General features: G+C 32.9%; 37 protein-coding genes and 8 pseudogenes. 13 read left to right on the top strand and 32 right to left on the bottom strand.

Annotated elements, in window-relative coordinates:
• Positions 1 to 618: 618 nt before the first annotated feature.
• The 3 genes from RBB48_RS27570 (at position 619) to RBB48_RS27560 (ending at position 2,959) form a co-directional block, all read left to right on the top strand.
• Positions 619 to 1,734 carry a response regulator aspartate phosphatase gene (locus RBB48_RS27570; RefSeq protein WP_306008441.1) on the top strand — a complete coding sequence of 372 codons (1,116 nt, stop codon included), beginning with the start codon at positions 619 to 621 and terminating at the stop codon, positions 1,732 to 1,734.
• Positions 1,734 to 1,895 (top strand): hypothetical protein, encoded by a 162-nt coding sequence (locus tag RBB48_RS27565; protein ID WP_088065107.1) that lies wholly within the window; start codon positions 1,734 to 1,736, stop codon positions 1,893 to 1,895. Before RBB48_RS27570 ends, RBB48_RS27565 begins: the two co-directional genes overlap by 1 nt.
• 689 nt (positions 1,896 to 2,584) lie before the next feature.
• A complete protein-coding gene (locus RBB48_RS27560; protein WP_306008440.1) occupies positions 2,585 to 2,959 on the top strand; it encodes a hypothetical protein in 375 nt (124 codons plus the stop codon).
• Between the two features lie 485 nt (positions 2,960 to 3,444).
• On the opposite strand, the gene RBB48_RS27555 is transcribed toward RBB48_RS27560, so the two are convergent.
• The 5 genes from RBB48_RS27555 to RBB48_RS27535 all read right to left on the bottom strand — a co-directional run bounded on the left by RBB48_RS27555 (position 3,445) and on the right by RBB48_RS27535 (position 10,699).
• Entirely contained in the window at positions 3,445 to 3,780 is a 336-nt protein-coding gene (locus RBB48_RS27555; protein WP_098961632.1) for a hypothetical protein, read from the bottom strand.
• 1,565 nt (positions 3,781 to 5,345) lie between these two features.
• Positions 5,346 to 5,894, bottom strand: coding sequence for a fascin domain-containing protein (locus RBB48_RS27550; protein ID WP_306008439.1), 549 nt, complete (start codon positions 5,892 to 5,894; stop codon positions 5,346 to 5,348).
• Positions 5,895 to 6,149: 255 nt separating this feature from the next.
• Positions 6,150 to 8,357, bottom strand: a complete 2,208-nt coding sequence (locus RBB48_RS27545) for a M60 family metallopeptidase (RefSeq protein WP_306008438.1) — start codon at positions 8,355 to 8,357, stop codon at positions 6,150 to 6,152.
• A gap of 559 nt (positions 8,358 to 8,916) precedes the next feature.
• Positions 8,917 to 10,185: a glycoside hydrolase family 5 protein gene (locus tag RBB48_RS27540; protein ID WP_306008445.1), complete on the bottom strand. Its 1,269-nt coding sequence runs from the start codon at positions 10,183 to 10,185 to the stop codon at positions 8,917 to 8,919.
• Positions 10,186 to 10,471: 286 nt separating this feature from the next.
• Positions 10,472 to 10,699, bottom strand: coding sequence for a hypothetical protein (locus RBB48_RS27535; protein ID WP_087985478.1), 228 nt, complete (start codon positions 10,697 to 10,699; stop codon positions 10,472 to 10,474).
• Positions 10,700 to 11,041: 342 nt separating this feature from the next.
• Here RBB48_RS27535 and RBB48_RS27530 point away from each other — a divergent pair, with 342 nt between their 5' ends.
• Genes RBB48_RS27530 through RBB48_RS27520 form a run of 3 tightly spaced genes read left to right on the top strand, consistent with a single transcriptional unit; the run spans position 11,042 to position 13,068 of the window.
• Positions 11,042 to 12,307, top strand: a complete 1,266-nt coding sequence (locus RBB48_RS27530; RefSeq protein ID WP_306008437.1) for a Y-family DNA polymerase — start codon at positions 11,042 to 11,044, stop codon at positions 12,305 to 12,307.
• Positions 12,304 to 12,645, top strand: coding sequence for a YolD-like family protein (locus RBB48_RS27525; RefSeq protein WP_306008436.1), 342 nt, complete (start codon positions 12,304 to 12,306; stop codon positions 12,643 to 12,645). The genes RBB48_RS27530 and RBB48_RS27525 overlap by 4 nt, the downstream gene beginning before the upstream one ends.
• A gap of 48 nt (positions 12,646 to 12,693) precedes the next feature.
• The gene (locus RBB48_RS27520) at positions 12,694 to 13,068 is read left to right on the top strand and encodes a hypothetical protein (RefSeq protein WP_048562742.1); all 375 of its coding nucleotides are present in this window, start codon (positions 12,694 to 12,696) and stop codon (positions 13,066 to 13,068) included.
• Between the two features lie 35 nt (positions 13,069 to 13,103).
• Here RBB48_RS27520 and RBB48_RS27515 read toward each other — a convergent pair.
• The 5 genes and pseudogenes from RBB48_RS27515 to RBB48_RS27495 all read right to left on the bottom strand — a co-directional run.
• Positions 13,104 to 13,311, bottom strand: a pseudogene (locus tag RBB48_RS27515) (D-alanyl-D-alanine carboxypeptidase family protein); the annotation flags it as partial.
• A gap of 99 nt (positions 13,312 to 13,410) precedes the next feature.
• A complete protein-coding gene (locus RBB48_RS27510; RefSeq protein WP_306008435.1) occupies positions 13,411 to 14,655 on the bottom strand; it encodes a serine hydroxymethyltransferase in 1,245 nt (414 codons plus the stop codon).
• A 15-nt stretch (positions 14,656 to 14,670) separates the two neighbouring features.
• On the bottom strand, positions 14,671 to 15,486 hold the full coding sequence (gene pdxK, locus RBB48_RS27505; RefSeq protein ID WP_306008434.1) for a pyridoxine/pyridoxal/pyridoxamine kinase: 816 nt from the start codon (positions 15,484 to 15,486) through the stop codon (positions 14,671 to 14,673).
• A gap of 57 nt (positions 15,487 to 15,543) precedes the next feature.
• Positions 15,544 to 16,704 carry an aminotransferase class I/II-fold pyridoxal phosphate-dependent enzyme gene (locus tag RBB48_RS27500; RefSeq protein ID WP_306008433.1) on the bottom strand — a complete coding sequence of 387 codons (1,161 nt, stop codon included), beginning with the start codon at positions 16,702 to 16,704 and terminating at the stop codon, positions 15,544 to 15,546.
• A 149-nt stretch (positions 16,705 to 16,853) separates the two neighbouring features.
• Entirely contained in the window at positions 16,854 to 17,579 is a 726-nt protein-coding gene (locus RBB48_RS27495; RefSeq protein ID WP_306008432.1) for a type 1 glutamine amidotransferase, read from the bottom strand.
• Positions 17,580 to 17,996: 417 nt separating this feature from the next.
• On the opposite strand from RBB48_RS27495, the gene RBB48_RS27490 reads away from it, so the two are divergent.
• Complete coding sequence (locus RBB48_RS27490; RefSeq protein WP_306008431.1) at positions 17,997 to 18,893, top strand: LysR family transcriptional regulator; 897 nt, start codon at positions 17,997 to 17,999, stop codon at positions 18,891 to 18,893.
• 384 nt (positions 18,894 to 19,277) lie between these two features.
• Here the strand turns inward: RBB48_RS27490 and RBB48_RS27485 are convergent.
• The 6 genes and pseudogenes from RBB48_RS27485 to RBB48_RS27460 all read right to left on the bottom strand — a co-directional run bounded on the left by RBB48_RS27485 (position 19,278) and on the right by RBB48_RS27460 (position 24,612).
• Positions 19,278 to 20,490: pseudogene (locus tag RBB48_RS27485) on the bottom strand (cysteine desulfurase).
• 2 nt (positions 20,491 to 20,492) lie between these two features.
• Positions 20,493 to 21,800: a glutamate-1-semialdehyde 2,1-aminomutase gene (hemL, locus tag RBB48_RS27480; RefSeq protein WP_306008430.1), complete on the bottom strand. Its 1,308-nt coding sequence runs from the start codon at positions 21,798 to 21,800 to the stop codon at positions 20,493 to 20,495.
• Positions 21,801 to 22,203: 403 nt separating this feature from the next.
• The gene (locus tag RBB48_RS27475; protein ID WP_306008444.1) at positions 22,204 to 22,287 is read right to left on the bottom strand and encodes a hypothetical protein; all 84 of its coding nucleotides are present in this window, start codon (positions 22,285 to 22,287) and stop codon (positions 22,204 to 22,206) included.
• Between the two features lie 224 nt (positions 22,288 to 22,511).
• The gene (locus RBB48_RS27470; RefSeq protein ID WP_306008443.1) at positions 22,512 to 23,087 is read right to left on the bottom strand and encodes a replication-relaxation family protein; all 576 of its coding nucleotides are present in this window, start codon (positions 23,085 to 23,087) and stop codon (positions 22,512 to 22,514) included.
• Positions 23,088 to 23,109: 22 nt separating this feature from the next.
• Complete coding sequence (locus tag RBB48_RS27465) at positions 23,110 to 24,276, bottom strand: FtsK/SpoIIIE domain-containing protein (RefSeq protein WP_306008429.1); 1,167 nt, start codon at positions 24,274 to 24,276, stop codon at positions 23,110 to 23,112.
• A gap of 15 nt (positions 24,277 to 24,291) precedes the next feature.
• Positions 24,292 to 24,612 (bottom strand): hypothetical protein, encoded by a 321-nt coding sequence (locus RBB48_RS27460; RefSeq protein WP_306008428.1) that lies wholly within the window; start codon positions 24,610 to 24,612, stop codon positions 24,292 to 24,294.
• A 293-nt stretch (positions 24,613 to 24,905) separates the two neighbouring features.
• Between RBB48_RS27460 and RBB48_RS27455 the strand changes: the two genes are divergently transcribed.
• The gene (locus RBB48_RS27455) at positions 24,906 to 25,127 is read left to right on the top strand and encodes a helix-turn-helix transcriptional regulator (RefSeq protein WP_016090024.1); all 222 of its coding nucleotides are present in this window, start codon (positions 24,906 to 24,908) and stop codon (positions 25,125 to 25,127) included.
• Between the two features lie 219 nt (positions 25,128 to 25,346).
• On the opposite strand, the gene RBB48_RS27450 is transcribed toward RBB48_RS27455, so the two are convergent.
• A complete protein-coding gene (locus tag RBB48_RS27450) occupies positions 25,347 to 27,329 on the bottom strand; it encodes a methyl-accepting chemotaxis protein (RefSeq protein ID WP_141542853.1) in 1,983 nt (660 codons plus the stop codon).
• Between the two features lie 665 nt (positions 27,330 to 27,994).
• Complete coding sequence (locus RBB48_RS27445) at positions 27,995 to 28,156, bottom strand: hypothetical protein (protein WP_306008446.1); 162 nt, start codon at positions 28,154 to 28,156, stop codon at positions 27,995 to 27,997.
• Between the two features lie 62 nt (positions 28,157 to 28,218).
• Here RBB48_RS27445 and RBB48_RS27440 point away from each other — a divergent pair.
• Positions 28,219 to 28,534, top strand: a pseudogene (locus tag RBB48_RS27440) (IS4 family transposase); the annotation flags it as partial.
• Positions 28,535 to 28,765: 231 nt separating this feature from the next.
• Here RBB48_RS27440 and RBB48_RS27435 read toward each other — a convergent pair.
• From RBB48_RS27435 to RBB48_RS27425, 3 genes and pseudogenes are all read right to left on the bottom strand, one after another.
• On the bottom strand, positions 28,766 to 29,272 hold the full coding sequence (locus tag RBB48_RS27435) for a GNAT family N-acetyltransferase (protein WP_306008427.1): 507 nt from the start codon (positions 29,270 to 29,272) through the stop codon (positions 28,766 to 28,768).
• A gap of 251 nt (positions 29,273 to 29,523) precedes the next feature.
• Positions 29,524 to 29,793 (bottom strand): annotated as a pseudogene (locus RBB48_RS27430) (ABC transporter ATP-binding protein); the annotation flags it as partial.
• 48 nt (positions 29,794 to 29,841) lie between these two features.
• Positions 29,842 to 29,959 (bottom strand): annotated as a pseudogene (locus RBB48_RS27425) (transposase); the annotation flags it as partial.
• Positions 29,960 to 30,165: 206 nt separating this feature from the next.
• Between RBB48_RS27425 and RBB48_RS27420 the strand changes: the two are divergent.
• The 3 genes from RBB48_RS27420 to hfq all read left to right on the top strand — a co-directional run bounded on the left by RBB48_RS27420 (position 30,166) and on the right by hfq (position 31,918).
• Positions 30,166 to 31,239 (top strand): Rap family tetratricopeptide repeat protein, encoded by a 1,074-nt coding sequence (locus RBB48_RS27420; protein ID WP_306008426.1) that lies wholly within the window; start codon positions 30,166 to 30,168, stop codon positions 31,237 to 31,239.
• Positions 31,236 to 31,394, top strand: coding sequence for a hypothetical protein (locus tag RBB48_RS27415; protein WP_173602309.1), 159 nt, complete (start codon positions 31,236 to 31,238; stop codon positions 31,392 to 31,394). The genes RBB48_RS27420 and RBB48_RS27415 overlap by 4 nt, the downstream gene beginning before the upstream one ends.
• A 338-nt stretch (positions 31,395 to 31,732) precedes the next feature.
• Entirely contained in the window at positions 31,733 to 31,918 is a 186-nt protein-coding gene (hfq, locus tag RBB48_RS27410) for an RNA chaperone Hfq (protein ID WP_064474019.1), read from the top strand.
• Positions 31,919 to 32,184: 266 nt separating this feature from the next.
• Here hfq and RBB48_RS27405 read toward each other — a convergent pair whose 3' ends face one another.
• From RBB48_RS27405 to RBB48_RS27385, 5 genes and pseudogenes are all read right to left on the bottom strand, one after another.
• Entirely contained in the window at positions 32,185 to 32,478 is a 294-nt protein-coding gene (locus RBB48_RS27405; protein WP_306008425.1) for an ArsR/SmtB family transcription factor, read from the bottom strand.
• A gap of 73 nt (positions 32,479 to 32,551) precedes the next feature.
• On the bottom strand, positions 32,552 to 32,989 hold the full coding sequence (locus tag RBB48_RS27400) for a disulfide bond formation protein B (protein WP_306008424.1): 438 nt from the start codon (positions 32,987 to 32,989) through the stop codon (positions 32,552 to 32,554).
• Positions 32,990 to 33,033: 44 nt separating this feature from the next.
• A pseudogene (locus tag RBB48_RS27395) lies at positions 33,034 to 33,321 on the bottom strand (hypothetical protein).
• Positions 33,322 to 33,397: 76 nt separating this feature from the next.
• A complete protein-coding gene (locus tag RBB48_RS27390) occupies positions 33,398 to 33,598 on the bottom strand; it encodes a hypothetical protein (protein WP_016090011.1) in 201 nt (66 codons plus the stop codon).
• A gap of 51 nt (positions 33,599 to 33,649) precedes the next feature.
• Positions 33,650 to 34,115 (bottom strand): annotated as a pseudogene (locus RBB48_RS27385) (thermonuclease family protein).
• A 611-nt stretch (positions 34,116 to 34,726) separates the two neighbouring features.
• Between RBB48_RS27385 and RBB48_RS27380 the strand changes: the two are divergent.
• A complete protein-coding gene (locus RBB48_RS27380) occupies positions 34,727 to 34,885 on the top strand; it encodes a hypothetical protein (RefSeq protein WP_306008423.1) in 159 nt (52 codons plus the stop codon).
• A gap of 148 nt (positions 34,886 to 35,033) precedes the next feature.
• Here the strand turns inward: RBB48_RS27380 and RBB48_RS27375 are convergent, their stop codons facing one another.
• The 6 genes and pseudogenes from RBB48_RS27375 to RBB48_RS27350 all read right to left on the bottom strand — a co-directional run bounded on the left by RBB48_RS27375 (position 35,034) and on the right by RBB48_RS27350 (position 43,504).
• A complete protein-coding gene (locus RBB48_RS27375) occupies positions 35,034 to 35,774 on the bottom strand; it encodes an epoxyqueuosine reductase QueH (RefSeq protein WP_371878398.1) in 741 nt (246 codons plus the stop codon).
• A 308-nt stretch (positions 35,775 to 36,082) separates the two neighbouring features.
• Positions 36,083 to 36,721: a nuclease-related domain-containing protein gene (locus tag RBB48_RS27370; RefSeq protein ID WP_306008422.1), complete on the bottom strand. Its 639-nt coding sequence runs from the start codon at positions 36,719 to 36,721 to the stop codon at positions 36,083 to 36,085.
• Positions 36,722 to 36,737: 16 nt separating this feature from the next.
• Positions 36,738 to 37,121: pseudogene (locus RBB48_RS27365) on the bottom strand (hypothetical protein).
• A 305-nt stretch (positions 37,122 to 37,426) separates the two neighbouring features.
• Entirely contained in the window at positions 37,427 to 40,156 is a 2,730-nt protein-coding gene (locus RBB48_RS27360; protein WP_306008421.1) for a sensor domain-containing protein, read from the bottom strand.
• A gap of 308 nt (positions 40,157 to 40,464) precedes the next feature.
• Positions 40,465 to 41,697, bottom strand: a complete 1,233-nt coding sequence (locus RBB48_RS27355; RefSeq protein WP_306008420.1) for an N-acetylmuramoyl-L-alanine amidase — start codon at positions 41,695 to 41,697, stop codon at positions 40,465 to 40,467.
• A gap of 904 nt (positions 41,698 to 42,601) precedes the next feature.
• Positions 42,602 to 43,504, bottom strand: coding sequence for a hypothetical protein (locus RBB48_RS27350; protein WP_306008419.1), 903 nt, complete (start codon positions 43,502 to 43,504; stop codon positions 42,602 to 42,604).
• Between the last annotated feature and the right edge of the window lie 918 nt (positions 43,505 to 44,422).

Raw genomic sequence — 44,422 nt, 5'->3', positions numbered from 1 at the left:
AAGGCTTCTAACCGCAAGGACTGCGGGGTTAGCCTAATCAATTAGAGTTCGATAGAACTCTTTACTTAGGAATCCCCCACTTCTAAACGAAGTGAAAGTGGGGGTAGTTCAATCTACAGACAAATAACTTTTAGAATCATCTTTTTAGAACGTTTAAAGGAAATTTTCCCTTTTATGCGCCTTTTCCACTACCTTTCTTTAATTTGTCTTAATCACAGCGAGAACAAATCCTTAAAATAGTACATCTTCAGCATAAATTCACATAATTTTCAAACACAAAAATTCTAAATGCTAAAACTCGTTATATAATGAAAGCAAGCCATAAGTAAGATAGTTTCCCTGTTACGAGTAATGAGATAGTCTGTTTCACATTTTTACATTATCTAAAAAAACTTGTAGGAATTCCTACAAGTTTTTTCTTTCTTTATTCTCTTCTTATTTACATACGCAAAGTTTATACATTTGTGTTAAATTCTAAGTACATTCGACATAAATTGATTGTTTTTTATGAATTTTATTGAAAAACATTGTAAAATACCTCCATTTTTTCTTTTATTTTGCTATGATAGTTACAATTATATAGGATTAAGATATTTCTATAGGATGGGGGAGTATATAGTGAGTGTTTCAGTAAAGGGAAATGAGCAATTAACCTCTCTATTGAACGACTGGTATCGATCTATGCTATCTCAACAAGTGATAAAAGCTACTAATCTAAAAAAGAAAATTGATGAAAAAATTAATAAGTTAAGCATTGAGCCAAATCAAGAACGTCAGGATCAAAATTTGTTGCTTTATTACTCACTACTTGAATTTCGTTACACGGTCTTAACAGATAGCCTCGGTATTCAACAAAATAGTTTTGATGCTATTAGTGATTATGATATGCCTACAGACCATTTTCTACGCTTCTATTATCACTTTTTTAAATCCATTCATTCCACTTTTATATCAAGTTTTACTGAGGCAGAGGAACATTATAAACTGGCAGAAAAGATATTAGTAAACATTCCAGATGAAATTGAACACGCTGAATTCTACTATAGAATTGCTACTTTTTATCACCATACCTATAACATGCTCGCTTCTATCGAATACGCAAATAAATCAAGGGCAATCTTTTCGAAGTATGAAGGTTATGAAGTAAAAACAGCCTTTTGTAATAGTTTGCTAGGTGGTTGCTGTATCTATTTAAAGCAGTACGAACAAGCAGAAGAATATCTACATTGTGCAATTGAATTACTACAGAATAATAAGGAAGAAGATTCCTTGTTATACGTAAAAAGTACTATGGGGTGGCTGTATTCTGATCAAAGTATGTCTACGTTAGCTATTCGTCATCTTTCAGAAGTAACAGAAAAAATCCCTACACACTTCAAGGCTATCTTCCTACAAGCTAAGGAACATTATAAATTAGGAGAACAATCAGCATCTAGCAAACTCATTGATAAGGGATTACAGATTTGCAGAGGAATTCATAACGAAGAATACACACACCACTTCTCTATTTTAAAAAGATTAAATGAAAATATTCCACTGGAAGAATTAGAAAAAATCATTCAAGAAGGAATCTTATACTTTGAGGAAGAAGAATTATGGGAATATGTTGTCGAATACGCCGAATTATTTGCCACAAAATGTAGACAATTAGAGAACCACCAAAAGGTAAGTGACTATTTCCATATTTGTTACCAAGCAAGACGAAAATCAATCGAAAAAGGAGTGTTGAAATAATGAAAAAAATCAGCCTATTATTATCGGGTATTGCTTTTATTGGGGTTCTAACGGTGGGAATTTCTCAATTTTCTAAAGCGGATCAGTTTGCTACTCATGGACATTACCCCGCTCCCACATATAGTGTTGGCGATCATGGTGGTGCACCACAACAAACTTAATGTAAGTGTATGTAAAGCCCCTCCATTCGGAGGGGCTTTACATATCAAAATTTATCTCTCACGTATCACCCTGTACAAGCTTAAGGAAGGCGAATCTTTTAGGAAAATCTGTTAAATAATAATGGAAACACTCTAGCTATTATAACTACCGACTCTACATATGCAATATTACATGTGAATAGCCTTAAATATTTTGTTATACTATTCATGTGGATTTTTCATCCAAAAATCCTTTTAAACGCATATTTATGTATATGCCACCCTAATTGATGAAAGTGAGAAGAATGTTTATCATTTTTCTCACTTTTTTATATTTAAATCTTAATAATTCACACATGTGAATAATACTATAAAAATAAACTTAAAAAGAGAATCTAACTTCCAAATTTAATCTTTGGAATCATTTATTTTCTAAAAAAATTCCCACATCTTTATCAACTCATTTTAGAATATTTAAACAATAATTTTATATACATTACTTGCATAAATTATTCATTTTCTTTTATATAAGACCTACTTTTTTACTTCTGATAAATTATTAAACATTGGATTATTATACACAATCCCCAAAAAGATGAGGTATTTTGTAGAATTTTGTCTATCAATATGTATGTACACCCTTTTGTAGTGGATATAGACTGTGAGGTGTAAGGAGATACCTTACAAAATAATGAAAAGGAGATTGTAAAATGAGTAGATTAACAAAATTCTCAAAGTTAGCATTTGCAACATTAATTGTGGGAAGTGGTTTAAGCGTCTTTGTGTCGTCACACAGTGTACAGGCTGACACCTTAGAACATAATTACCAAGACACTGTAAGATTCATACCACCTTCTAGTGCTAGTCAAACATTGGAACAAAAAAACACTATTGTTCCAGAATCAAAAGTTATTAAAAACCATTATGTAAAGTACTCTAAAGCACATTTCCAAACTAAAGAAAGTATACCAAAAGAGATTTATTATTCTTCAGAAGGCTTTAAGGGCTATATACAAGCAAGTACCGTTTGGGATATTGGAGATCATTTCGCAACACTATATTCCGGAACCGTTATTCGATGTTAGACTTTTAATCCCTTCTCTCCCAATGCTTATAATAATCAATAGCTCACTGCCAATACTGTAATATCTATTGTTCAAAAAATAAACCACAAAATCTTTCGATTTCATGGTTTATCAAATATAAAGATAATGCTAAACGAATACTCTAACATTACCTTCCCCAAAGTTAATTATAGAGTATCTCCCCAAAAAAGACACTCTTGTAGTGTCTTTTTTATAATATTTTAGTTTACTCTCATCTTACTTTTGTTAAACTCGGATATGTAATAATGCATATTATTTTGATTACATATTATGATATACTCTCATTGTGAGCTGATACATAATTTCTTTAGATTGGAAAACTAAAACCTCATTTACCCAATTTTGGGGCGCCTTATGGCGTCTTTTTTTATGTTCTTGAAGTAAAAAACAGGATCGTAATATCATTGGTCAAAAAAATTGTATACTTTAATAAGAATTACGCCTACTAATCCTTATTTTTGCGGCTAATTATTTGTTTCAACATAATAATTTTCCATCTCGTATATGCAATAGATAATGATAGCTAAACTCCAACTGACACCATAGTAATCATGTGTGTAGAAGTCATAACCTGCCTTAATACCTTTTTCTATTACAACCAACGTAAATCCTAATGCCATCCATTTGTTAATTTTCATTTTAATAAACGTTTTAGCTATACGTATTAAAAATAAAATATTTATAAGGCAGTTTATCATTAGCTCATACTTTTGAATGTATAATGGTATTATACAAGCAGTGATATTAGTCGCAATACCAAAGGCAACCACGGCTCCCAAAATCCTGTCCGAAATTCCCATTCCTGATTCAGTCCCTTCTCTAATAACATTACATTCTTTTCCTTAATTCGTTCCTACACCCTATTCAAGGTATGCTGTATTATCCTTGCCTGATGAATATCTATTTATCTTTTCATATAGAGCAAACAAAATTTCTACTCATAATTTTTCCTTTATTAGGCATACTAGGTTTAAGCCGTTTGAACTAGCGGCTTCACTCTTCTGGTAATGGGGTAGCAATATATAGTAATTGACTAACTCATTCAGTCCATTGGCACTGGCAGACGACAAAATTGTTGTCTGCCATTTTCATGTATACTTTTTCTAATTTCATTCCAAATCATATGTTTACCGTACTTATTTTGAAAAGAATGAAATTTAATTTTTAAATAAGTAAAAAAGATACGGCTCAGTCCACTTTTGGTATAGGACTTTTTCTTTTTACATATACTATTTTTGAGCCTTTTTACCAATACGTGTTCTATCGGTGTCTTGAATTCCTCCTAAAAGGGGCGGCAGATACGACTGCATGCCCTTTTTATTTATACTGCTTTTCTATACCAATAAATAAATAAATCGAAAACTAAAAATGCAATATTACATATTCTTTTCAGTCCATATTATGTTAAAATTTCTTAAGTTGTTTATTTCATAGTCGAATTATGATTTCGTATCTAATTCAGCAATATGTAAGCTGTATACCAAAAGAAAAGACACCCGAAAGGTGTCTTTTCTACTTTTAATTTAAAAACATTTTTCTTTTTCAGGAAGATCCAATTACCTCAATAACCTAAACCCCTTATTTAAAGAAAGTTTGATCACGATGCTCCAAAGTTTTCATCTATATCAACAGGTAAACAGTTCACTTCCAAACCATATCTCCACCAATATAATTTCTTAAAGATTTTCTGTCTTGTTCTTAATTTTGTCAAAATCCTCATATAGCTACACAAAATATATATGCTATTATGTTTTTAAGAAACTATGCGTTCCCTTAACCCTGTATCCGACCCTGTATTTTTTTACAGGGTCTTTGTTTATTTTATTTACTTTCATTAGCTTATAAGAGTTAATACACACCCCATTTCAATTAAAATCGTTTAAATGTTAGTTAGAATTTGAAATGATAAATCTATTAGCTTTTTTGACAATTATAATCTAATACTAGATTTCTAAATGTATACTACACTAAACATCAGTTAACACTATAAACATAGTGTTAACTATATTAATTGAATATTAGTAATAGTAAGTTTAAATATTATCAATTTACTATATCTTACATTTATGTAAAAATAGATGTATGTTAAGCTTTTTCAAAATCTTTCCCCTAATAAAGATTTGAAGTAGCATTTCATGATTCTCCTTACTGTTAATATGCCTTGAAAAAGAACCCAATAGGGTTCTTTTTCTTCTCATTATATCCTCCGTAATTACTTATTTAACATACAAAAAGGACTGACAATTACTTGCAGTCAGTCCTTTTTACACCTTAATATACACTTGTATTAAGTACTTAACTCTTTATTTAGCATGCATATGAACTAAACCAGTCATTATTATTTATATATAAAACAATTCAAAATTTAGAAATACACAATAACAAATCTTTCCCAACTTCCAGCTACATAACTATTAGCAGTTAATTTTCTACCACTATTTGCTGATATAAATCTACCATTACTTAACGCTTGTAATACATATATCCTATTGTCTCCACCATTATATAAAATAAATTTTTCCCATGCCCCAATTGATGTACGATCTGCTACTACTCTACCATTTGGCTCAAACGAAACGTACTTGCCATTACTTTTCGCTTTTAAAGCATACGTATATAATTCTCCAGTCGGAATTAATTCGAATTTCTCCCATTCATTAACTGCATTACGATTTGCTACTACATTGCCCGATGGCTCAGCAGAAACATATTGTAAATTTGCAGCTTGTATAGCAACAGTCCAGCTTCCATTAAATAGATTCACACCTTTTAGTGAACTTGCATTTGATTGGTTGGCTGCCAATGCATCATTCGATGGGGTTATCATCATTATCATTAGAACCATTGGTAACACCATTAGAACTAACTTTTTAAAGATATTATTACCATTTGCATGAGCTATGAACCACTTCATTCTCATTCCTCCCTTATTATATAGCACTCATATACATCATACCAAATATGTAAAATATTGTAATACAATAGAGTCTTTATCAACAAATACCTTATTATTCTGTTTCTTTTTTCTCAAATCTATAGCACCTAAACATCACTCAGTCCTCAAACATATTTTTAAAATTAATTTCACTTTATATTAAATAAATGCCAAATAGTCGTTCTTAATGAACGACTATTAAGCATCAAACTAAAAATTTGAATGTTTTTCATGTTAATCTATTTTGTTTAATCCCGTTGAAGTAACTTGATAGATTCTTTTTTTGCCTATATATTCTTGTTTATTATTCTCAAGGTTAGTAAGTTTAGCCCGTGTCTTTTCATTTACTGCTTCCCCTTCTATATGGGTAAACTCGATATAATCTCCCACTTTGACCGGCACAGTTTGGCTTTCAGCAGTTTGCTGTCTATTTCCCACTATTTCCTTATTGTACACAACACTACCGGATGAATTCTGTACTTTGATACTCGCATACGTATTATTAAAATAAGAATGTGGTACGCCTGCTTCTAAATTCACCTGCATTTTCTCTGTTACCCTATTATAATTTACTTTTGCAATTTCTCTATCACTATATCCTTTTAAAGACCAACTAAATTGATTTCCATCTAAAACCGTTGTTTCTGGCATTTTTTCTACTTTCTTCAGACCTTCTTTTGTAACTTCGTACATTGCTTTTTTTCCAAAGCTTTCTTGTTTACTATTATCTACATTTGTTAAAGTAGCTCTATGCACACCTTCTTGATGTGTTAACTCAATATAATCTCCTACTTTAACTGGAACTTTTTGCGATTCAGCATTTTGTTGTTTATTTCCATAAATGTTTTTATTGTATACTACTTTGCCTGATGCATTTTGTACTTTAATACTCGCATATGTTTCATTAAAATAATGATGCGGTATTCCTGCTTTTAAGTCCACTTGCATTTCTTCTGCTGACTTACTGAAATTGATTTTAGCAAACTCGAAATCACTAATCCCTTTCATTGACCATGCAAACTGGCTTCCTTCTAAAATATTATTTGTATTAGGGACATCTGGTTTAATCGGATTAGAATCCGTCCCCTTCCAAATCTCTGCTGTTAAAATCGGATATCCTAATGCAGCCACTTTTTGAATGGTATCATTATTTGGACGTAATCCCCACTTCTCAAAGAAAGGCATCAAATTTTGTTTGGCTACTTTTGATGCTGAGATCATAAATAATTGTTTTTTATTTTCATCAGTTTGTGGAAGTTCATTAGAAGGCATATCTCTATACAATTGATGCAATTTAGGATAGAAGTCTTCTCCATATGCTAACTGTAGTTGCCAGAGCATAACAAGCTTAACAAAAACATCACTAACTTCGTCATAATTTTTATTAGGTTGTTCTAAGTATTGAAATGCCTTAGTATAAGCGCCCTCTTGTTGCAATCTAAAAGGTTGATTAGATGTAAATGCTTTTTCTACAGAAAGGCTGTAAATATTATTTTGTACTTCTGTCATATTATAAAATTTCCATGGTGATTGCTGTCTCAAATGCCCTGCCTCATGCCAAGGACCCCAACCATCTTTTATAAATTTATTAATATCTAACACGTATTGAATTGCATCTCCTACATATGCAGTTCGATAAGAAGTCGCATACATATAATAATCTGGTGAATGATTTTCTTCTACGTAATGAATATAATGCTTGTCTGCTTGTTCTTCGGATAATCCAGCTACTTTGTCTTGAATTCGGGTAGCTTCATCCATCTTTTTTAAGAGTTGTACAGGATCTGTATTAGAACCTAGCAAATATTTCTTAACACGTGCAGGGCTGGCCGTAATTAATACACGTTCTCCTTTTAGCTCCACTGCATGTGCATTTGGGTATTGGTTCAGCATGTCTATTAAATCTTGTTTTGTATGCTTGCCTAGTTCAAAGAGAGGAGTAGTCGTTCCACCAGTTGTGACTGTTGTTCGAATGGTACCACCTTGTTGTTTATTGTAAAAATAAATCATTCCTCCATTTGGAGATTGGATTGTGTTTATACCTGGTTTTAATGTAAATGATTTTATTTTAGAATCTTCTCTCCAAGAAGCATCATACGAATACGTTCCAATGTATGCTTGAATATTTTGATTTCCTTCTACATTAATCGTTATTTGTTCATTTGGCTTTGCATATAAACCAGTCGGTTCATATGGACTAAATGCCATACTTTTTCTTTCCTGTTGTTTCAGTACCTCTACATCCCCTTTTCCTGTGACTGTATATGTCCTGTTTTCTGATTTAACTGAATTTTCCTCTTGAAGTGATGTCGATATTTTATTTTGCTGCTGCGTTTCCTCTGCAATGATATCTGTTGTAGAAATCATTCCAGTTGCAAGCATAGTTACTGTGGCGGTGGCTGCAAGTATTTTTCTAGTTTTATGTTTTGAATTATTCCCCATATTATCTCCCTCATTTTTCCTTAATGCACTTAAGGATTTTTGTTTTTTTATGTTTTTACACCCCAAGCTATTCATGCTATCTATGTTGTATCTTTTAATCTATTTTTTCTCATAATAATCTCCTTTTCTTTATTTATCATTGTATACAAATACTATTTGATTACACATTAAATAACAACTTTACGATAAACTCATCAATAACAAACTATTATGTTTTGATTCAACACCCTTAACTTCCATCTAATTGTATAAATGTATTCATTTGGCGAAATAAGTAAATAAATTTCAACATTTAAAGCTTATAATCTAGCGAAAAATTCATAAAAGTTTTTTAACTTCAAAGGTTTAAATAATTGCAACCACATTTATTTAAACTTCCTCAACTTTTTTCTAAGCTATTCTCTAAGAATCTTATTATTTATTGTAAATAAACCAGGTTGCTACTCTATATGTAAAAGAAAGGCGGAATCTTTAATATGACTCCGCCTTTTTGATATAAAAGCATCTAATCTATTTGAATTAGATGCTTACATTTAGTTCTTAAACCAAGCATTCTAAACTACTTATGCCCCTGTAAATCTTTTTTTATTACATCCCATAGTGGATTATCTTGACGTATCGGCTTACCCTCTTCGTCCCATTTTATTTTTCCTGTTCCCAATTCATAATTCATTCCCGTCCATGTGTCTTCACGGAATGCATAGAATGATTTATGCCAACCTTTTTGGTTGAAGATAGAAATAAGATCTTGCATGTATTGGGTAGCTCCTGGAACGGTACGGTTAATTCCAAACTCCTCTGCAATAATTCGATTAGATGGTACATGATTTTTCTTAGACCATTGTTGAATCGGTTTTAAAAATTTCTCTAACCCCTGTTTATTCCACATTACAGGTTTCTCTAAATCCCCTACTTTTACTAATCCAGGATATTGATATTCCTTGTTTTGTTTTTCACCTTGACTCGTTAATTCATATGGTTCATACATATGAAATGCGTAAAGTGTTTTTTTATCCTCTACTGGTTTTAAATATTTAAAGGCCCATGGAGTAGCATATAAACCTGAATCTAATATAACCGGTGTTTCTTGATCCACTTCTCGAATGGAATTGATCACCTTTTCATAAAATCTGTTTAAATCTGCTGTCGTTCCTTTTACTTTTGCATACCATTTCTCGTAATCTTCCGTCCAAAAATCATTATATCTATTATTTTTGGCTGTTTCTGGATGCGGTTCATTTATAATATTATAACCGACCACTGCAGGGTGATCTTTTAGCTCCAAAGCAAGGTCTTTCCAAAATTGACTTGCTTGTTCTTGATATTTCTCGTCTTCCCATATTCTGTCGTCATTCTTGTTATTATTAAATTGGCGCCACCGATCACCGGGCAATGATAACATTGTAAGAACAACTTTCATTCCCTGCGATTGTGCGGCATCTAAATCCGCTTTTAATTTTTCTAAATCCTCCTTTACTAATCCCTGATAGTTATCTGCATTACCTATCAGAAAATCCTTTCCAGAGGTATCTGGTTTATCATCAAATAAATAATCTTTATCTTTTGCCCATTTATCAGGTGCTAAACGAACATATTCAATATTAGCTTCTTTTGCACTTTTATAGTTCTCAGGTAATGACGTACTATTCATGAAATTAGTACCCTTTCTTTTTGAATCCCAAAAACTAATTTTTGAATCGCTCTTGTAATAGGTATCAGCTCTTACATTCATTTCCTGTACTCCAAAATTCATCATGCCTAACAACGCAACAATTGGTAAAATTTTTTTCACAACTTTTCCTTCTTTCTCTTTATCTTTTACACACATAACATACCTTTGTTTTGTTACAGGAATATGGCAATTTTCCAAAAATACCTTTTATGTTTATAAAAAAGACAGAGATAATAGGAAGTTGCTTCATTTTCTAAAAAACAAAAAAGGAATCCTTTACGGATTCCTTTTTGACTTGCACTCTTTTTCAAATAGTGCATTTTTGCACCTACTTTTAGTATACCTTACAATTCTTATAATATAAATAAGATTAAATGATTTTTCTATATTTTCAAAAAAACATCATACTCTCTTATAAATTTACAGATAAAATAGCGTATTATTAAAACTCATCTCTTGAACATTCCTTTAGTTGTTCCATAGCAATCTTTCGCGCATGCTCCTCACTATCTATCAAAGTCAATCCTTGTGATATATAACTCCAAAATTCATATCCACAATCCTCCATCCATCTATAAGCTTCTGTCGTATATAGCCCATCTTTTCTCCTAATGATTTGAACCTTATAGTTTTTACTTGGAGAAAAAAACTCTTGTATAACCTGCTCCATTTATGAAACATCCTCCTTAAATCTATTATTTGAAATTATATTTTCACATAATCTCGTAATAGAAACCTCTTTTTACGATAAATTACTATCACTTTTTGAAAGGATAATATACCTTACATCCTCCCATCATTTTCTTCCTGTACTAACCAATATAAATGATACAGCTTATATCCTAGAAATTTCAATAACATTTGGCCGTTACTTCTCTCTGTCGTTCTACTTATTTCTACTACATATAATTAAATATTTTTTCAAAAACCACTTCATAAAAGAACGTAAGTTCGTGTATAATAAGAACAAGAATAAGAACAAACGTTCTCGTTATTATTAGGAGGAGTTATAGTGTATGACTATTCAATTTTACCGAATAGAATCATTTTATGTGTCGATCTTCGCAGCTTTTATGCTTCTGTTAGTTGCATCAAAATGGGATTAGACCCACTTCAAACAAAACTAGCTGTAGTCGGTGATGTGAATCGAAATGGCTCCATTGTTTTAGCCGCAACTCCACCTTTAAAAGCAATGGGTGTAAAAAAGATGGCAAGGCTATACGAGATTCCTCGCCAAAAAGACATCCTTATTGTGAATCCAATTATGGGAACTTATATTAAATGCTCTAATTACATAACGAAGTTAGCCCTACAATATGTTCCTATTGAAGACTTTCATCAATACAGCATCGATGAATTTTTTATGGATATTACCGAGAGCATCCATCTATTTGCCCGAAATCCAATTGAATTTGCATTACAGTTTAAACGTGAAATATATGAACATACACGAATTGAATGCACAATCGGGATCGCTCCTAACCTATTGATGAGTAAGGTGGCCTTAGATATTGAAGCAAAGAAAAAGAAAGACGGAATCGCTTATTGGAAATACGAAGATGTGCCTACAAAATTATGGATCATACGGCCACTTAGTAAGTTTTGGGGGATTTCGTATAAAACCGAAACAAAATTAAATCAAAAAGGGATACATTCAATTGGAGATTTAGCTAATTATCCTCTTAAATATTTAAAACAAAGCTTCGGCGTGATTGGCGAAGACTTACACTTACATAGTCATGGAATTGATTTTAGTCGCATTTCAGAAAAATATGTTCCCGTTACAACTTCTGTAGGAAAAAACCAAATTTTAATGCGTGATTATACAATAGAAGAATTTCCAATTATCCTACTGGAACATACCGAAGAAGTTTGCTATCGATTAAGACAACAAAATAAACTTGCTCAAACCGTTCATTTTTCTATTGGATATAGTAAAAATTTTTCGGGTGGCTTTAGCAAAACACATACCTTAAGCCGTCCGACCAACTTAACCATGGACATTTATCAAGTTTGTCTATATTTTCTACATCAACAATATACTGGAGAACCAATTAGAAATATTTCTATCTCTCTAACAAAACTAATTGGTGAAGGAGAAGAACAAATTTCCCTTTTTGATAACATCATACAACGAGAAAAAGAAATAAAGCTAACGAAAGTAATGGATGAAATACGCACAAAGTTTGGGAAAAATAGCATATTAAGAGGAATTTCCTATACAAATAATGCAACAGCAAGATACAGAAATACACTGTTAGGGGGACACAAAGCATGAACAACGCTAATATGCCAAAAGGCAGAGGAATGGTAAAATGGACGCCGTTTGCAGCAATGCCAGAACAATTCGTCGGAATACATGAAATGATCAAAGAAAAAAATAAAGTAGCACGTCCCATTTTAACCCCTGAAGAGAAAGAACTGATTGAAAACATGTTACTATGTTCGTTGCTATCTGAAGAAGAGATATTAATTACATATTATGAAGAAGGTTATTTACTCACTAATTATATGACTGTTATCGATATAGATCCATTACATAGCTCTATCATATGTACTGATGCTTTCTATAATAAGATGACAATACAATTTACGAATATAATAGACGTAAAATAGAATAGATTTAGGTGATTATCTTTGGAGTAATATAAAGGAGTATATAAAATGCAAGGGAATCAGATAAGAAAGAATACAGCGAGAACAATTACTCATAATGATATAAATAACTATCCCTATTTAAATATACCTATGATTATCAATGAGAAAGATGGACTAACTTACGAGGTTTTAAGCGCTGGTTTTCATAATAATGATGCAGTAGCGATGATAACAACAGATGGTTTCGCTACAACTAGGGTAAATACACCGATCGTAACAGTAAAAAACAATGATGGTAGTATCCAAGCATTCCGCTTACCTTTAGAACTTGAATATTGGGTACTTTCATGTATGTGTGCTGCTTCAACAGGGAGAAATCCGTTCCCATGTAAAGTTGCTTTTGGAATCATTGATACTACATTCCATGTAGAATTCAAGTGAAAAAGGAGCAAATTAATTTGCTCCTTTTATCGTTATGTATGCTCTTGTCCTTTTCTTTTTACATTGTTTGCATACAGTTTTTTTGATAATTATAGGAGCGAAACCCTGAAATAGCATTCAACCGGATTCCTTCTTGCTTTGCAAATCAAATAACTTTTCTAGTGCTTCTGCTGCTTCATTACGAAGGTGACTCTATTCTAACGTTCCACTGAATGCGAATGGTACATTTAGTACAACTAGATCCTATGGTTTCTAGCCTTCGGGCAATCCATTTATTTTGCTAAGAATTAAATACAAGGCGCAAAAAAACGTCCTGATTTAATTCCTTATTATCCCTTTCATTTAAGTAATATCCTTGTATATAGGAAATTCCTTAGTTAATTCTTTTACGATAGAGCATGCTTTTTCTTTAGCTCTTACATTCTGGGGATTCTTTAAGACTAAACAAATGATTTCAGCAATTTTAACCATTTCTAATTGCCCCATTCCTTGTGTTGTAACTGCTGGTGTTCCCAAACGAATTCCACTCGTAATAAAAGGACCCTTTTTATCAAAAGGAATTGAATTCTTATTAACCGTTACCCCTACTTCCTCTAATAATATTTGAGCCTCTTTTCCTGTTAGGTTCATATTACAAAGATCTATAAGTAACAAATGATTGTCCGTTCCACCTGTTAACACATTAAAGCCTAACTCTCTTAGTTCTTTTGCTAACACCTTAGCATTCTTTATCGTATTTGAAATATATTTTTTAAATTTAGGCTGCAACGCCTCATTAAAAGCGACTGCCTTGGCCGCAATCATGTGCATAGCCGGCCCTCCTTGTATACCTGGAAATACACTCTTATCTACTTTGGCAGCCCAATCTTTTCGGCAGAGTATAATTCCCCCTCGAGGACCACGTAGAGTTTTATGGGTAGTGGTAGTAACAAAATCAGCATATGGAACTGGACTTGGATGCATTCCAGTAGCTACAAGCCCAGCAATATGAGCTATATCTGCCATAAAAAATGCATTCACTTCTTTTGCGATGCTCGATAACCTCTCAAAATCAATAATTCTGGAATATGCACTTGCACCAATTACAATCATTTTAGGTTGGTGTTTCAGCGCTAAAGTTCTAACTTCATCATAGTCAATATTGAAATTCCGCTTATTTACTCCATAAGAAATAAAATTGTATAATACACCCGAGGAATTAACAGGGTTCCCATGTGTAAGGTGACCACCATGGGATAGATCCATTCCTAATACTGTATCTCCAGGCTTCAGACAAGCCGAGTAAACAGCCATATTTGCTTGTGCCCCAGAGTGAGGCTGTACATTCGCATGATCCGCTCCAAATAATTGTTTTGCTCTCTCTATAGCTAAGTTCTCTACAATATCTATATGTTCACATCCGCCATAGTATCTCTTTTCTGGATACCCTTCAGCATACTTATTAGTCAGCACTGTGCCCATTGCCTCTAAAACTGCTAGACTTACAAAGTTTTCAGAAGCAATTAGTTCAATATGTTTTTGTTGGCGTTGTAATTCATAATCAATTGCCTCAGCTACTTGATAATCTGTTACCCTTAATTTTTTCATTATTAACTATCCCTTCTAATGAATTAGTATTTTTTTGTATGCACTATGATTTGTTGAGCCAACATATTGATTGAGAGCGAATGAACTGCGTATTGCTTCTGTAATAAATAGTTTTGCAATTCTTACTGCCTCTATAACGGACTTCCCTTTCGCTAGTTCAGCAGCAATCGCTGCAGAGTAAGTACATCCAGCACCATGTATATGGTCGGTTTGGAATCGTTCTGATTCTATATATTTAAAATTCTCTCCATCATACAGTAAATCTAATGCTGTCTCATGTTCTATGCGGCTTCCACCTTTCACTAAAACATATTTTGGACCTAAATCGTGAATAATTTTTGCTGCTTCTTTCATCCCTTTAATGGATTTAATTGGGGGCATTTTACTTAAATGTGCCGCTTCCAGTAGATTAGGTGTGACAATTGTAGCTTTTGGTATGAGCAAATCTCGTAAACTATCCACTGTTTCCGGATGCATTACTTCTGTTACACCTTTGCAAACTAAAACCGGATCAATAACAATATTTTCGAGTTGATGTTGATCAATTACCTTGGAAACCAGCTCAATTAGTTGGACCGATCCAAGCATTCCTGTTTTTACCGCATCAATACCGATTCCTTCAATAATAGTTCTTAATTGCTCCTTTACTGTTTTAATTTCTTGTGGAAATGTACGATGCTCCCAATAATTTTTAGGATCCATCGTAACAATAGTTGTTAATGCCGTCATCCCGTAGACATTTAACTCCTGAAATGTTTTCAAATCGGCTTGGATTCCAGCACCTCCACTGCTATCCGAACCAGCTATAGATAAGACCTTATTTTTTACCATAAGAAAACTCCTTTTTAACTGCTAATAGTGATGAACGAAATTCGTCAAAGCGAGTATCTAGGATTGTAATTCACCTAGATACTTTTCAAGACGATTTAGAGCTTCCTCTAACACATTCATTGGCTGAATATAAGAAATCCTCACATACCCTTCTCCAAATTCTGTGAATGAGTCTCCAGGAATGAGTGCAACCTTAGCTTTTTTTAATACATCAGCAACAAATTCTGATGAGGTTTTCCCAAACTTTGAGATAGACGGAAAAAAATAAAATGAACCATTTGGTTTGATTACATTGAGTCCCATATCTTGTAACCTCTCGTATACATAGTCACGACGTATACGATATTGTTCACGCATGATATAAGCATCGTTAATTCCTACTGTCAATGCCTCGATTGCAGCAATTTGACTAATCGATGAGACAGCAGCCGTCGTGTATTGCTGTAGCTTCTTCATTTCCTCAATCAGATATCTTGGTGCAAAAGCAAATCCTACTCTCCATCCTGTCATCGCATGAGATTTTGATAGCCCATTAATGACAATTGTTTTCTCTTTCATTCCCTCCATTTTCGCAATTGACACATGCTCCCCTTCAAAAACCAATTCGCTATATAATTCATCTGAAACAACTATTACATCTTTATCTACCAGTAAATCCCTAATTGCTTTTATTTCTTTTTGGTTCAGTGTCACTCCAGAAGGATTCATCGGAGATGGGATAATGACACACCGTGTTTTATCTGTCATCATTTTTTGAAGAGCCTCTACTGTAACCTTAAATCCCGTATCCCTTGTGTCTAGATAAATAGGTGTTGCGCCACATAAACGAATAGCCGGTTCGTATCCGGGATAAATAGGAGTTGGTAGAATAACTTCGGAACCTTCGCTAAGTATAGTTCTAAGAGCAAGATAAATCCCTCCGGTTGATCCGTTAGTTACTAGTATTTCGCGGTTAGGATCATAAATAAGTCCATATTTTACATGCATGTAGTTTGAGGCAACTTTAAGAAGTTCTGTATAACCAGAAGAAGGTGGACACGTTGTATGGTTGTTTTCAATTGCCATTTGTCCAGCTATCTTTATGTGTGCTGGAGTAGGAAAGTCAGGTTGACCAATAGTTAAATGGATGACATCTTCATATTGCGAAGCCATATCAAAAAAGGTATCCATTTTTGAGGGCTGCAATCGTGTTACTCTATTGTTTAATAAGTGTTTCATGTTTCCATAGCTCCTTTTAGAGGGGGGGATGTATTTTATGTAGCAAAAGCCACCTCTCGCTGCCAAAGATGGTGACCAGAAAGTTAAATATTATATAGATCTTTGATTTTTCACATTAAAATAAAGCGATTAATTGTAGCATTAGAAATTTATAGACAATTTTCTACGTTTGCAAATACCTGATATTTCATCTCCATTGCATCGAGCAAAGTGAATAGGATAATTTTTGATAGAACCAACGAGTGTGTCTCTTCAAGCATTTCATGCGGCCGTTGTACATACATCCCTTGCTCAATTTCATCAGCACAATGTACTATTAATCTCTCAATACTGGCAGCATTTGACTCTAAATGAAATTGTAATCCAACGACATGGTCTTCATATACGTATGCCTGATTAACACATCCTTTGCTATACGCAATTCTCTTTGCTTGCGGAGGAAGTTGGAATGTGTCTGCATGCCAATGGAAAGGAACAAACACCTCAGGAAATCTGCTAAAGAAATCGATTTGCTTGGCCTCCTCCGACAATTTAACAGGAAACCAACCAATCTCCTTATAATGATTTTTAAATACTTTTCCCCCAAGGACTTCTGCGATTAACTGAGCTCCAAGGCATATCCCAAGTACTAGTTTTCGATGCTGAATAGCTTTCTTAATTAACTGTTTTTCCAATCCAAGCCATGGATATATTTTCTCGTCATAAACACCCATCGGACCACCTAGTATGACGAGCATGTCAAATTCCGAATAAGAGGGTAGACAATTGCTTTCATATAATAATGTCCCTGTGACTTCATGCCCTTTTTCCTCCGCCCAAGTTAAAATGTGTTCGGGTGATTCAAAAGATACATGCTGCAAATAGTGTATTCTCAAATTCTTTCCCTCCTTAAGATGTAGTTAAATCATTTAGATTTTAAGTATAATCTTGAGATTACCATTAAACAATTCAATCATTATTATAGAAACGATAGTTTTTACCTATCATTTTGTCTAATTGATGACTCATAACATACGTAAAAACCCACCTGCAGTACGGATATCTGAAAAAACCTTTCCATTCACAATTAATCTATTAATTCACAGATTCAGCATGCATACGTACAAGTGGCAAAAGACAAGTTCACCTAAAGATTGTATGAAACAAGGTGATTACTGTCATATGAACAAAACCTTTTCAATGTAAAAGAAATGACTGTATGTACGAACACAAACAATAGAAATTCACTATAATTTACCCTATAATGATTATTATTTCCTATAAAAAAATAATAACTTTTGGAGGAATAACTATTGGATCTAAAGCAATTGGAATACTTCATGACCTTATGTCAGGAACTACATTTTACTCGTGCCGCCGAAAAGTTAGGAATCGCCCAACCCTCATTAAGCCAGCAGATCCGTTTGCTGGAACACGAAATCGGTACGCCATTGTTTGATCGTGTTGGAAAACGAACCACTATTACCGAAGCGGGCAAAACACTGCTTCATCATAGCTATAATATATTCCATGAGCTATCACAAGCTCGTGCCGCAATTAGTGAAATACAGGGTCTAAAAAGAGGATCATTAAAGATAGGAGCACTCCTGACAGTTACAAATTACTTGATTCCTCAAACTGTAATTGAATTTCACCAAAGGTATCCGAATATTGAATTGGCTGTTTCAGGTATGCGAACTGGGGATATTTATAACGGTCTTTTACAAAATGAACTCGATTTGGGGATAGTATTTTTGCCAATGCAACATGATGAATTAGAAACTATTCCACTCTTTAAACAACATCTTTCTTTAGCAGTTCCAATCAATCATTCCGTTGCAGAAGAGGAATTTGTCACGCTTGACGTTTTAAAAGATACACCTTCTATTTTATTACCTGACACATATTTTTTGCGGCAGCTGATTAACGAACAATGTAATGAGCTTGGATTCAAAGCAAAACCAGTTATGGAAATGACGACTATGGAATCAATCATTCAAATGGTCAGCAAAGGCGTCGGCGTCACCATTCTACCCAAAGGTTACCTTGACTATATCGACAATAAACTTATACGGACAATCCCTATTCAAAGCCCGATGCTTATTACGCAAATTGGCATCGCTTACCGTAAAAACAAATATTTGTGTGCTGCAAGTCGAGTATTCATGGAGCAGTTAATTTCCACTATAAAAAGTGAAAACTTTAAATAGATTGCACTTTATACACGTCGAAATCAGTCTTAAGTTTAAGAATCCTTTTGGCCTATTGTATTTTACTTAAACTATAATGTGCATCCGATAAGAGTTGAATAAAAATCCTGTATTTATCATACAGGATTTTTATTTTCTTATTCCACAAAAGAGAAGCATACTTGAAATAAATCTATTGAAACATATATGAAATGCATAGAAAATGGAGACAGCAAAAGCTAAGAAAAAATTAGGGACTCATATATGGTATTTCTTTTCATTTTTCTTAATAAATTCATAACTGGTAGTCTTTTTCCTTCCTCATCTTCTTTTATAGACTTTCACTTAAATAATTGCTTTCTTTTCAAGCTTCTAAACATACTCATTATTAGTCTGCAAAGCCTATTAACCTTTCACCTTGAAGAATTCTCTTGCTTTATGGAGAGCAAATATGAATCGATCAATCTCTTCTTCTGTGTTATACAAATAAAAACTCGCACGTGCCGTGGAGCTGGTCCCCAGATGTTCCATAAGTGGCTGACAACAATGCTGTCCAGCACGTATGGCTACTCCATATGCATCCAAAACAGTAGCAATATCATGCGGGTGAATATTCTCCACTTGAAACGTCACCAGTCCCAAACGCTCTTTTTCTGGACCAACTATCGTTAAGTCCTCAATCTGCTTCATTTGCTTTACTGCATAGCCAGTTAAAAGCTTGTCATGCCTTGCAATGTTTTCGTTCAAGAAAGTCTATCGCCACTCCTAAACCAATAGCCCCAGCAATAATTGGTGTACCCCCTTCAAATTTCCAAGGGGATTCCTTCCACGATGAATCATATAAATTAACATGATCAATCATTTCGCCCCCAAATTCAATTGGATCCATCTTCTCAAGGAGTGATATTTTTCCGTATAGAGCACCAATTCCCGTCGGCCCGCACATTTTATGCCCTGAAAATGCATAGAAATCACAGTCCAAATCCTGAACATCCACTTTTATATGAGGAACGCTTTGCGCTCCATCCACTACAATAACAGCTCCATGCTTATGCGCAATAGCTGCCATTTTCTTCACCGGATTAGCGACACCTAACACATTTGAAATATGCGATACAGCAACTATCTTCGTCCGTTTTGTGATTGTATTTTCTACATCCTCTAGAGTAAATGTTCCATCTGGTTGTAGTGGAATATATTTCAATACAGCTCCGGTGCATTTTGCTACTTGCTGCCAGGGAATTATATTACTGTGATGCTCCATTGCAGTAATAACAATTTCGTCCCCGTTTTTACATACCGATCGTGCATAACTGCTTGCTACTAGATTAATTGCTGCTGTGGTACCTCGAGTGAATATTATTTCTTTTTCTAATTTTGCGTGAAGAAAACGAGCTACCTTAAACCGTGCTCCTTCATAAGCATCCGTTGCCCGTGAACTCAGTGAATGAACCCCACGATGGACATTTGCATTATCCCATTCATAGTAGTGCTTTAGTGCCTCAATTACCTGAATTGGCTTTTGTGCTGAAGCGGCATTATCTAAATATACTAGGGGATGCCCATTAATCTGCTGATTAAGAATCGGAAAAAGTTTACGTATTTCTGAAAAACTCATGATTACTCCCCCAATGCTTTACTTACCATACTTAATACTCGATAATGAGCCTCAATTGTTGTTTCAATTACCTCATCCGAATGAGCATTCGATATAAACATGGCTTCATATGGCGTAGGGGCTATCAAAACTCCATGATTTAACATAGCCGCATAATATTTTTTAAATAAACGCATATTTGAAAGTTGAGCAGTTTCATAATCCACAACCTCATGTTCCGTAAAATAAAAGCAAAGCATTGAACCCACTCTATTTACTTTCAATGGAATACCAGTCAGTTTGGCATTTTGTATAAAACCTTCAGCTAATCTAGCACCTTTTCTTTCTAGTTTTTCATAGATTCCATGCTGAGACAATAATTGCAAAGTCGCATACCCGGCTGCCATGGCAACCGGATTTCCAGATAATGTTCCAGCTTGATAAATCGATCCAGTAGGGGCCATTTGTTCCATAATTTCTCGCTTACCGCCATAAGCGCCTACTGGGAGCCCTCCTCCAATTACTTTTCCTAGACATGTAAGATCTGGCTTAATTCCGTATAGACCTTGCGCTCCATAATAGCCTACACGGAAACCAGTTACCACTTCATCAAAAATGAGTAGACTTCCGTAGCGCTCAGTAATCTCACGCAACCCATGAAGAAATCCTGGCAATGGTGGTATGACACCCATATTTCCTGCTATCGGCTCAACAATAACAGCAGCAATCTGCTCACCAAATTTTTCAAATACAAAACGAATACTATCTATACTGTTATAAGGTACTGTAATGGTATTGGAAGCAACACTTTTCGGAACTCCTGGACTGTCAGGTAAACCCAATGTTGCCACACCAGATCCGGATTTGATTAAAAAGGGATCCGCATGTCCATGATAGCCTCCTTGAAATTTCACGATTTTTTGCCGTTTCGTATATCCTCTTGCTAAACGTATGGCACTCATGGTAGCTTCTGTACCAGAATTGACCATACGTATCATTTCAATAGATGGAATACTTCTACATATTAACTCCGCCATTTTTGTTTCAGCTTCTGTTGGTAAGCCAAAACTTGTTCCCTGACTTGCTGCCTCCTGTATGGCTTTAACAACTTCCGGGTGAGCATGCCCTAATATGAGTGGACCCCATGAGCCAATATAATCAATAAATTCATTTCCATCTATATCAAATACGTATGCACCCTGCCCATTTTTAGCAAAAATAGGTGCTAGATTGACGCATGAAAATGCGCGAACCGGACTATTAACTCCGCCAGGCATAATTCTTTTAGCTTTATTGAACGCTATTTCAGAATTTGTGTCTTTCCTTTTCATGTACAATTCCCCCCTTTTCAACGACTAATACGTCGCCATACATAAAAAAATATGAGATTATACTCTATCTATCTTTCATTCATACTCTTATCTGAAAGCTTATTTATAACCATTTTTTGTATAAATCAGCAATCCATTTATCTTCCACTAAAGAAATTGCTTCACGAAAACGACTTTTGCACCTGTAAAAATAATTACCAATAAAATCGACTTGTGTAAATTACACGCTATGATGATTTTATGGTGTAGTCTACAAACCGACATTATCATTTTCATAATAGCAATCGGAAAGCTAAAAATAATCTGCCCCAAATGCATGGACTGCCCATCGTTGCGATTCATCGATTATCTATGCGTGCTGATGTACATCATCTAAACAAGCTATATTTATTAAATCCATGGATTAGGTATTTTCACCTAAGAATAATTTAAATGAGTCCTCCATTCCTTCTCCTATTTTGTGACCTGGTATATGGAAAGAAACCATTTTTCGCTTTGCATGTTCTACTAAATCTGTAAACAATGGTATGCGTTCATCGTTAATAATGAATCTCAATTCCTTTCCGATAGTATTTTGTATTCCAACTTAGTTTAGAATGCAGTGATTCATAGTTCAATATAATAATAAATATAGTTTCAATAGGAATTACCTATTATAATAAAATCAAGTAGGAATCCCCTACTTCTAAACGAAGTGAAAGTGGGGGTAGTTCAAGATTTAATCATTAATTTATTCATAAAATCCTTTATAGAATTCGCCTGGAATATGCGGAAATAAGAAGATTGAACGTCGTAATGTTTGTCAGTAATGATTAGGATTGAAGGGAAAAATTTAGAAGCTTTCGGTTGCCAAGATTCATTGTGCCATTCTTGACTATGGAAGTATAACTCGTATCTATTTATCTTATCTTGCATTATTTTTTTACTGTATACTGACTTTTGAACTTCAATAAAAAATGGGGATCTACGCCATATCGTAAAGGCATCTGGCTCCATATACTCTTTCCCATACTTAGGTTCCACTTTGAATAGTTTAGGATTTTCGTAGTAGACAAGTTGTTTGTATACATCCACAATACCAAGGAAATGAGGAATTTTTTGACTCGTTTTTTTGATAGAACTTGGTTGTGGAAAATAAATGTATGGGTGCTGTAATACGTTTGCATCAACATAACCATCTCTCCTTAATCGTTTCATAACCGTATTACAACAAGTTATTGCATTCTTTAAACCTTGAAAATGCAAGTCAATAATATCATCACGAGACATGCATCTAAATAGCTTCAAATCATTTAAAATTCCTTTATCTCTACTCCTCATCATCTAACACCCCAAATAAAGGAACTTCTTCTTTTAGAGGAATTTGGAGCATTTTCTCTTCTTTAGACATGCGATAGGGTTCAACAATTTGTTTTGCCTTACTTAATTCCAAATAAGGTGCTTGCACTTTCTTTAATCCATTTCGTTTTAATATCATTTGGCCCGATTGCTCTAAATGCTCTGAACCAGGAGTACCCATGATATTACTATTAATCGTACTATCGCATTTAAAACCAATTCTTACGGTCATATTGAGTTTTAACTTGCCATCCAACACCTTTGCATCCGGCCTCTGCATACTAAGCATAAGAAAGACCCCAAGTGATCGACCGACTGCTGAAATTTTTTCAATTGTAGTCATACACTCTTTTTCATCTTTAAGCATCGCCACTTCATCAATAGCCAGTAAAATATATGGTTTTTGATTATCAGGATTCAATTTGTTGTACGCATCAATATGATCAACCTCGAATTGCTCCATGAGTTTTCTTCGTTCTCTGATTTCCTTCCACACCTTTTGAAGCATAATTTTCATTTCGATTTCTTCCATACAAACTTCTTTTACATGCTTCACTCTTCGCAAAAAATGAAATTCAGAGTTTTTTAGATCCCCAAGATACAAATGCAACTTATCAGGTGACATATATTGAATGAAAGTGGATAGTACAACACGCACCATACTACTTTTCCCGCTTCCCGTTTCCCCCGCAATTAATAAGTGTGGTGTATTGGAATCAAGCATATCGTATGTAATCATTTTCCCAAATTGATCCCGGCCAACCACAACAGGAAGACGATATTCCTTTAATAATGAATGCCACTCTTTATAACAATACTTATAAGGTTTTAGTCCAGAATCTGAATGGAATACATGTAGTACAAACTTTTTCACATCCCCTTCAATCGTAATATTCCGTCCTAATATTTGTCGGAAACAAAACCACTTCTTTTCAATCTTTTGTGGATCTAATCCGTTTGGTATCGTAAATACATACCTCACACTTTCTGTTGAAGAAGAAACATTATGTACCTTTGGATAAATAGGCACTTTCCCTCCACGTGTTTGATGTTCTGTATATAGACCTGCTTTTGCAAAAACCTCTTTAAGTCGATTCCTTAACTTTTGTGTATGAAGCCACTCCTTTATAATCCTCATTTACTCCATCCCTCCCTAAAACATACTTACGATACGAACAAATGCGTATCCAATTAAGCAAACTCCACCAATTCTCATACCATAATAAATACTTCCACTCACAACCTTTGCAGCAAATATATGTTCATTTTGTAACAAATACTTTTCTAACAAGACTGCCCCAATTAAAACCGTTCCCATTATTCCTAATGCAATATAAGTATTTAACACTTGATCGGACATATGAAAGAACGCAAAAGGACTTAATGAATTGTATTTACGAATTGTATTTTCTTTATCTTTGTATGGCCGATCTATAAACTTACGAAAAAAAATCCTTTCTTTCCTTACTCGCATTTAAATGCCTCCGTTCTCTTTATAAACAGAATAAGAAAACTTATAAAACATAGGGTTGATTCACTTATTACCTCGTTAACATTACTTTGATAGTTAATTTGGTATGTACTTTGCCAATTCAAAGACTAATTGATTTGATATCTATCTTGATAATACGTTTGCTAGCAACTTTGATAGCGACCTTGATACATCATATTGCGAACAGCTTGTACATTATTAACACTTTTGTTTAAAAAAATCAGGCTTTGGTAAAAATGTGATTAATAGAGTATCTACGAATAGGAGTGTTCGCAGTGTTTGGCTTAGGAAAACCGTTATCTAAGTTTGGTAAATTTTTAAGAAAGAATGATATTACTCAAACAGAATTAAAGGAATGGAGTGGGGTAAACCAAAATACAATTAGCCGTATCTCTCGTTCGAATCAATACAAGCCTTCATTAGGGAATGGTCAAAAGATAATTAGGGCCTTAAAAAGAAAAGGATTCGGCGTAGACTTTGAAGATTTTTGGATGTGATAATTCGCTCAATATGTACTACTGTATCAACACTACACTTGAAAGAAAGAGATATTCAAAAATGAATATCTCATAAAAAAGATCAACTACCATTTAAAGTAGTTGATCTACATGTGCAATCTCTATAAAAAATACATATTATATTTACTTACTACATTATAAGGTTTTTAACTTCTATTCTTAAACATACTATCTAGGATTCTATCCTAGAATCTGAACTTATATCTTAAATCCACCAATTAATTCTTGAAGTTCTTCGGCCATCTGTGCTAATTGTATTGCTGAAGAATTTATCTCTTCCATAGAAGCATGTTGCTCCTCAGATGAACCGGCTATCGTTTGCATACTTGAAGAATTCTCTTTCACAGCCATAGATATTTGATTAATTGATGTATCGACTTCCATTACATCACTTGTCATTTTATTTGATAATTCCACCATACCATGTACTTTTGACACGATATCATTTGCAGATTTTGAGATTTCATAAAAACTTTGTTTTGTATCATTCGCAACCTGAATCCCCGACTGCACTTCAACTCCTACTTCATTCATAGCTTTTACAGTCTCATGTACATCTGCTTGTATTTCATTAATTAAACTTCCAATTTCCATTGAAGATTCGGATGATTGCTCCGCTAACTTCCTGACCTCATCGGCAACAATTGCAAAGCCACGCCCCTGTTCTCCTGCTCTAGCCGCTTCAATCGCTGCATTCAATGCTAATAAATTTGTTTGTGCTGCAATATTTTGAATTACTTCTAATATACTTCCGATTTGCTGCGATTTTTTATCTAATAATTTAATTACATTATCGGATTGAGAAACAGAATGATGGATAGACTCCATTTGCGTTACAGTTTGTTCTACTAATTGTTCGCCCTCATTGGCTTTTTGTTTTGTGTATAAGGATGAAGCCGATACTTCAGAAGCATTATCAGCTACGCATTGAATATTACGCGTGACCTCACCAATTAATTTCGCTCCAGACGCAACTTCATTATTTTGAACTTCTGCACTATTCGATATTTCTTCCATTTCTTTTGTAATTTGTTCTGTCGCAACACTGGCTTGCTCTACGCTAGCGGTTAGTTCCTCAGATGAAGCAGCCACATGTCCTGCAGATGTATTAATTTGAGAAATTAAATTACGCAACGACTCTGCCATTGCATTGAAACTACCACCTAATTGACCAAGTTCATCCTTTGAACGAATATCTATTTTCTCAGTTAAATCTCCCCGGCTAATTCTTTGAGCTGAAATAACTAATTGCCTTAGTGGATTAATAATAGATTTAAGAATGAAGAAAATTACAATTCCACCTAACAACAATGAAGCCCCTATTATAGTGAGCGTTTTATAAAAAATAGGATTGGTAGCTTCTTCAATTTCTTTAATAGGCATTACACCAGCTATTTTCCAACCTGTTTTTTTGTTTGTTTTAAAGCTTATGTTTCGATCCTCGCCATTAAGGCTATAAGTAATTACTCCATCTTCTTTCTTGTATAGTTCATCTGCTAATGATTTCTCTAATTTCTCACCTGGCTTAAGTGTAGGATGAACAACTATAGTCTTATCTTGACTTACTATAGATACAAAGCCTTGTTTTCCTATTTTTATCATTTTAGAAGTTTTTACGATATCATCAATATTCAAGTCCACACCAATGACACCACTTTTATCAGCATTTTGCTTTGCAATTGCTATTACCATATTTCCTGTAGCCTTTGATTTATAGGGTGACGAAACAATAATCTCTCCATTAGCTTTTACTGCATCCTTATACCAACTACTTTCTAACGGATTAAATCCTTCTGGTATTTTTCCAACAGGTGCATGAATAAATTGATTATTACTGGATGTAGTATAAATTGTTTCTATCTCTGGATGTAACTGTATATATTGATCAAATTTACTTTGCACATTTTGCAATTGGTCAGCATTATAATCACCTTGTGTAAGTATCTTTGCAAAATGAGTTACATCTATATGTTTATTTTCTAATTCATCATCAACTATCTTATTTAAAATACTCACATTATCTTTCGCGGTTTGTAGAATTGTTTCATTAAGATCTGTTCTTGCTTTATCATAAGACGATACCCCTACGACAAGACTTGGTATAATTAATATTGCAATAAATGCCATAGACAACTTCGTTTTAAGCTTCATTTGTTCCAATCTTTCTTTTATTTTAAACACTATCTACTTCTCCCTTTCATTCTTACAACTGATATAGTTTATTTAATTGTTTGCTCCTTTATTTTTTCTACATTCATTTATGGTATTATTCGAAATGAAATTACCGTTACATCCCTTTACGTGTATCTTCTCATATAGCGATTTATTTTTTACAAGTGAAGTTGTATCTATCCCCTTTCAAATATGTAATTTTTTTATAGTAAGCAATGTTAAGACTACGAATTATTCTAAATTAACTGGAGGAAACATAGACTTCAGTTAAAAGATGATTTTTGGCTTTGATTGAATCAAAAGTTTAATTTAGAACGATTCACATTGGATGAAATCCTTACCATACCAAATTTTCTTTAACTTAACTAAGTGAATTTATTCTTTGAATAACTATACTTAACAGCCTTTTAACCACTCTGACCGCTTCACTTCATTCATTTATCTATTTACTACAGCTACTTTTGTTTTATCGGATACTAAACCATAAATTCTAAATAGGAGAATAAAATAAATTGGAGGACTTCATTGTAACACGTATACATAAGTTTTAAATATTAAAATAAAAAAATATTTTTTCATTATCTTATCTTCATGAATTACTAATAATAGATTGCGAACTTTTTTGGGCTAGCGGCTATATCTGGTTATTACAAAGATTAGAATGAATAACAGCACTAATCAGTATGTATTTTGTGGAAGGCGTTGTTTGAACTACACCTCTGCTGAATTACGATTGGGTAAACCTCCATAGATTGTGCACGTCTCTTCACTCCATCATTTCCATCTAAATAACTTCTTACTGCCATTACTTTTTCCTCTCGTGAAAATTTAACCATAAAAAAGTACACCCCCCAATTGTTGCTCTTGTCTAACATTTCGGGTGTACATCAATTAAGGAAAAATTACATGTCATTTATATGGACAATTAATTAGCACCTTTCTTCCTCCACCATGTTTCAAATGCGCCAATTGCTCCTCAGCAAGAAGGAACGAGAACTAAGCAAATATAAAGCGATTTATATCATAAAAGATCATTTTTCACTTATTCATCAATCTTTACGAAAAAACACCCAAGAATTAAAAAAGATATTGTTTCGTCTGTTTAATCTCTTACAGAAAACGGACGAAAATCCCATAGGTATGAGAAGAAAACAATCTTTGATATCTTAGGCGTCGTATATAATTTTTCTATGCCCCACAATCATGTAGCGTAATCAAAAATCTGAAGCCCGATAGGGTTTATTTAGGATGCAAATTTTTAAAGAATTTACACTGCATCTTTAGAAAAAAGAAAAAATATTAAATGAAATTAAACTTATATATTGTTAGCTTGATGGGCATGGTGCAGCGCCCACATTTTAATGATTTTATAGAACAAACGATTTTCAAAAACCGATAGCACAATTTAAATTATGATTTTGATTTAAATAATGCGCTCTGAAACACTACTCTTCTTCTAAAATAGCGTAATAATATTCATCCCACCATTCATTTCCATAGGGGATACACTTCCTGAAATAGCCTTCTCTTCTCATTCCAATTCTCTCCATCAATCGATATGATGGGGTATTTTGTGGCTGACATGTCGCTATAATTCTATGTAATTTCATTTCCTTAAACCCATATTTCAATGTAGCTTGCGCTGCTTCAGAAGCATATCCTTTATTGAAATATTTAGGATTGAATACCCACCCAATTTCATAAGTATGCTCACCAAAATATTTATGAAAAACAACATGACCAATCAGAATATTTTCATCTATCAGTATCACAGGAAAGTTCTCAGCATTTTCACCCATATTTTTATTTACAAAGTTTTTTGTATCTTCTTCAGTAAAAACCCCTTCGGGTATGTATTTCATTACATTGCTATCTGATGTATACTCATGGACAGCTTGCCAATCTTTGAACTCAAAATTTCGTATTAATAATCTTTCTGCTTTTATCAACATTTACTTTTCTCCTCTCAAAAAATTGTTTCTTTACTTCAAATCCACATTCAACCCTTAAACTAAAAAGAGCCTGTAGGAATCTCTACAAGTTCTTTTTAATTTAAGATGAATATATGCGACAAACAAACTATCTTACAGATTCATCATTAAAACTACAGGAATAGTACTTTGACAAATATATCATATAACAAATATTAACATCCGTACATTTTTGAAAATTATGTTACTTGAGAACAAAAATAGCTTTTTTCTTAACTGTTCTTAATTTCGCTTACTACTAACTTCTTTTTACTTAAATAAACTGCTCGACCTGATTTTTTTGCAAATTCTTGCGAATGCGTAACAACAATTACGCATTTACCTTCTTGATGATCGAGTTCCTGAAACAACTCAATCATTTTATTTGCTGTTGGTTCACCAGCAATAAATAAAACAACATAGCAAGATAGTGTCTTAGCAATCGCTACACGTTGTCGGTGTTTGCCACTTAATTGAATTAAATTACTTTTTTCTAAAACATCCTCATACTCTCTCAGTTTCAATCTACTGTTACTAGCCGTAATCTTCTATATATATGCCTCTTTCAACCAATTTGATATGGTTTTACGCTGTTTTGGCTTTTAGATAAGACCATATCATTTTCGTTTGCAATAGTTTCCTTTTAGGACCTTTTGTATGATTTTTCACTGCCTTTCCTTCGTCGCTATTTTAAATTTATACTAATAATTTATTTTAACTTAATATGGGGAGGTATCGAACTTGGCCTGTTTAGAATACTGAATTTTCAGATATATGTTTAGAAATACACTTTAAACTAATAACATCTGTAATAATATGGATTTCACTGCTATGATAAAAACATATAGATATAAACATACAAAGGGGGAAGCTATGTGATCGTAGCAAAAGGAAACGAAAACATTACTACATTAATGAACGATTGGTACAAAGCTATGCGTTCTCAAAAGTTATTACAAGCCAAAAATCTAAGGTCTGATGTTGAAAAACTTCTCGAAGAAATGGAACAAGATCAAACGCTTCTTATTTACTATTCTTTACTAGAGTTTAGGTATAATCTTTTGATAAATAATACATCTGGATTATTAAAGCCTGGAGAACATATAGAAGAATCTACTATAGACATGCTCAATTACTACTACTATTTGTTCAATGCTATACACGCAATGAAGATTGGACAATATATTGACGCTAAGCACTTCTATCACAAAGCTGAAACACTTCTATCTCTTATTCCGGATGAATTAGAACAAGCAGAATTTAATTATCAGTATGCTCTTTTCAACTATTATCAGTTCCAACCACTAAATACAATAACATACGCTAATAAAGCGAAAGAAACCTATTCTAATGAAGTTGGGTATGAAATAAATATAGCTTCATGTAATAATATTTTGGGACTTGCAAGTACTTCTCTAAAGCAATACGAGTTAGCTGAAGAGTATTTTCTTTCCGCTTTAGATATTGCAACCAAACAAGATCAAACACAACTTACTCAAATGATTCGTCATAATATAGGGCTACTATATTCAGATCAAAATATGCCACAACTAGCAATCAATTACCTCTCTAAGGCACTAGAAGGTAGCTGTAAAACAATGTATTTGTTAGCTAAAGAACATGAGAAACTAGGCAACGTAAATGAGGCTGCTAGTTATATAGATAAAGGATTGCACATTAGTAATGCACAAAATAATAAAGAATATTATCATCATTTATCAATTCTAAATGCAAGATTACAGCATACACCTATAGATGAATATGAAAAGATTATTGTTGAAGGAATCCATTATCTCCAAGAAGAAAATTTATGGCACTTTGTCGAAATGTATGCTGATGAATTAGCAAACAAGTATTATGATGAAGGTAACCACTTGAAAGTAAGTCAATACTTCCGTGTGGGATACAAGGCTAAAATTGAAATGGAGAAAAGGAGTGCTTTAAAATGATGAAAAAAATACTAATTAGTACAGCAGGACTTTTATTCTCGGGTTTTATGCTAGTGGCACCAATCACTTTAAGTAACACTCACGGCGAGGCAATGATTGCAGTACAAAAGCAGGAAATTATACAATATACGAATACCCATGGTGAAGGAATGTAATAACTGTAGAACTCCTCTCCCTACAATTAATACACTATTATTTGCAGGGAGGATTTCTTTGTATGTTATATATACTTACTTTGTGTTAATTAGCGTGTAAGACTCTCCTTAATAAATCCATGCAGTGAAATTTAATATTTTAAAAGCAAAATTAAAAGGAATCCTATAATAAAAATTCACCCAAGAAAATAAGAACTAATACATAAATAAGCAAAGGTCTTTACTTCATTGTAAGGACTTTTATTTTTATGAAAACAATCCTAAAAATGGTATAATTATACCATTCCTTATACATTCACAAAAAGAGTAGCATATTTAAAGAGAGGAAGAAACTATTCATGCATACACAAGAAAAATTTTATGAAAAATTAATAGAGGAAAATAGATTAGTAACGATATTTTTAATAAACGGAGTAAGAGTACCTGGAATCATTATCGCCGTTGATAAATTTTCAGTGCTTGTCTCCAGTCACGGAAAGCAACAATTCATTTATAAACAGGCCATTTCAACAGTTTCTTTATGAAGTAGTGAAAATAAAAAAGGAATCCTCAGTACAAGGATTCACCCCAGGAAATATGCATAAATAAAAAGAATTAAGCTTATTATAATATAAAAGTAAACGAAAAATATTGAGAAAAAAATAAGATTGAAGTTTGATAGAAAAGAATAATATTTGCTATACTAAATGCGCACAAATATATGCAAAATCACAAATGAAATAAGAGCAGCTTAGCATAGCTGCTCTTATTTCATGTTAATTCACGTAATCTGCTATTTAATTTTAGTTATTTATAAACCTAGGACACTAACAATCTGACATGCTTTTGAATTTACAATATGATAATACATCTCTATTCCCCTTCTTTCCGAACGAAGAATCTTTCCACGCATTTTAGATAAATGCTGAGATACGGTAGATTGAGGAACATCTAATAGCTCCGTTAATTGTGTTACATTACAAATCTTGCGGTGTTCTAGCTCCTTTACAATTTGTAACCTCACTGGATGGGTCATAATTTTTAATAATTCTACATCCGTCTCTGGGATTTTGTACATTTCATTACTTGTTTGAATAGTTGTCATTTTAAATTCTCCTTTTTAGTTTCTTTTTTTATTTTTAAGTTATAAGTATTTTGTGTTTGTATGAGTATATCGATCATAATCGCTGTGTTATTTGTTCTTTTGTCTCTTTATTAGGTTTAATATATAAAAGTATTATGATGGCTAAAAATCCAACAAAAGATAGCATAGGTATTGATATAAAGCCAAACAAATTCAAGTAATCTTCTGTACAAGAAACTCCTACTGAACACATCTTCAATTCACTTGTAGGAAAAGCCTGAATCGTGATTTGATAAACGGCTATTAATAGGCCAATACATACAAATGGAAATGCATATGTACTTACGTATGGATCTTTTCTAAACATACCTATACCTAATATTAATACTAGTGGATACATGGCCATCCTTTGATACCAGCACAAATCACATGGAGGCAGCTTCATCCATTCACTAAAAACCAAACTTATGATTGTTGCACTAGTAGCTATCATCCAAGCAATTGCGATGTGATACTTTCGAATGATTGACATCCTATATTCCCCTCACCTGTCTTATTTAGAATGTAAAACGTTTGCTAATATATGACTAATTTATTTCCGTATTTGGAGTACCCTGTTTCAATAGACAGTATCCAAACATTGATATCATCCCAATCATAACCCTACTCTTTTAATTCTAAAGGGAAAAGATTCTCAAAATCATCACGCATTACATACATGACTTCTAATGCTTTTTCTAGCGGACCAAATCTATATACAATATGTGTATGTACTCTTTTGTTTTTCTTTTTTGCTACCGCTAAGTATACATACCTTCTTTCTTTCGCTAAAACAAACTTCAAAAACCCAGGTACTTGACTCACCTTTCGCACCCCTTTTCAGTTTTCCCTACCCTTATTAAAAAGAAAAGGGTAAGGAAAACTATTAAGTCTCACTTTACTAATTTAATAAATGTCCCGTTTTTTTAATTTGAAAATACAAGAAGACACTCATCATTACAATATTTATTACACCAGCTGCAGCACCAATTTTGGAGATAACATACACACATTCATTACTACTAAAAGGTAATAAACTCGCGAAAATAAATAAAGTTGATATGATAAACGATAAGAGCATATTTCTTTTGTTTTCATTCATTCAAAAAACCTCCATTTTGTACGAATATTTATATTGCAATGGATTAGTGTACTAAGCCGTATTATTACGGTTATAATGATGTTCTTCTTCATCCACCCCCCCCTTTATGCTCCACACACCAATTTTTGACGCTTTTGCTTCTGTTTCGCTTTCTAGCATTTGTGGAAGCAGTGAAATGCTAAGTTTTAAAATGTAAGCTACAATACCATATCCTGATTTAACCATTAATTCGTTGATATGTGTCCCTTCACAAAATACATATGCCAATTTCCCGCCATACTTGTCCTCTTTTGGTCCACGATCATAGACTTATTTTACGTTTTTTCCTTTTAATTGTTTCTTTAGAAATTACAACGCTTCCTTTCCCTTTAACTGTTTCTAAGTCATTTAATTTTTCCTTATAAGCTTCTGTAATATCAACAATACTTTTCCCTTTTACGTGCTGTTGTACTCCCTTTTGTACTGTTCGGGCAGGTTTCGAACCATTTACTTGAGTCGAACTGTTGTATGCTGTCATTTAAAAAACGAATGACGTAATACAAATAACCTTAATCCAAGATTTCATAATGTCTTATCCTCCAAATAAGCATTTCTCTCTACCTAATAAACAAATAGACTATATATTGAATTGCCCCCTCGATAATTAAAATAAATACAACACTGAATCCAATTCGAATAATCATTAAAAACAGGTTTAAATGAGTGCTTTTCACATTCTGGACATTTCAATACCATGCCTCTCTCATTCTTTTTTGCCTATATACTTTTTATAAATGGCACATTTGTCAATGTAATTTCATTAATACACGACATTTATCTCCCCTTTTGGTTCCAAAGCTTTAAAACAAATAAAAAAGGACACACCTATAGCATATGTATGCGTAGGTGTGTCCTGTTGCAAGATAGATTTAGAAGAATTTTGTTACTTTCATCATATCATATTTCTTATTAATTTTATATACAGAATTTAAGATTTTGTTATGCTATTTCTTCTTATCTAAATAGTATATTGAGAAACTTATTTGATCACCTTTTTACTTTACGTGATATTCGTTCAACTACTCGGGTATACCGAGTGTATTTTTGTAAATACTAAGGTTGTTAAACGTTAAATACAGGAGGGTTTGTATGCAAGGTAATAAAAAAGCTATAAAAAGCACTGGTTCTGTTATGAATCCAAATTTTTCCGAAACTGATGCGCAAAAAGTGAAACAAGAAATTCAGAATGATGTAAGAGCGGGACAAGGAGCAATGACTTCCCGAGAAGCAGGGGCAATGCGAGATTAAGAAAACACTCCTTACTGATTAAATTTCTAGAAATTTAATCAGTAAGGAGTTATTCCAGAACTATTTTAGCTTTTTACATTTATCATTTAAAAACATAATGCACTTCTTTTGTAAATCATAGGTTAATTTCACATTAAATTTTTCACGATTAAATCTCTTTTTTCAAACTAAGGTTATTTTCTTTCAGATAACTTATTGCCTCTTTGTTCACCGATCGTAAATCTATACCTTGTTTTTCTGCTGCAAATGAACATCCACAATAACACTGACGGAAAACATCATATTCATTACACATTTCAATTGAGCGTTGATATCCATTACTTTTTTTGAAATCACTTGGTAAATAACGTGAATCATAATTTTGTTGCACACCAATTCCAAGTTCATTTATTAATTGGCTATTTTTATTTTTAGAAAGAGTAATTGCACTGCCGAAGTAATCAAATCCCCTTTCTTGTGCTACCTCAGCTGAACGATCTAATCTCATATCAAAACAAGCTGAACAACGAAGCCCACCTTCTGGCTCTTCTGCCAAACCTTCTTCTTTTACCATTTTAAAAAATACATTTGAACGATATTCATCCTCCATAAATCCTACTGTGTGCCCTGTACGATCATTAAACTTGTCTACAAAAATTCTTTGTTCATTAGAGCGTCGCATGTATTCACTTTTCGGATGGATATTTGAATTTGAGAAGAAGATTGTAACATCTGCATGTTCTGCAAGAAATTCCAATGAAGAAGTACTACAAGGAGCGCAACATGAATGAAGTAATACTTTTGGTCTTTCGTTCCTTGCTTCCCAATCTTTAATCATTTTTCTTAATACTTTGTCATAATTTATTTTCTGGTTCTTCATTTTTTTTAAATACGTTTCAACATCTAACACTTCTTTCACAACTAAACCTCCTATTTATTTTTATTTATCTATTTTATCATTTACATCCATAAATACAAATATAGTTATACTTATCTATTTATCAGTCTTAAAACGGTTTTTATGGACTTTTGATGACGGTCCAAATAATGTACGTAGTCTATTACCTTTATGTCTACAATATATTTTTAATCATTCTTTTTCATCACAAAATCTTTTGGGTTACCTTTTAACTGATAATACTTCACGTTAAGACGAATAACTACTACGATGATTACCAAAAATCCTATTATATATAACATTGTTCCTTTCTCCGTTTCTTATTGTTTAGCGAACCTATTCTGTAAATACTTCACGTGTTTCTTCTCAATATCCTTACCTGTAATATTAGCTCGCAAAATAGTTTGGCAGATATGCTCAACCTCGTCTTTTGTTAGTTTCAGATCAATATAAGATTCAATACATTTTTTCAGATTGTTATAATATAAGATATGTTTATCTTTCGAATGAACATTTACCCTTTTTAGACTGCATTTTGGATGAAACGCCGCAATAGAGATACACGGCAGCTGCTGTTCCATCACCCATTCAATTGCTTTTATATGTTTATAATTTTGTCGAAATGGGTTTTGAAAAGAGGATTTCTTTCTAAAAATACCCTGTGTCCATCTGGCTGATTTCTCACTTCCATAGATCCAGCCCTCGTAGTTCTTCGTCTCTATAACAAATACACCTGTTTCCGCAATAACAATATGGTCAATTTGCGTTGTATCACCATACTCAGTATGAACCGTCACATCATGTAATACATAATAACTTGTGGGATCCAATTTTCCCAATATACGTTTCACTAGTTTTCCCCCGGCTTTCCCTTTCCATTTCGGTACATGTTTTTTTAAAACGATGTTCAAAGGAATCAGAATCAGAATGAGAATCAATTCGAATATCAATACTTTCATAATAGAAGCCTCCTTTTCACACTCTTGCATTTCTGCGCATCAAACGATATACATACATTTCTAATCCTAAAATAAAATATGAGATACATAAGCCTTTTATCACCATTTCTACGAATCCAAACGCTAAAGATAGAAGGAGCCCACCCCGAAACTAAAAGGGTCTAGTTAACCTTCTATTTACTGGCTTTTCGATGACACCAAAGTTAGCCCATGTAGGTAGACGTTTTTCTACATTCTTTATTGTGCCCACTAATCCGTATTTTAGGGACAGAATGAGACAACCGATTAATAAATACGCAATGGAAGAAAAATAGACATATAGGCCCATAACAATAATTGTGAGCAGCCAACCAATTAAAATGGAATTTCGCAAAACAATATATTCTCGATTTCTTTTCAAAACATACAGTCCTTTCAAATGTACCAAAAGAACAATCATACGAAGGACATCTAGGATGGAACACCCCTAAGTAACGATCAGGGAGCCGAAAGCTTACTTTCGCCATGGAACTGAGAATCTACCACTTCAAACTTCCCTAAGTGGCGTGTAGTTCACAACAAATCTAATAATGAGAATATGGATACTAAATTTACTCTCAAAAACAGAAACCTAACTGCATACCTTCTGAAAGTAAACATAAGAAAAACGTTCTACTCCATATAAGTAGAACGTCTTCTCACTTTAATTCATATATTTTTTTGGACTTATTTATTTTGTGTCGTATTTAAAAAATTAATAAATTCATCTTCATTTACAGGCTTACTGTAGTAATAACCTTGAATTAGATAACATGCATTTTGTCGTAACACTGTTAATTGCTCCTTCGTTTCTACCCCTTCTGCTATTACTTTCATATTTAAAGTATGGGCTAACGAAATAATTGTTTGTATAATTTCATCTCCATCATTTGAAGTTCCAATCCTATTCACAAATTCTCTTGGGATTTTCAAAGTATCAATTGGATACAAAGGTAGATACGCTAATGAAGAATAGCCTGTACCAAAATCATCAATTGATAAATGTACACCATATGATTTTAAGGCTTTTAACTTCGATAAAGTTTCTTTCTCATCTACCATGGCAATTCGCTCTGTTAATTCCAAATCAATCAAGTTAGCTGGTACTCCTATTTCTTCTATGGTAGAAATAATCGTTTGAACAAAATCTTTCTGTTCAAACTCTATAGCTGATAAATTTATCCCCATCTTTAGATTTGAAAATCCCGCAGAATGCCATTCTTTCAGTTGTCGACACGCTTTCTGTAACGTCCACTTCCCAATTGAAATAATCTGCGACGTTTCTTCTGCTATAGGTATAAACTCAAAAGGAGAAATCAGCCCAAGATCTGGATGTTGCCAACGTATTAAAGCCTCTGCACCAATAACCTTACCTACCTTACTATCAATTTGCGGTTGATACAATAAAAACAATTCATTATTTTCAATTGCATTTGGTAAATCCTGTTCTAATCGTAATCGACGAGTTACTTTTTGAGATAATGTCTCGTCATACATACAAACAGCATTGTTACCTTTTTCCTTTGCACTATACATAGCGATATCAGCGTGTTGTAAAAGTGTAGTAGTATTTATTCCCCCAAATGGATATACCGCTATTCCTATACTAAGGGATAAATAAAAGCTATGTTGATTTACTACAAATGGTTCTTCAGTTATATGAAATAGAGTTTCACATAAATCCAATAGCTGTTTCTCTGTGCGGTTATGGACTATGATTGCAAACTCATCTCCACCTATTCTTGCTAGAGGAATAGGCAGTGACAGACATGCCCTAAAACGGCCGGCAACTTCTTTTAAAACACTGTCACCAATCGAATGCCCCAGTGTATCATTAATAGTCTTAAAACGGTTTAAATCTATATACAAGAGGCCAAACTTATCCTTTGTTTTTTGTGCACGCTTAATGGATCTATCTAATTCTTGTTGAAAGAATATACGATTTCCAATCTCCGTCACCGTATCATGGAATGCAAGATAATTTATCTCCTCCTGTTGTTGTTTCATCATCGTTATGTCTTTTACCATTACATAGCTCCCAAAGGCTTGTCCTTCTATCATAATAGGAACTATAGTGACATACCAAAAAAGTATATCCTTCTCATTGTTATTTTTCACACGTAACTGTAACGAAGATGAACTACATCGTTTCCCTTTCTTTATAGCCAATTCCAATTCAGATTGATCTTCATCTAAAAAAATAGAGAAGCACTCTTTCCCTATTAATGCAGCACTTTCTTTTCCTAATAACATACTTCCAGCCTGATTTATATTTAATACGATACCATTTGAATCAATCGTTAAAATAGGATCTGGATGATACTCATATAAAGACTTGAATCTCTCTTGATTTTTTACCAAGTCATTAGATTTGTTAATTAAATCCCTTGTTCTTTGAGATACTGTTTGTTCTAATTGACTATTAAACACTTTTAAGGTCTCGGTTAAATCTTTGTTTTGCATTCGTACAATTGCATGACGAATCAGTACAAATACAAAAGCAATACAATTTCCCGTAATCAATGTAGATGAAGAAGTTTGCTCTTTTAAAGTAAAACCAATTAAGATTGCAACTGCAAGATAAGGAAATATGACAAGAAGTTTCTTTCCAAATGTCGGATTAATAATAAAATAATTTCTTCTAGAAGATGCACTCCTTGGGATAGTAGCGGCAATGGCAATAAATAATAGAAAAACTCTATACAAACACCTTAATAATATGAGTGAACGATGTGATAAATCATCTTGTAAATAGAAATATAAATAGTCCGTAATAGACAATCCAGTTAATACTAAGATGAAAATAAATAATTTACTTTTCGCATTAAAAATTGCTGGTCGAAAGATAAGACTAACTCCTAGTAAAAGAAGCAATAGATCTATAATCGGGAAAATAAATGAAAGAAAAACATCTCCAATTGATAAGAATAAAATATTTGCAGAAGGTTTATTAAATAGGTACCACTCTAAGGTGAAAATAGCAGTAACAACAATACATAAATCACAAATCAAATATGCTTTTCCCCATTTGTTACATTCCATCATGATTTTATAAAAGAACGCAAAGAGAAAGAAGAATAAGAAAAACAACAAAAATACATCAGAGATATTAAAATTTTGTATTGGTAATTCTATATTAAGTACTTGAAAAGCAGATATAAAATTCCCTATCAAGAAACACCCTATTGCAATAGTAATACAAGCCCAAAACACTCCTAACTTAACTTTTCTGGATACTATAGAATAGAGTAATGAAATAAGTACAATAGTTTCAACAACTAAAGATGAGAGTCGTATATTAAAATCTGATACAAAATACTGATTCGGAAAAACAAATAAAAATATAAAGCAAAAGCTTAAATAAGCTATTAGAGCCAATATCAATACATAAAACTGCACATGTGAATGTTTACGCAATATATTCACCTTCTTAAGTCTTTCATCATTTTTTATTAAATTTGTTTCTAATTATTATTCCTATTATGACCATTTCAAAAGATTTCTTTCAAAATAACTTATTGTTAGTCGAACTATTTATCTTTTTTTGTCCATAACTTTTTATAGATTCATTAAGGACTCTAACTAAAACACCGACTTATTTATAATTCTTAATAAGTCGGCGCCAGTATACACTATAAAACTAAAAATCATTACAAAAAACAAAGCTATACTTTAGCAATTTATAAATTACTTATTACTAGAATTGCTAAATCTTCTTTTACTTATCATAATCTATATTCAGATACATTATTTCCTTTCCATTCGTAATAATCTAAAACCCCTTCATAAATAGCTTCTGCTGCAATCTGTCTGCCGTTTGCCGTAGATAGTTTACTGTAATCGATACCATTATCTATAAAAGCCAATTCCGTTAACACAGCTGGCATATTGTTTTCTCTTATAACATGAAGATCTCCATGTTTAACGCCTCTATCACGCGTTTGAAGAGCCTCTACTAAACGTGTTTGAATTTTTTCCGCTAAAACACGGCTTTCTTCTACATGAGGATTTGTTTTTTCGGATTCAGAAGAATTATAGTAGTATGTTTCTGTCCCTTTTGCATTACCATTAAAAGCATTTGCATGAATGCTTATAAAGATATCACCCTCATTTTGCTTAGCAAATTTAACACGTTCCTGTAAAGAGCTTTTTTGGTCATGTCCAGGCCTAGTATCAGATTCACGAGTTAGTAAAACTGTAAATGGTGTATGCTTTTCAAGTAATTGTTGTAGGCGTAAAGAAGTATCTAATACGATTTTACTTTCTGACAATCCTTTTGTGGGCTTTCCAGGATCTGCGCCACCATGTCCAGGATCAATAATGATTGTTTTACTTTCTATAGGATTTTTCGGACCAGATTGAAGGATATCTGTTTTGGCAGTAAGTTGTGCGGCCTCTGCACGTGTTATGAATCTATTTGGTTGCCAACCATTATCAGTGCCAACGGAAATCTTTAAATCAATTAAAATATTGGCGAATTTTTCACTCCAATGTCCTTTTAAATCATCAAATTTACTATGCCCATTATTATTTGTTTTTTCTTGTAGCTTATATGCATTTACTAACATTGTTGCCATTACAGCACGAGTAACTTTTCCAGAAGGATTAAATAATCCATTCCCTTCACCTTTAATGATTCCTGCTTTTTCAGCAGCCGCAATATAAGGGCTTGCCCAATGATTTTGAGAATCTGTAAAAGAAGGTTTTGCATTTGTATCAACTTGTATACCTAAAACTTTTGTCATAATGGTTGCTGCAGAAGCTCTATCCAATGTATCGCTAGAACCAAAAGTTCCATCTGGATAACCATTCAATACCTGTTTATCAACTAAATAATTAACGGATTTGTCAGCCCATGCAGGAACATCTGGGAATTTATGAGTATCTGCAAAAATACTAGAAGAATAAGATAGTAGACTTCCAGCAAGAATTCCTGTAGCAATTAATTTGTATTTCAAAATGTAACACTCCTAAAATAATATTACAGCTGGGTAAATCTATCATTTATAGTGAATCTTATAAGTAATATGACTTAGTTTAAACAATAGAGTAGGTTGGCAAATTCACTATAATACAGGTAAATCATAATTAGTTAATTTAAACTATTATTTCGAAAAGAATTCGTGGAAATACTCTTATATTAAGAGCACGTTTGATATTTTCACTAACATTGTGTAACCAGTATAGTTACTCATATGTACGAGTGTCAATCAAAAAAATGTTACATTTTTGTAAGGTAACTATATTAATTAAAGTGATTAATCATTACATAAGATGAATAATTAATCACTTTAATTAATATAAGGATTGATAAAAATGTTTCTAACCGTATGAACCAAAAGGAATCTTCTGTCGGAAAATGATAAATCACTATATTTCTCTGCATCCTTTTTTTCATAAAAAGCCACACATATGTCTAGTACTCTAGCATGCTTTCAAATGGATTGGACAATGCTAACATCATGATTCCAAAATTAATAGATTACAGAAAGGCTTATACTGATTAGATGCATTAAATATTATCAACAAAAAAAGTTTTTATATCTCTATAAAAAAATTTCACGAAATTAAGTGTATGTATAGACTTTCCAGTCAAAAGAATATAAACAGGACAATCATTATATAAACATGTATCTCTGAGAAATTATATAAATGTAACATATACCCAATTGATGGAACTATTATAGTTACTTATATGAATGAGTGTCCACGACAGAAATATGACATTTTTGCAAGCAGCTAATAAAAATGAAACAGAATATACTGTTTTAAAGTAACTAATTCAAAAAAGCCTTGTAACATATTACAAGACTTTTTAAATTGGTATATACATTATAGATGGATAATTTTATTTTATTAAAATCAAGACCAAACCCATTGCTCTTTATTTGTATTCTGTTTAATTTTATCGTTAATTTTCTGGATATGGTCATACGTTGTTTTTTCCATTCCATGGAAATTAGATCCATCATGAAAATCTACTCGAACCATATCACCTATATTAAATTGTTGACCTTGTGTTAAATCCACATAAACAACATCATTTTTCCCATTTTTAGAAGGGTACTTGACAGCTACATAATTGGTATAATCTTTGTCTATTTTTGTAATTTCTCCGATTACAAAATTAGGTTGACCATCTTCTTTTTCATACATTCCCGGTTTCAATGTTGTACCTTCTTTTTCTAAAGACTTAGTACTAGTACTATAATCATTAATTTGCGTTTTAACTTTTTCTACTTTTGCATTTACAGCTATAGGTGGTATGGATCTCGCCCAAAAATCACTTTCTACTTTCACTAAGTCATTAACTTTAAAGTTATGAGTGTTTTTTAGAGGTACACGAAGATCCTCTGGATTTCCGTTATTATCTATATATGTAACTAATAACTCATTAGAAGAAACTTCACTTACATGCCCTACTGTATATTTCTCATAGTTTCCAGGAGCTAATTCAAAATGCTCAACAGAATTAGCCGTTAAACTTGTAGTAAATGCGTTTTGAAGTAATGGACCATTACTATTTACTTTTACATATTCACCTGGTTTTGCATTTGCTTGAAAATCAGTATATATAGTTACACTTTCATTTAATTCTTTACTTTCAATGATAAAATACTTTGACTGTACTTCTATTACTTTCCCCTCAACTGTAGTGTTGAACTCTTGTACAGCTGCACTTGCTGTTAGTGAATCTAATCCTGGTATATTGCTTCCTGTAAATGCTGCAATTCCTAATGCACCAGCTAAAATGACTTTTTTCATATGCTAAAACATCTCCAATCATATCTATTCACCAACTGATTTCCATTATCAATCAGCATGTAATCATTATAGTTACAGCTTTTAAAGAACGTCAACAAAAAGATTATTACACTTTTGTAAGGTAATAAGGTTAATAATATATCAAGTAACTTTTTCACGAAGTAAATTTTTTTATCTAGGGAGCCCTCTCATTACATAGAATTAAAAACAAATTTATTAAACAACAAAAGTTTGTTGACAAAGATGCATTTATTCAAGAATTAGTGCGATCAAAGTTACTATCTAAAATACAGTAAATAGTATATACGAAGTACTTCGTTAGAAATTTTAGGAGAGTACTTCTTATTCGCCTTTTTCAGGAGATGTACAAAAATATCCCACATATAAATCCAAATTATTTAATTTATTATCTTCAATAATTAATTGATAACGACCAACATAGATATAATCAAACCTGTTGCACCATTTGGTAAGAGGCACCGTGACTGTTTAAATTTAAAACCCCCACAGTATGATGACCAAATAATACAAATAATAATAGAAGTCCAACGAAAATAAAAACTACAATAAATAACTGGTAAATAACGCTAAACACCCCTCTTTATTTAATCTAGAAAGCCCTCTCATTACATAGGATTAAAAATAAATTTATTCATCCTTATAGTTATTATAATGAGTAATTATTCACCTTATATAATAATTACTTACTATATTATTAATATGGTTATCTTACAAAAATGTAATTCTTTTTTAATTGACACTCGTACATACAAGTAACTATACTGGTTACAAAAGCTTGGTAAATATATCAAATAGTCCCTTATTATAAGTATATGTCTATAGATTTTTTTCGAAATAATAGTTTAAATTAACTAATTATTATTTACCTGTATTATAGTGAATTTGCCAACCTACTCT

Source organism: Bacillus sp. MMSF_3353, from assembly GCF_030733445.1.
Lineage (GTDB): Bacteria > Bacillota > Bacilli > Bacillales > Bacillaceae_G > Bacillus_A > Bacillus_A wiedmannii.
This window is presented reverse-complemented; position numbering and strand designations above follow the sequence as displayed.

What these genes read in the sequence shown, in the direction of transcription:
- RBB48_RS27565 (WP_088065107.1), top strand. Translation starts at nt 1,734, where the DNA reads ATGAAAAAAATCAGCCTATTATTATCGGGTATTGCTTTTATTGGGGTT.
- RBB48_RS27560 (WP_306008440.1), top strand. Translation starts at nt 2,585, where the DNA reads ATGAGTAGATTAACAAAATTCTCAAAGTTAGCATTTGCAACATTAATT.
- RBB48_RS27555 (WP_098961632.1), bottom strand. Translation starts at nt 3,780, where the DNA reads ATGGGAATTTCGGACAGGATTTTGGGAGCCGTGGTTGCCTTTGGTATT.
- RBB48_RS27550 (WP_306008439.1), bottom strand. Translation starts at nt 5,894, where the DNA reads ATGAAGTGGTTCATAGCTCATGCAAATGGTAATAATATCTTTAAAAAG.
- RBB48_RS27545 (WP_306008438.1), bottom strand. Translation starts at nt 8,357, where the DNA reads ATGGGGAATAATTCAAAACATAAAACTAGAAAAATACTTGCAGCCACC.
- RBB48_RS27540 (WP_306008445.1), bottom strand. Translation starts at nt 10,185, where the DNA reads ATGTGTGTAAAAGATAAAGAGAAAGAAGGAAAAGTTGTGAAAAAAATT.
- RBB48_RS27535 (WP_087985478.1), bottom strand. Translation starts at nt 10,699, where the DNA reads ATGGAGCAGGTTATACAAGAGTTTTTTTCTCCAAGTAAAAACTATAAG.
- RBB48_RS27525 (WP_306008436.1), top strand. Translation starts at nt 12,304, where the DNA reads ATGAACAACGCTAATATGCCAAAAGGCAGAGGAATGGTAAAATGGACG.
- RBB48_RS27520 (WP_048562742.1), top strand. Translation starts at nt 12,694, where the DNA reads ATGCAAGGGAATCAGATAAGAAAGAATACAGCGAGAACAATTACTCAT.
- RBB48_RS27510 (WP_306008435.1), bottom strand. Translation starts at nt 14,655, where the DNA reads ATGAAAAAATTAAGGGTAACAGATTATCAAGTAGCTGAGGCAATTGAT.
- pdxK (WP_306008434.1), bottom strand. Translation starts at nt 15,486, where the DNA reads ATGGTAAAAAATAAGGTCTTATCTATAGCTGGTTCGGATAGCAGTGGA.
- RBB48_RS27500 (WP_306008433.1), bottom strand. Translation starts at nt 16,704, where the DNA reads ATGAAACACTTATTAAACAATAGAGTAACACGATTGCAGCCCTCAAAA.
- hemL (WP_306008430.1), bottom strand. Translation starts at nt 21,800, where the DNA reads ATGAAAAGGAAAGACACAAATTCTGAAATAGCGTTCAATAAAGCTAAA.
- RBB48_RS27475 (WP_306008444.1), bottom strand. Translation starts at nt 22,287, where the DNA reads ATGGTTTCTTTCCATATACCAGGTCACAAAATAGGAGAAGGAATGGAG.
- RBB48_RS27465 (WP_306008429.1), bottom strand. Translation starts at nt 24,276, where the DNA reads ATGAGGATTATAAAGGAGTGGCTTCATACACAAAAGTTAAGGAATCGA.
- RBB48_RS27460 (WP_306008428.1), bottom strand. Translation starts at nt 24,612, where the DNA reads ATGCGAGTAAGGAAAGAAAGGATTTTTTTTCGTAAGTTTATAGATCGG.
- RBB48_RS27445 (WP_306008446.1), bottom strand. Translation starts at nt 28,156, where the DNA reads ATGGTTAAATTTTCACGAGAGGAAAAAGTAATGGCAGTAAGAAGTTAT.
- RBB48_RS27435 (WP_306008427.1), bottom strand. Translation starts at nt 29,272, where the DNA reads ATGTTGATAAAAGCAGAAAGATTATTAATACGAAATTTTGAGTTCAAA.
- RBB48_RS27415 (WP_173602309.1), top strand. Translation starts at nt 31,236, where the DNA reads ATGATGAAAAAAATACTAATTAGTACAGCAGGACTTTTATTCTCGGGT.
- hfq (WP_064474019.1), top strand. Translation starts at nt 31,733, where the DNA reads ATGCATACACAAGAAAAATTTTATGAAAAATTAATAGAGGAAAATAGA.
- RBB48_RS27405 (WP_306008425.1), bottom strand. Translation starts at nt 32,478, where the DNA reads ATGACAACTATTCAAACAAGTAATGAAATGTACAAAATCCCAGAGACG.
- RBB48_RS27400 (WP_306008424.1), bottom strand. Translation starts at nt 32,989, where the DNA reads ATGTCAATCATTCGAAAGTATCACATCGCAATTGCTTGGATGATAGCT.
- RBB48_RS27390 (WP_016090011.1), bottom strand. Translation starts at nt 33,598, where the DNA reads ATGAATGAAAACAAAAGAAATATGCTCTTATCGTTTATCATATCAACT.
- RBB48_RS27380 (WP_306008423.1), top strand. Translation starts at nt 34,727, where the DNA reads ATGCAAGGTAATAAAAAAGCTATAAAAAGCACTGGTTCTGTTATGAAT.
- RBB48_RS27370 (WP_306008422.1), bottom strand. Translation starts at nt 36,721, where the DNA reads ATGAAAGTATTGATATTCGAATTGATTCTCATTCTGATTCTGATTCCT.
- RBB48_RS27350 (WP_306008419.1), bottom strand. Translation starts at nt 43,504, where the DNA reads ATGAAAAAAGTCATTTTAGCTGGTGCATTAGGAATTGCAGCATTTACA.